The sequence below is a fragment of the Chlorobium sp. genome, assembly GCF_049593655.1.
Lineage (GTDB): Bacteria > Bacteroidota > Chlorobiia > Chlorobiales > Chlorobiaceae > Chlorobium.
Map to the genome: position 1 here is coordinate 1 of NZ_JBAWHG010000035.1, position 56,177 is coordinate 56,177.

Annotated in this window: 59 protein-coding genes and 1 tRNA gene (1 of these 60 running past the window's edge); 17 read left to right on the forward strand and 43 right to left on the reverse strand. The window is 55.6% G+C overall.

Annotated features, from left to right (window positions below; all coding sequences use genetic code 11):
- Nucleotides 1-514: 514 nt before the first annotated feature.
- From WBP50_RS05290 to WBP50_RS05325, 8 genes are all read right to left on the reverse strand, one after another.
- Complete coding sequence (locus WBP50_RS05290; protein WP_423932205.1) at nt 515-832, reverse strand: type II toxin-antitoxin system HicB family antitoxin; 318 nt, start codon at nt 830-832, stop codon at nt 515-517.
- 2 nt (nt 833-834) lie between these two features.
- Nucleotides 835-1,086 (reverse strand): type II toxin-antitoxin system HicA family toxin, encoded by a 252-nt coding sequence (locus WBP50_RS05295; RefSeq protein WP_423932207.1) that lies wholly within the window; start codon nt 1,084-1,086, stop codon nt 835-837.
- A gap of 73 nt (nt 1,087-1,159) precedes the next feature.
- On the reverse strand, nt 1,160-1,282 hold the full coding sequence (locus WBP50_RS05300) for a hypothetical protein (RefSeq protein WP_423932209.1): 123 nt from the start codon (nt 1,280-1,282) through the stop codon (nt 1,160-1,162).
- Between the two features lie 223 nt (nt 1,283-1,505).
- Complete coding sequence (locus tag WBP50_RS05305; protein WP_423932211.1) at nt 1,506-1,904, reverse strand: biotin/lipoyl-containing protein; 399 nt, start codon at nt 1,902-1,904, stop codon at nt 1,506-1,508.
- A gap of 11 nt (nt 1,905-1,915) precedes the next feature.
- A complete protein-coding gene (locus tag WBP50_RS05310) occupies nt 1,916-2,119 on the reverse strand; it encodes a hypothetical protein (RefSeq protein ID WP_423932212.1) in 204 nt (67 codons plus the stop codon).
- Nucleotides 2,120-2,139: 20 nt separating this feature from the next.
- On the reverse strand, nt 2,140-3,684 hold the full coding sequence (locus WBP50_RS05315; protein ID WP_423932295.1) for an acyl-CoA carboxylase subunit beta: 1,545 nt from the start codon (nt 3,682-3,684) through the stop codon (nt 2,140-2,142).
- A gap of 18 nt (nt 3,685-3,702) precedes the next feature.
- The gene (locus WBP50_RS05320) at nt 3,703-5,205 is read right to left on the reverse strand and encodes a methylmalonyl-CoA carboxytransferase subunit 5S (protein WP_423932296.1); all 1,503 of its coding nucleotides are present in this window, start codon (nt 5,203-5,205) and stop codon (nt 3,703-3,705) included.
- A 215-nt stretch (nt 5,206-5,420) separates the two neighbouring features.
- Nucleotides 5,421-5,816 carry an SRPBCC family protein gene (locus WBP50_RS05325; protein WP_423932298.1) on the reverse strand — a complete coding sequence of 132 codons (396 nt, stop codon included), beginning with the start codon at nt 5,814-5,816 and terminating at the stop codon, nt 5,421-5,423.
- Here WBP50_RS05325 and WBP50_RS05330 point away from each other — a divergent pair.
- Entirely contained in the window at nt 5,737-5,946 is a 210-nt protein-coding gene (locus WBP50_RS05330; RefSeq protein WP_423932305.1) for a hypothetical protein, read from the forward strand. The genes WBP50_RS05325 and WBP50_RS05330 overlap by 80 nt on opposite strands.
- A 144-nt stretch (nt 5,947-6,090) precedes the next feature.
- Nucleotides 6,091-6,161: transfer RNA gene (locus WBP50_RS05335), tRNA-Cys, on the forward strand.
- 58 nt (nt 6,162-6,219) lie between these two features.
- On the opposite strand, the gene WBP50_RS05340 is transcribed toward WBP50_RS05335, so the two are convergent.
- The 5 genes from WBP50_RS05340 to WBP50_RS05360 form a co-directional block, all read right to left on the reverse strand.
- Nucleotides 6,220-7,377 (reverse strand): DegT/DnrJ/EryC1/StrS family aminotransferase, encoded by a 1,158-nt coding sequence (locus WBP50_RS05340; protein ID WP_423932214.1) that lies wholly within the window; start codon nt 7,375-7,377, stop codon nt 6,220-6,222.
- Nucleotides 7,378-7,476: 99 nt separating this feature from the next.
- On the reverse strand, nt 7,477-8,607 hold the full coding sequence (locus WBP50_RS05345; protein WP_423932215.1) for an iron-containing alcohol dehydrogenase: 1,131 nt from the start codon (nt 8,605-8,607) through the stop codon (nt 7,477-7,479).
- Between the two features lie 11 nt (nt 8,608-8,618).
- Nucleotides 8,619-9,332 (reverse strand): cytidylyltransferase domain-containing protein, encoded by a 714-nt coding sequence (locus WBP50_RS05350; RefSeq protein WP_423932300.1) that lies wholly within the window; start codon nt 9,330-9,332, stop codon nt 8,619-8,621.
- A gap of 35 nt (nt 9,333-9,367) precedes the next feature.
- Entirely contained in the window at nt 9,368-10,321 is a 954-nt protein-coding gene (locus WBP50_RS05355; protein WP_423932216.1) for a hypothetical protein, read from the reverse strand.
- Nucleotides 10,322-10,743: 422 nt separating this feature from the next.
- Nucleotides 10,744-11,808: a lysylphosphatidylglycerol synthase transmembrane domain-containing protein gene (locus WBP50_RS05360; RefSeq protein ID WP_423932217.1), complete on the reverse strand. Its 1,065-nt coding sequence runs from the start codon at nt 11,806-11,808 to the stop codon at nt 10,744-10,746.
- A gap of 279 nt (nt 11,809-12,087) precedes the next feature.
- On the opposite strand from WBP50_RS05360, the gene WBP50_RS05365 reads away from it, so the two are divergent.
- From WBP50_RS05365 to WBP50_RS05375, 3 genes are all read left to right on the forward strand, one after another.
- Nucleotides 12,088-13,920, forward strand: coding sequence for an AMP-dependent synthetase/ligase (locus WBP50_RS05365; protein WP_423932219.1), 1,833 nt, complete (start codon nt 12,088-12,090; stop codon nt 13,918-13,920).
- Between the two features lie 221 nt (nt 13,921-14,141).
- On the forward strand, nt 14,142-14,618 hold the full coding sequence (locus tag WBP50_RS05370; RefSeq protein ID WP_423932221.1) for a GNAT family N-acetyltransferase: 477 nt from the start codon (nt 14,142-14,144) through the stop codon (nt 14,616-14,618).
- Between the two features lie 70 nt (nt 14,619-14,688).
- Nucleotides 14,689-15,165 (forward strand): hypothetical protein, encoded by a 477-nt coding sequence (locus tag WBP50_RS05375; protein ID WP_423932223.1) that lies wholly within the window; start codon nt 14,689-14,691, stop codon nt 15,163-15,165.
- On the opposite strand, the gene WBP50_RS05380 is transcribed toward WBP50_RS05375, so the two are convergent.
- From WBP50_RS05380 to ffh, 7 genes are all read right to left on the reverse strand, one after another.
- On the reverse strand, nt 15,166-16,002 hold the full coding sequence (locus tag WBP50_RS05380; protein WP_423932225.1) for a Fe-S cluster assembly protein HesB: 837 nt from the start codon (nt 16,000-16,002) through the stop codon (nt 15,166-15,168).
- A gap of 15 nt (nt 16,003-16,017) precedes the next feature.
- On the reverse strand, nt 16,018-16,860 hold the full coding sequence (locus WBP50_RS05385) for an MBL fold metallo-hydrolase (protein WP_423932226.1): 843 nt from the start codon (nt 16,858-16,860) through the stop codon (nt 16,018-16,020).
- 314 nt (nt 16,861-17,174) lie between these two features.
- A complete protein-coding gene (gene rplS / locus WBP50_RS05390; protein ID WP_423932227.1) occupies nt 17,175-17,537 on the reverse strand; it encodes a 50S ribosomal protein L19 in 363 nt (120 codons plus the stop codon).
- Nucleotides 17,538-17,568: 31 nt separating this feature from the next.
- A complete protein-coding gene (gene trmD, locus WBP50_RS05395) occupies nt 17,569-18,273 on the reverse strand; it encodes a tRNA (guanosine(37)-N1)-methyltransferase TrmD (RefSeq protein WP_423932228.1) in 705 nt (234 codons plus the stop codon).
- A gap of 37 nt (nt 18,274-18,310) precedes the next feature.
- Nucleotides 18,311-18,817, reverse strand: a complete 507-nt coding sequence (gene rimM / locus WBP50_RS05400) for a ribosome maturation factor RimM (RefSeq protein ID WP_423932229.1) — start codon at nt 18,815-18,817, stop codon at nt 18,311-18,313.
- Nucleotides 18,818-18,843: 26 nt separating this feature from the next.
- Complete coding sequence (rpsP, locus tag WBP50_RS05405; RefSeq protein ID WP_423932231.1) at nt 18,844-19,245, reverse strand: 30S ribosomal protein S16; 402 nt, start codon at nt 19,243-19,245, stop codon at nt 18,844-18,846.
- A 39-nt stretch (nt 19,246-19,284) separates the two neighbouring features.
- Nucleotides 19,285-20,634, reverse strand: coding sequence for a signal recognition particle protein (gene ffh, locus WBP50_RS05410; protein WP_423932233.1), 1,350 nt, complete (start codon nt 20,632-20,634; stop codon nt 19,285-19,287).
- Nucleotides 20,635-20,920: 286 nt separating this feature from the next.
- On the opposite strand from ffh, the gene rfaE1 reads away from it, so the two are divergent.
- A complete protein-coding gene (gene rfaE1 / locus WBP50_RS05415; protein WP_423932235.1) occupies nt 20,921-21,904 on the forward strand; it encodes a D-glycero-beta-D-manno-heptose-7-phosphate kinase in 984 nt (327 codons plus the stop codon).
- Here rfaE1 and WBP50_RS05420 read toward each other — a convergent pair.
- The 3 genes from WBP50_RS05420 to WBP50_RS05430 form a co-directional block, all read right to left on the reverse strand.
- On the reverse strand, nt 21,897-22,514 hold the full coding sequence (locus tag WBP50_RS05420; RefSeq protein WP_423932236.1) for an START domain-containing protein: 618 nt from the start codon (nt 22,512-22,514) through the stop codon (nt 21,897-21,899). The genes rfaE1 and WBP50_RS05420 overlap by 8 nt on opposite strands.
- 65 nt (nt 22,515-22,579) lie before the next feature.
- Complete coding sequence (locus tag WBP50_RS05425) at nt 22,580-23,242, reverse strand: START domain-containing protein (protein ID WP_423932238.1); 663 nt, start codon at nt 23,240-23,242, stop codon at nt 22,580-22,582.
- A gap of 18 nt (nt 23,243-23,260) precedes the next feature.
- The gene (locus WBP50_RS05430; protein WP_423932239.1) at nt 23,261-24,928 is read right to left on the reverse strand and encodes a S41 family peptidase; all 1,668 of its coding nucleotides are present in this window, start codon (nt 24,926-24,928) and stop codon (nt 23,261-23,263) included.
- A gap of 42 nt (nt 24,929-24,970) precedes the next feature.
- On the opposite strand from WBP50_RS05430, the gene WBP50_RS05435 reads away from it, so the two are divergent.
- Nucleotides 24,971-25,279: a hypothetical protein gene (locus WBP50_RS05435; RefSeq protein ID WP_423932241.1), complete on the forward strand. Its 309-nt coding sequence runs from the start codon at nt 24,971-24,973 to the stop codon at nt 25,277-25,279.
- Nucleotides 25,280-25,792: 513 nt separating this feature from the next.
- Here the strand turns inward: WBP50_RS05435 and WBP50_RS05440 are convergent.
- Nucleotides 25,793-26,278 carry a RidA family protein gene (locus WBP50_RS05440; protein WP_423932243.1) on the reverse strand — a complete coding sequence of 162 codons (486 nt, stop codon included), beginning with the start codon at nt 26,276-26,278 and terminating at the stop codon, nt 25,793-25,795.
- 176 nt (nt 26,279-26,454) lie between these two features.
- Between WBP50_RS05440 and WBP50_RS05445 the strand changes: the two genes are divergently transcribed.
- The 3 genes from WBP50_RS05445 to thiD are packed head-to-tail and all read left to right on the forward strand — an operon-like array spanning nt 26,455 to nt 28,523.
- Nucleotides 26,455-27,096 carry a thiamine phosphate synthase gene (locus WBP50_RS05445; RefSeq protein ID WP_423932245.1) on the forward strand — a complete coding sequence of 214 codons (642 nt, stop codon included), beginning with the start codon at nt 26,455-26,457 and terminating at the stop codon, nt 27,094-27,096.
- Nucleotides 27,093-27,713 (forward strand): thiamine phosphate synthase, encoded by a 621-nt coding sequence (gene thiE, locus WBP50_RS05450; protein WP_423932247.1) that lies wholly within the window; start codon nt 27,093-27,095, stop codon nt 27,711-27,713. The genes WBP50_RS05445 and thiE overlap by 4 nt, the downstream gene beginning before the upstream one ends.
- Nucleotides 27,714-27,719: 6 nt before the next feature.
- Entirely contained in the window at nt 27,720-28,523 is an 804-nt protein-coding gene (gene thiD / locus WBP50_RS05455; RefSeq protein ID WP_423932248.1) for a bifunctional hydroxymethylpyrimidine kinase/phosphomethylpyrimidine kinase, read from the forward strand.
- Between the two features lie 6 nt (nt 28,524-28,529).
- Here the strand turns inward: thiD and WBP50_RS05460 are convergent, their stop codons facing one another.
- From WBP50_RS05460 to WBP50_RS05485, 6 genes are all read right to left on the reverse strand, one after another.
- Entirely contained in the window at nt 28,530-29,867 is a 1,338-nt protein-coding gene (locus tag WBP50_RS05460; RefSeq protein WP_423932250.1) for a UDP-glucose dehydrogenase family protein, read from the reverse strand.
- A 61-nt stretch (nt 29,868-29,928) separates the two neighbouring features.
- Nucleotides 29,929-30,783, reverse strand: a complete 855-nt coding sequence (locus tag WBP50_RS05465) for a BLOC-1 subunit 2 family protein (protein ID WP_423932252.1) — start codon at nt 30,781-30,783, stop codon at nt 29,929-29,931.
- Nucleotides 30,765-31,469, reverse strand: coding sequence for an alpha/beta fold hydrolase (locus tag WBP50_RS05470; RefSeq protein ID WP_423932254.1), 705 nt, complete (start codon nt 31,467-31,469; stop codon nt 30,765-30,767). Before WBP50_RS05470 ends, WBP50_RS05465 begins: the two co-directional genes overlap by 19 nt.
- 45 nt (nt 31,470-31,514) lie before the next feature.
- Complete coding sequence (locus WBP50_RS05475; RefSeq protein WP_423932255.1) at nt 31,515-33,032, reverse strand: leucyl aminopeptidase; 1,518 nt, start codon at nt 33,030-33,032, stop codon at nt 31,515-31,517.
- 31 nt (nt 33,033-33,063) lie between these two features.
- Nucleotides 33,064-34,122: a DHH family phosphoesterase gene (locus WBP50_RS05480; RefSeq protein ID WP_423932257.1), complete on the reverse strand. Its 1,059-nt coding sequence runs from the start codon at nt 34,120-34,122 to the stop codon at nt 33,064-33,066.
- Nucleotides 34,123-34,209: 87 nt separating this feature from the next.
- A complete protein-coding gene (locus WBP50_RS05485; RefSeq protein WP_423932258.1) occupies nt 34,210-34,548 on the reverse strand; it encodes a winged helix-turn-helix domain-containing protein in 339 nt (112 codons plus the stop codon).
- A 253-nt stretch (nt 34,549-34,801) separates the two neighbouring features.
- On the opposite strand from WBP50_RS05485, the gene rlmN reads away from it, so the two are divergent.
- The 5 genes from rlmN (at nt 34,802) to WBP50_RS05510 (ending at nt 40,580) form a co-directional block, all read left to right on the forward strand.
- The gene (gene rlmN / locus WBP50_RS05490) at nt 34,802-35,893 is read left to right on the forward strand and encodes a 23S rRNA (adenine(2503)-C(2))-methyltransferase RlmN (RefSeq protein WP_423932260.1); all 1,092 of its coding nucleotides are present in this window, start codon (nt 34,802-34,804) and stop codon (nt 35,891-35,893) included.
- Nucleotides 35,894-35,915: 22 nt separating this feature from the next.
- On the forward strand, nt 35,916-36,683 hold the full coding sequence (locus WBP50_RS05495; protein WP_423932262.1) for a hypothetical protein: 768 nt from the start codon (nt 35,916-35,918) through the stop codon (nt 36,681-36,683).
- A 10-nt stretch (nt 36,684-36,693) separates the two neighbouring features.
- Nucleotides 36,694-37,353, forward strand: coding sequence for an adenylate kinase (adk, locus tag WBP50_RS05500; protein ID WP_423932264.1), 660 nt, complete (start codon nt 36,694-36,696; stop codon nt 37,351-37,353).
- 67 nt (nt 37,354-37,420) lie between these two features.
- Complete coding sequence (priA, locus tag WBP50_RS05505; RefSeq protein ID WP_423932266.1) at nt 37,421-39,853, forward strand: replication restart helicase PriA; 2,433 nt, start codon at nt 37,421-37,423, stop codon at nt 39,851-39,853.
- Between the two features lie 223 nt (nt 39,854-40,076).
- A complete protein-coding gene (locus WBP50_RS05510; protein ID WP_423932267.1) occupies nt 40,077-40,580 on the forward strand; it encodes a DoxX family membrane protein in 504 nt (167 codons plus the stop codon).
- 69 nt (nt 40,581-40,649) lie between these two features.
- Here WBP50_RS05510 and WBP50_RS05515 read toward each other — a convergent pair whose 3' ends face one another.
- The gene (locus WBP50_RS05515) at nt 40,650-41,054 is read right to left on the reverse strand and encodes a hypothetical protein (RefSeq protein WP_423932269.1); all 405 of its coding nucleotides are present in this window, start codon (nt 41,052-41,054) and stop codon (nt 40,650-40,652) included.
- Nucleotides 41,055-41,284: 230 nt separating this feature from the next.
- Here WBP50_RS05515 and WBP50_RS05520 point away from each other — a divergent pair, with 230 nt between their 5' ends.
- Nucleotides 41,285-41,740 (forward strand): SET domain-containing protein, encoded by a 456-nt coding sequence (locus WBP50_RS05520; protein WP_423932271.1) that lies wholly within the window; start codon nt 41,285-41,287, stop codon nt 41,738-41,740.
- Between the two features lie 70 nt (nt 41,741-41,810).
- Complete coding sequence (locus WBP50_RS05525) at nt 41,811-42,224, forward strand: hypothetical protein (RefSeq protein WP_423932273.1); 414 nt, start codon at nt 41,811-41,813, stop codon at nt 42,222-42,224.
- A 125-nt stretch (nt 42,225-42,349) separates the two neighbouring features.
- On the opposite strand, the gene WBP50_RS05530 is transcribed toward WBP50_RS05525, so the two are convergent.
- The 12 genes from WBP50_RS05530 to WBP50_RS05585 form a co-directional block, all read right to left on the reverse strand.
- The gene (locus tag WBP50_RS05530) at nt 42,350-42,547 is read right to left on the reverse strand and encodes a hypothetical protein (RefSeq protein WP_423932274.1); all 198 of its coding nucleotides are present in this window, start codon (nt 42,545-42,547) and stop codon (nt 42,350-42,352) included.
- Nucleotides 42,548-42,802: 255 nt separating this feature from the next.
- On the reverse strand, nt 42,803-42,994 hold the full coding sequence (locus WBP50_RS05535; RefSeq protein WP_423932275.1) for a hypothetical protein: 192 nt from the start codon (nt 42,992-42,994) through the stop codon (nt 42,803-42,805).
- Nucleotides 42,995-43,162: 168 nt separating this feature from the next.
- Nucleotides 43,163-44,281, reverse strand: a complete 1,119-nt coding sequence (locus WBP50_RS05540; RefSeq protein ID WP_423932277.1) for a glycosyl hydrolase family 8 — start codon at nt 44,279-44,281, stop codon at nt 43,163-43,165.
- On the reverse strand, nt 44,278-45,783 hold the full coding sequence (locus tag WBP50_RS05545) for a glycosyltransferase (RefSeq protein WP_423932278.1): 1,506 nt from the start codon (nt 45,781-45,783) through the stop codon (nt 44,278-44,280). The genes WBP50_RS05540 and WBP50_RS05545 overlap by 4 nt, the downstream gene beginning before the upstream one ends.
- Before the next feature lie 27 nt (nt 45,784-45,810).
- Entirely contained in the window at nt 45,811-48,657 is a 2,847-nt protein-coding gene (locus WBP50_RS05550; RefSeq protein WP_423932279.1) for a tetratricopeptide repeat protein, read from the reverse strand.
- 178 nt (nt 48,658-48,835) lie between these two features.
- Nucleotides 48,836-50,026 (reverse strand): iron-containing alcohol dehydrogenase, encoded by a 1,191-nt coding sequence (locus WBP50_RS05555; RefSeq protein ID WP_423932281.1) that lies wholly within the window; start codon nt 50,024-50,026, stop codon nt 48,836-48,838.
- The gene (locus WBP50_RS05560; RefSeq protein WP_423932283.1) at nt 50,016-50,477 is read right to left on the reverse strand and encodes a DUF134 domain-containing protein; all 462 of its coding nucleotides are present in this window, start codon (nt 50,475-50,477) and stop codon (nt 50,016-50,018) included. The genes WBP50_RS05555 and WBP50_RS05560 overlap by 11 nt, the downstream gene beginning before the upstream one ends.
- A 133-nt stretch (nt 50,478-50,610) precedes the next feature.
- Complete coding sequence (locus WBP50_RS05565) at nt 50,611-51,018, reverse strand: OsmC family protein (protein WP_423932284.1); 408 nt, start codon at nt 51,016-51,018, stop codon at nt 50,611-50,613.
- Between the two features lie 289 nt (nt 51,019-51,307).
- Nucleotides 51,308-52,294, reverse strand: coding sequence for an arsenic resistance protein (locus WBP50_RS05570; RefSeq protein WP_423932302.1), 987 nt, complete (start codon nt 52,292-52,294; stop codon nt 51,308-51,310).
- A gap of 524 nt (nt 52,295-52,818) precedes the next feature.
- Nucleotides 52,819-54,111, reverse strand: coding sequence for an NAD(P)/FAD-dependent oxidoreductase (locus tag WBP50_RS05575; RefSeq protein WP_423932286.1), 1,293 nt, complete (start codon nt 54,109-54,111; stop codon nt 52,819-52,821).
- A 20-nt stretch (nt 54,112-54,131) separates the two neighbouring features.
- The gene (locus tag WBP50_RS05580) at nt 54,132-55,571 is read right to left on the reverse strand and encodes an efflux transporter outer membrane subunit (RefSeq protein WP_423932288.1); all 1,440 of its coding nucleotides are present in this window, start codon (nt 55,569-55,571) and stop codon (nt 54,132-54,134) included.
- Between the two features lie 22 nt (nt 55,572-55,593).
- Nucleotides 55,594-56,177: the 3' end of an efflux RND transporter permease subunit gene (locus WBP50_RS05585; protein ID WP_423932289.1), read on the reverse strand. It continues 2,605 nt past the right edge of the window; 584 of the gene's 3,189 nt are visible here — the last part of the coding sequence; its start codon lies beyond the right edge, outside the window; it ends in the stop codon at nt 55,594-55,596.

A 56,177-nucleotide genomic window follows, 5' to 3' on the forward strand; every position in this document is an offset into this window, starting at 1 on the left:
CAGGCATGCCGCTCCTGCGGAGCCAGAGGTGGAGATGGGTGGGCGTCGGTTCTCTACCGATATTGCACCCCTACGGGGTTTGCGGAGTGCCAATTTCGAAGTCCCGGAGGGACGGCATCTCGGTAGAAACGGGTATCTCCCCCATTTCCTCTAAGCCCTGTAAGGGCGATATATCGGTAGCAACGGGAATTACAACGTTCGCAGGGGTTCATGAGGCGAGACAGGCATGCCGCTCCTGCGGAGCCAGAGGTGGAGACGGGCGGGCGTCGGCTTTCTACCGACATTGCACCCCTGCGGGGTTTGCGGAGTGCCAATTTCGAAGTCCCGGAGGGACGGCATGTCGGTAGAAACGGGTATCTCCCCCATTTGCTCTAAGCCCTGTAAGGGCGATATATCGGTAGAAACGGGAATTACAACGTTCGGCGGGTTTCATGCTGGAGGCTGGGTCCGTTCCTACGGAGCTCTATGTTGAGGTAAAGGGTCTGAAATTGCCCCTCTGCGGCCTTGGCAAACGTCATGCCGATTCAAGGGTATCGGAAATCCACCTGTTCAGGCTTTTTCCGGATTTTGTAGCCTTGATGAATACTTTATGGTGCAGTTCCGGGCTCATTCTCAGCACCAGTTTACCGGAAAACGGCTTGTCAGGCTCCTCTCCCCTTTCCTGACAGAACTCGAGATAGTCATCGACCGACGCCCTGAATGCATCCTCTATCTCGTCAACGGTCATACCCTGGAACGTGATGACATCCCTTGTATCCAGCACTTCACCGTGAAAAATACCGGCCTCGTCATCATATTCAACATGACCAGTATATCCTTTATAAGTCAGCATTATTATCGAACTCCCGCTTCTTGTAAAAAACGCCTCATTGATTGCAATGCCCCCTTGTCTGTTTCTTTTTGGGGATGTGGCCGGTGAAAAACAGCGCGAACTCCGTTAAGGGCAATGCGAACCCGTGAGCCCTTACCTTCAGACAATTCAGCTCCAAGAGCACTCAGCAGATTCTCGATGTCAGTCCATTGAACATCGGATCGAACCGGATTCTGAAAAATCTGGTCAAGAATCTTTTGATGCCGCTTATGCATGATACTATTTTATGGTATCATTTTTTTATTTGCAAACAAAAAAAACAAAAAGAGGATATTTCTGACCTGCCCGTCAGGCGAGCAGCGTGTCGCTGCTGCAGGTCTGGGTGGCGGCGGGATTGAACAGCCTGCCGAAAACATCGTCCACGCTTTTCTTGATGGGCCTGAGGGTGATGGCTCCCTCTTTTTCGAGCACGAACTCGATCTTGTCGCCGGTATGCAGGTCGAAAGCATTCCTCTCTTTCTGGGGATCGGTTTGCTACCGACATCGCACCCCTGCGGGGTTTGCGGAGTGCCAATTTCGAAGTCCCGGAGGGACGGAATGTCGGTAGAAACGGGCACCCTCATACACCTCTGTGCATGAAGGGTGACTGTCGGGTTCATCGGGGTGAACGCAGAGCAGGGGCTTCCGCGCTCCCTTATTCGAACTCGATGAGCGCCTGGCCGCTCTTGACGGCCTCTCCCGGCGAGGTCATGATGACCTTGACGGTTCCCGCCGTGTGGGCGGTGATGTTGGTTTCCATTTTCATGGCCTCAAGCACAACCAGCAGGTCGTTCACCTGCAGTTTCTGGCCGACCTGCACGTTGACCCGCTGCACGATTCCGGCAATGGGGCTGCGGCAGACCTTGTCGTCCGGCAGACCGTCCGGCGCGGGCTGCACGGCCTGAGGCCTGGGTGAAGGGGCCGAAACGGGCCGTTTCGACTGGATGGTGGAGGTGGATTCCGGGAACAGGGCGGGGGTGCGCACCTCTTCTCCTTCCAGCACTTCCACGTCAACTACATATTTTTTTCCATCTATGGTCAAGATCAACTGCACAATGCGACTCCTTATTTGTTGACACTGAATGTATGCGAGGACTGGATCGATACCCGGCCCTGCTGCGACCACGAGCTCTGCCCCTGATCGCTGATGAAGCGGGCCCTGCGGATCCGTACGTTCTTTCCGAGATAGGCCGCTATGGAGGCCGACATGATGATCAGGAGTTCCGGCGTTATTTCCGTTTCCTGTTCGGGCGTTTCCTGTTCGTTCATTATTGCGCTGTTCAGTATGGTTACAGGGGAATCAGGCCGTGTTTCTTCTGGGGCCTGAACTCCCGTTTCGAATGGAGGATATCGAGCGCCATGGCCAGATACCGCCGGGTGTCGGACGGTTCGATGATATCGTCCACATGCAGGCGCGAGGCCGAAACGTACGGCGTGGAAAAGGTGTCGCGATACTCCGTGATCAACTCCTGTCGGCGCACTGCAGGATCTTCAGCCTTTTTGATCTCGTTGCGGAAAATCACGTCAACAGCGCCTTCCGCGCCCATGACCGCAATCTCGGCCGTCGGCCAGGAGATGACCCTGTCGGCGTCCAGATCCTTGCAGCACATGGCCAGATAGGCTCCGCCGTAGGCCTTGCGGATGATGACGGTGATCTTGGGCACCGTGGCCGCGGAGTAGGCGAACAGCATTTTGGCCCCGTGGCGGATGATGCCGCCGTACTCCTGCTCGACGCCGGGAAGAAATCCGGGCACATCGACCAGCGTAAGGAGCGGGATGTTGAAGGCGTTGCAGAAGCGGATGAAGCGGGCCGCCTTGTCCGATGCGTTGATATCGAGCACCCCGGCCATAACGCAGGGCTGGTTTGCCACGATTCCTACCGAACGGCCCTGGAGCCGGGCGAAACCGATGACGATGTTTGGCGCGAAGGAGGCCTGCACCTCCATGAAGTCCTCGTGGTCCACGAGGCGGGCGATCACGTCGCGGATATCGTAACTCTGCTTGGGGTCAACGGGAACGATCTCGTTGAGCCGCTTGTCAGGCAGGATGATATCCTCGCCATCCCTGAGCGGCGGATCCTCAAGATTGTTGGAGGGAAGGAACGAGAGCAGGCGCTTGCAGATGGCCATGGCATCCATGTCGTCCTCCGCGATGAAATGCACCACTCCGGAGATGTCCATCTGCGCTACAGGGCCGCCGAGATCTTCGGCGCTGACCTCTTCGCCGGTGACGGCCTTGATGACCGAGGGCCCGGTGATGAACATCCGCGCCGATTTCGTCTGGATGATGAAGTCGGTCAGGGCGGGACTGTAGGCCGCCCCGCCGGCGCATGGACCGCAGATAATCGAAATCTGCGGCACCACGCCGGAAAGCATGACGTTGTTGTAGAAAACCTTGCCGTAACCCGAAAGGCTGTCGATCCCCTCCTGGATACGGGCTCCTCCGGAATCGTTGACCATGATGAAGGGCGAACCGGTCTTCAGAGAGGACTGCATCATCTGGACGATCTTCGCACAATGAATCTCGCCTGCCGAGCCGCCGCCTACCGTGAAGTCCTGGCTGGCGATGTGCACCAGACGGCCGTTTATGCTGCCGCCACCGGTAACCACTCCGTCGGCCGGCATCTCTTTGCCCTCCATGCCGAAAAGGGTTCCGCGATGACGGGCGAAAAGCCCCGTCTCCTGAAAGCTGTCCTGGTCGAGAAGGGCGTCGATCCGTTCACGGGCCGTCAGGCTGCCGGATTCGTGCTGCCTGTCGATACGGGCCTGTCCGCCGCCCAGCTGCATCGCTTCCTTCCGGCGGTTAAGCTCCTGTATTTTACTGTCGATATTCATGGTTGTTGACATGGGGAATTACTGATATGGCGTTACCGTCACCTTGTGCTGCCGGCCGCTCATGGTCACGGAGTAGGTGATGGGGCCGGTGATGGCGCCCTGGTGCCCTTCGGTCGGGTGCGTTTCGGACGCGCCGGTAAGAGGGTCCCTGCCGAGATTGCGCGGACCTTCGTGCCGTTCGGCAAAAAACTTCGGGGCTACCTGGGGAAACATGGAACAGGTAAGGACATCCTCATCGGTACCGTTGCAGCCGCCGAGAGCCAGCGCTTCGGAGCGGAGCTTCTGCCACTCCGGCTTCAGGAGGTCTGCCGGCCTGCAGGTTATGGGCTCCTTTTTGGCATGGCTGCGGGCAAGCTCCACCACTTCGGGGTTTTTCTCTCCCGGAACCTCTCCGTAGTAGCCGAGCATGAGATCGGCGAATTCGCCGGTCAGCACGGCATATCTGCCCATAAGGACGTTCAGCACCGCCTGGGTGCCGACGATCTGGCTGCTGGGAGTGACGAGCGGCACGTAGCCGGTATCCCTGCGGACCAGGGGAATCTCCTCCAGCACCTCTTTCATGCGGTCGCCTGCTCCCTGCTGGCGGAGCTGACTCTCCATGTTGGAGAGCATCCCGCCGGGAATCTGGCTTCTGAAAATTTCCGTCTCCACTCCGGTTACCTTCGACTGGTACTCGGCGTATCTGCCCAGCACCGACATGAAATGCTCCTTGACCCGCAGGATCTTTTCCTGATTGACCCGTGTGCCGTAGCCCGTTCCATCGAGCATCTCGATGAAACTCTCGGTGGGATTGTGTCCCGGTCCGAGGCTCATGGAGCTGATGGCGGTGTCCACGCAGTCAACCCCCGCCTCGACCGCCTTCATGAGACTCACCAGCGTGACGCCGGTCGTGGCGTGCGCGTGCAGGTGCACCCGCAGATCCTCTCCGCACGCATCCTTTATCCCCCTGACCAGGTCGAATGCCGCCTGGGGCTTGATGAGCGCAGCCATGTCCTTGATGCAGATGGAGTCGATGCCCATATCCTGAAGCCTCCGCGCCTGATCGACGAAGAGCGCGGTTGTGTGGATAGGACTGACGGTATAGGAGATCGTGCCCTGGGCGTGCCCGCCGGCCATCCTGACGGCCCGGACGGAGGTCTCGATGTTCCGCAGGTCGTTGAGGGCATCGAAAATCCGGAAAACACCGATGCCGTTTTCCACGGACTTCCGGCAAAAACGCTCCACGACCTCGTCATCGTAGTGACGGTATCCCAGCAGGTTCTGGCCGCGCAGAAGCATCTGCAGCGGCGTTTTCGGCATCAGGCTCTTGAAGGTGCGCAGACGCTGCCACGGGTCTTCGTTCAGATAACGAATGCAGGCGTCGTAAGTGGCTCCGCCCCAGCACTCTATCGACCAGAAACCGGCGTCGTCGAGATCGGCGCAGGCTCCGATCATGTCGTCGATGCCCAGTCGGGTGGCAATCAGGCTCTGATGGGCGTCACGCAGGGCAAGCTCGGTAATATCTATGATTCTGTTATTGATGATGACTCCACACGCTTAATGTTGGCAGAACGATAGGTTCCGGAATCGGAAGCTGGGCGTATACAAGAAAGGAAAATCTCTGTAGAGCGGCATGTTTGCAGGATATCCGGAAAACGTATCAAATTTTACTGCGCGCAATATAGCACATTTACATTCGATAAGCACATTACAGAATTGTTAAACCCAAAAACGTCCGATAACAAACGGAGGGCGGATCATCTCCCGGAGGCAACCCTCTCCGCTATCGCCCGATCCATCCCCCGATAATCATCCAGGAAAAACCGGTTCATGAGCGTTCCCGCGATACCGCCCAGCAGCCCGGTAAACCGTTCGGTGTCAAGAAAACGGGTGCTTCCGTCCGACCCTTCGGAGAGCGAAAAAGAGTGTTCGGCGCGCAATATGCCGAAGGGCAAGGTAAAGGTCCAGGAGAGGCGCTCTCCGGGCTTCAGAGCCGAGACGCGGACCGGAACCCTGAACGCGGGAAGCGCTTTGACTTTCAGGCGAATACGCACACGCCTCCCCTCTTCGGAAATGCCATCGAAGGACGTGACCAAAGGGTTCCACTCCGGCCAGGCGGCGGTGTCGGAGAGAACGCGCCAGACGTCGGACAACGTGGCTGCGATCGTGATTTCGGTACGGATATTTCCCATCGGCAGAATCGGTTTCGGAAGCATTCCTGAATGGTACGGCGTTATGAACGAATCCCTCGCAAGCCTCTTTTCAATGGCGATGAACGAATGAACGGAATCCCTGTCATCAACACAACCCGCAAGGCATCGGGAAGGGGTGCGACGGGCGGACAGACGGACCGGCGCGGTGAAAATAGTTTTGCTTCCTTTTTGAATAACCGTTTCAATTTTTTACATTTACTTCCCTGAACGATATGGCGAAGTGGCCGAGTGGTTAGGCAGAGGTCTGCAAAACCTTGTACAGCGGTTCGAATCCGCTCTTCGCCTCAAAAAAACAGCTGCACCCTGCAGCTGTTTTTTTTTGCTTCCACGGAACCGGGAACCCCTACCCGATCTTCTCCGCTCCCGTAATAATGGCCTCCACCAGCTTTTCGATGGTGGCCTCATCCATCAGCACGGGAATGTTCAGGCAGATGCTGCTGCGCAGCATGGCGCCGGTTTTCGGCCAGAGCGTTTCGAGATCGACATCGCGGTAGCGGTCGAACTCCGGAAGCAGGTGGCTCCAGACGCCGGCGAAGTGCCAGTCGAGCGCCTCGGGCAGGATTTTGGTGCCGAATCCGCGTTCCATGAGGTGCGCTTCGAACTGCAGGGCCGCATCGCGGTCGCGTACGCGGAAGATCAGCGTGTCGCCCTGCGAGCCCTCCTCGTCCGAAAAGGGGCGGAGGGTGATGTTGCCGAGATGGCTGATGGCCTCCTTGATTTTTTTCTTGTTCTCCTTGGCGCGCGAAAGGATCAGGTCGACCTTGCGGAGCTGCGCAAGGCCGATGGCCGCCGTCACCTCGCTGAGGCGCAGATTGAGCCCTTTTGCCCGGCGCGGATCCTTGCCGCGCGGCAGACCCTCAAGGTGCATGTGTCCGTGATCGGAGAACTCGGCCGCACGGTCGTACACCTCCCTGTCGTTGGTGACGATGATGCCGCCCTCTCCGGTGTGCATGGTCTTGCCCGCGTCGAAGGAGAAGGAGCCCACCCGGCCGATGGTGCCGAGCTTGCGTCCCTTGTAGGAGGCTCCCAGCGCCTGGGCCGCATCCTCGATGAGCATGATGTTGCGGCGCTCGCAGATGGTCGCCAGCTCGTCCATTTTAGGCGGGGCCCACATGGGAATGGCAACCACGGCCTTTGTGGCCGGAGTGATGGCTTTTTCCACCTCCAGCGGGTCGAGGTGATAGGTTTCGTCAAGCTCGACCGGCACCGGCACCGCGCCGAGCGCGCTGATGGCCTCCACCGGGGCGATGAAGGTCCAGGCGGTGGTGATCACCTCGTCGCCGGGGCCGATACCCGCGCCGGCAAGGGCGCAGTGAATGGCCGCCGTGCCCGAGGAGACCGCATGGGCGTACTTCACGCCCATGTACTCGGCAAACCGCTCCTCGAACTCTCTCGCCTTGTAGTTTCCTCCGCCGTAACGGTAGAGATTGACCTTTTCGCCACTGAAAAGGTCCTGAATTTCGGCCAGTTCCTCACGGCCTATAAGTTCTGCTCCTGCCATGCTGCGTTACTGATAAAATGTTGCGTAATGGCGACTCGCTGTATGTATTAAACAATCGTACAGGGAAGCGCCGGATTAATGTCACCGTCCCGATTGCCGTCAGGTCAGATTGTAGATCACATGCCGTGCCGAATCCTCGTTGAACTCCACCGGATTTCCGGCAAACGATCCTTTCAGGGCCGCCGAGACGTTTCTGGCGAACTCCGGAGCGTTGCTCTTGGCGTATCCGTAGGGAACAAGGTTCGGAATCCGGAGATCCCGGTAGAGATCGTCCATCTCTGCGAGCAGCTCCTGGGTGGCCTCCCTGGCCGACGGAGAGGAGCGCATGGGGTTGAGGAGCGCGTATTTTTCGTAGCCACGGTCGAAGTTGTAGCGCATGACCTCCTTGAGGAAAATCGCGCCTGCCAGACCGTGCGGCACCTTGTGCTTCACGCCGAGATAGTAGGCGAAGCCGTTGGTGGGGCCGTCTCCCGAGTTCATGAGCGCCGCCGTACCGCAGATGCTGCCGATGGCCAGATCGAGACGCGATTCCGCCCGGTCGAGCTGGCCCTGCCGGAGTGCGTAGAAGGTGCGCTGGAACCCCTCGACGGAAAAAATCCGGCTCAGGGGGGTGTGCTTCTGCGAACCGAAACTGTCGATGCAGTGCACCAGGCTGTCCATGGCCGTGGCGATCACGCTTTCCATCGGGGCGGTCATGGAGAGCTGGGGATCGATCACGGTTTTCCGGGGGAAATTGCGGCGGCTGTTGATGCCGAGCTTGCGCCCTTCGGCCTCGTCGATGAAAACCGCATTGAAGCTGACTTCGGCGCCGCTGCCGAGCAGCGAGGGCACCGTCACGAGCGGAACGGGATCGATGACATCCTGCGGAAACCCTTTCAGGGAGAGCGCGGGCACCTGGTTGGTGAGCAGGAGAGCAACGCCCTTGCCGAGATCGAGCGAGCTTCCCCCGCCGATGGCCACGATACCGTCCGGGGCATTGCTGCGGAAAAACCCGGCCACGTTCTCGAGATGGGCATAGGTGGGCTCACCCCTGAACTCGTTGCAGTAGAGCACATGGTCGGTGAAGCGGCCGGTCAGCCCCTTCAGCACGTCCTGAAAATAAAGGCTCGAAGCGAGATTGGCATCGTAGATGATGCCCGGTTTTTTCATGCCGGTCTGCCGGACGTACTCCTGCAGATTGAGGGCTTCATTGACGCCGATCACCAGATCGGTGGAAAGAAAAAATTGCATAGGTGTTGATGCTATGGGTTCTCCGGTCCTGATTCCTGGCCGGCCAGGTTTTTCTTGAACATATAAAACTCAATTAAATCGATTTCTTCGATACTGTCAATCTCCCACGTCTGCCAGAACTCCATTTCATAGACGGAAAGCCTGTTTCCGATACGGTTGCCGCACACCCTGAGCACCTCGGGAGTGACCAGATAGATGGAACCGTTCTCGATATACTGCTGCGGCCGCTCCTGGCGCATGCCCCTGTTGCGGAAATCGAAATTCACGCTCTGCCAGCCGTGAGCCTGACGCTCCCAAACGGTGAGATCGTCGAGCCGGGTAACGGAAATCAGTGAATCCGCCCCTTCGGCTTCGAACCGCCCGATCGCCCGGTCGATATCCCCCGGCTTGCGCAGGGGCGAGGTGGCCTGGAGAAACACCACCAGACCGACAGGAATGGCGTGCTCCCGTTCGAGCACTTCGACGGCGTGCAGCAGGGCCGATTCCGACGAGGCCCTGTCGCCTGAAAGCTCCGCAGGACGCCGGATAACCCCTGCGCCGTAACGCTCGGCTACCGCCGCGATTTCGGGATCGTCGGTCGAAACGAACACCCGGTCGACCCGCTCCGACTCGCGCGCCTGCATGATGCTCCAGGCCAGAAGGGGACGGCCGGCAACCGGATGGATGTTTTTTCCCCTGAGCCCTTTGGATCCGCCCCTTGCGGGAATGATGGCGATATTCCGGATTTCCTTCTCCTCCATGATGGCGTTCACCCTTCGGTTTATCCGTCGATGACCGACCGGCAGACATCGGCAATACGGCGCGCCGCCGACTTGTTCTGCAGCGGGGTGAGCGCCCTGAGCTCCTCGGGGGGCAGCCCGCAATGCACGGTCTTGTTCAGTGCGGAACCGACAAAAATGGTTGAAGAAAACTGCGCTATGAGCATGCGCGAATTGGCGATCATCTCCTCGGTTTTCCCTTCGGCAAACACCAGGCTTTCAGGCGCCCAGTTCCTGATCTCGCGAATTGCCCTCACGGCATTCTCGTTGGGATGGAGCTTGAAAATCAGCTGGTGCCCCCCCGCCATATCGAGGTACTTCCCGATATTTTTCTTCCGGTTCTCGTAAATGAAGGTCTCGCGGTTGTCGGAGGTGCAGACCAGCACGAAATCGCGATATTCGAAATCGTTCCGGAGGTACTGTTCGCAGTTGTCGAAATTGGGAATGCTGGTAACGACAATCTTGTCGGGATTGACCCCCTTGCGGATAAACAGATCGCGGTACCCCTCGCTTGCCACGCAGAACTTCTCGTAGAGGTCGCTCAGCCCGGTCATCGCCGTTCCGGCAACCCAGCGGGGCACCCAGCGGAAGTTGCGGGCAAGATGATAAAGCACGGTTTCCGGCTCGGTCATCCCCTCCTGAACCAGGACGATTTTCTTTCTCCGGATCTCCTTCGGCACAATCAGGTCGGTACAGGTAATCACCAGGTCGTAATCACGACCCGTTCCGCCTGTATCGAGCTGCAGATCGTTATCGAGGAGATACTGAAGCGCCCTTCCCGAGCGTTTCCTGCCGAGAATGGTGAATTCCAGAAGGCCCTTGCCGCTTGCAACGCCAAGCAGACCGTCACTGAAAAACGGAGTGAAGTAGCGGTCGTAATCCCCCAGCCACTCCGAAATCTGGTGCATCTGGGTGGTCTGGTTCATCGAGCCGCAGATAAAGAGAATCTTCTTCATGAGCATGCCCGGTTAAAGAGGCCTCTTCGTCTATTTCGTTGCATGAGGATAAAATAACTTCGATCAAAAATATAAAAAAGCCGTTAACATCGCAGGCATTCATCCCGAGCTTTGACAAGATTCCTGAAAATCCCCGGATCGGCCAGCCGGGTTACCTGATGACGGGTTCATTGAAGAAAGCCGGCGCCCCTGTCTCCGGAGCCTGACGATCCTGCTGCTGCGGCAGGATGGCAAACAAAAAACCCCCGCTCCCGCTTCACGGAAGCCTGTGGACCTGAAACACCGGATCTGCTGTCGATTATACCCCGGCAAACCGCCCGATGCGGTACGGCCGGGGAGGTCCGCGGGGTAAAAATCGATTGCAGGGGGATTGCCGGCTTCACCGGAAGGCCAACCGGCCCTGAGCTGCCGGAAAATCAGCGTCACGTCCCGATGTCGTCCTCTCGCGCTGCATCCCCGAGATGCACCCCGGAAAGAAACATGATTCCGTAACCGAAAGCATACCAGAGCAGCTCCTTGAAACGCCGCAGCAGCACGAATGCCGCACCGCAGGATGAGAAATCCTGTATGCCGAGCGCCTGAAAAAACAGCAGATAACCGAGATCCTGAACCCCGAGTCCCGAAGGAATGAAAAAAAACAGCGAGCGGAGCATGGCCAGCGATATGTCGATGGCGAAAATCTGGTAAAAGGAAATCTCAACCCCCAGAAGGGACAGGATGATATAACTCTCAGCCGTCAGCATGAACCATGCGCCAACATAGTAAAGCATCGCCAGCAGCCGTCCTCCGGAGGGGGAGCCCCTGTAGCTGTTCAGCGCCTGATCGGTATCGAGAAAACCGGACTCCTTTTCAAGCAGCCACTCCTTGACCCGCCTGAACGGCACCAGCATCAGAAACCGGTGGATATGTCCGGCCACCTGTCCGTTGAGGAGCAGCAGCAGAAAGAGCATGAACAGAAGAAAAACGGCCAGACCGCAGAGAACCATCAGCAGACCGAGACCCTCGAACCCGATTATCCGGCCCGAGACCATCTGCAGAAAGCCGTAACCCGCCAGGGCTCCAATCAGGGTATAAAGCCCCTGCGCGGCCCCGAGCATGAGCTTGCGCACCGCCACACTCGCCACCGATTCGGGAACGGGAAGACCGATAAAGCGCTTGCAGAGGTAGGGCCTGAGCGGTTCGCCTACAGCAACACCAGCCGGAAGCGTCATCGAAACGGTTTCGGCTATAAGCTGTATTTTCAGGAGTGGAAAAAAGGGAATCGACCTCATGCCGGGAGGAAAAACCTTTATCCACGCGAAGGTTTCCACCACATGCAGCACAAGAAAGGGCGCGAGAATCAGCACCGAGGAAAAACCTATCGAAAAAATCCTTTCGACAGCTCCCTGAAGATCGATCTGGCTGAAAAGGTAGACAATAAGAGAAACACCGAGCAGGAGACCGGCATATCCCGGCAGATTATTGCTTTTATTTTGCTTCAACTGCATAAAACGGGTAAAAAACAGACATAAAAGATACCGTAAAGTACCAGACACACTTTGCAAAGATAATATTGTATCGTTAATTATTTGTTCAATCGTTTCAAACCTTCCTGTATTGTTCTTTCGCTCAACTCTTCTTTCCGGCAGCCAGAGTACCTCTCCGTTTCGTGTGAAGTCCAGGTTTGCCGTGATGCGAACAGGACGAAGCTGCGGTTCCGGGAAAAAACAGAGAACGGCTCTCTGCCTTTTGCTTTTCTGCATTTTCAAGAATAACAATGGCGCTCTATGGGACTTATCAACTCCGATTTTCATACGCTACCTGAGCTTTTCTCTTCAGTGTTCAGTCACTTTCACGGTCAGAAGGAAAAATTCCCGATTGCAAGAAAAATCAACGGAGTCTATGAACCGATTCCTTACGATTCCCTGGAGCAGGACATGCGCCATCTTGCGGCATTTCTCAGGGAAAACGGTATTGCCGAACGCGACCGGGTTGCCATTCTCTCGGAGAACCGGCCCGGCTGGTATCTGGCCGACATGGCCATTCTCACTATCGGGGCTATCGACGTACCGCTCTACCCCTCTCTTCCGCCAAACCAGATCGAATATATCCTGCTCAACTGCGGAGCCAAAGGCATTGTGGTTTCAAACATGCTGCAGCTCGGCAAGATTCTCTCCATCTGGCAGAACCTGCCCGACCTGAGCCTGGTCATCGTGCTGAACCGGCTCGAGGAGCCGATCGAGGACGTCATCGACCTGAACCACGTAAAGGAGACCGGCAAAAAAATCATCGAGGAAAAACCCTGGACTCTCGACGGCATCAGGGTGGAGCCGGAGGATGTGGCCACCATCATCTACACCTCGGGTACTACCGGCCTGCCGAAAGGCGTGATGCTTACGCACCGGAACCTCTGCGAAAACGTCAAAAGCTGCTCGACCGTCATCCGCCTCGACGAAACGGACTGCAGCCTTTCGTTTCTCCCCCTCTCTCACGCCTACGAACGTACGGGAGGGTACTACCTCCTCTTTGCCTGCGGCTCGGCGATCTACCTTGCGGAAAGCATCGAAACCATATCGCTCAACATCGCCGAAGCGAAACCGACCATCATCTTTACGGTGCCGAGACTGTTCGACCGGATGAAGGTCAACATGCTCAAGCAGATTGGCAACGAGAGCCCCATGAAACAGAAAATCTTCCATTGGGCCGTCAAAACCGGAGAGGAGTATAACCGCCAGATAAACGAGAAAAACCGGGCCTCGACGGCAGTTTCGATACAGCACGGCCTGGCCGACAGGCTTGTCTATCACAAGATCCGCAAAAAATTCGGTGGCCGCCTGCGTTATTTCGTTTCGGGAGGCGCCGCCCTGCCGCAGAAAATCGGGGAGTTCTTCCAGGCGATCGGCATCAACATTCTCGAAGGGTTCGGGCTGACGGAAACATCACCGGTCACCAACGTCAACCGGCCGGAAAAAATCAAGTTCGGCACGGTAGGACCTCCAGTAAAAAATGTCGAGGTGAAAATAGCTTCCGACGGGGAGATCCTGCTCAGGGGGCCAAACATCATGAAGGGGTACTGGCAGGACGAGGCCGCTACCAGCGACGTCATCAGGGACGGATGGTTCTACAGCGGCGATATCGGCGAAATCGACCGCGACGGATACCTGAAAATAACCGACAGGAAAAAGCACATCATCGTCACATCCGGTGGAAAAAACATTGCTCCGCAGCCGATAGAAAACCTCATCACCGAAAGCCCCTTTGTCGATCAGGTCATGGTGATCGGCGAAAAACGCCCCTTCCTTATCGCCGTCATCGTGCCGGATTTCGCCAAACTCAACGAATATGCCGCGCAGAACTCGATTTCGGCGAAAACAAACCGGGAGCTGATCGAGCACAAGGGAGTGCAGCAGATTTACGAAAAGCTCATGCGAACCATCTCGCGCCAGCTCGCCACTCACGAAAAAGTACGCAAGTTCCTCCTGATCGAAGAACCCTTCAGCATTGAAAAGGGCGACATGACCCCTACCATGAAGCTGAAACGAAAAGCCATAACGGCGAAGTACGCTCAGGAGATCGACAGGGTATACAAAGCCCTCAACATGGTGTACAACACGGAGTGAGCCTCCGGGCAGCTCCCCACCCCGAACCTGCAATCTCCCGCACACCCTCCGGAAACCTTGAACCCCCTCTCTCTGCAGGCTTCCGGAGCCGCTCCATCTTTCGATAAGCCGCAGGGAAACACCCTGTCCCGAAGGAGAGTGCCCGATACCATTGCATTCCGGTCTTTATGTATTATTTTAACCAAAGACGTTCAGTTTATCGCACGAACCCCTAAGCGCCCATGCATCGGGAGATAGCAATACGCAAGGCGGAACCGGCCGATGCCCCGGCAATTGCATCGATCCTGGAGAATACCGGCTGGTTTCCTTTTTTCAACGGCGACACCCTGAAGCAGAACGCCGGGCGTATCGGCGAGTTTCTCGATAACGCCTATGCCGAGGCAAAAAGTCATTCGGCTTATGTTGCCGAAACCGGGGAAGACATTCTCGCAGGGTACGTTACTGTTCATTGGCTCCCCTATCTCTTTCTTCCGGCTCCCGAAGGATATATTTCGGAAATCTTCGTGGATGAACGCTACCGGGGCGGGGGTATCGGAAAGGCGCTGCTCGAAGCCGTTCGGGTGGAAGCTGACGCGAAGGGGTGTTCCCGCCTGATGCTCTGCAACAGCCGGACCCGCCACTCCTACAAGCGGGAGTTCTACCAGAAACTCGGATGGCAGGAACGCGAAACCGTCGCCAACTTCATTCTCAAGCTCTGAGCCGCTGCCGGCGTTGCATGACGCCCGCAATCCGGGTCACAGGCTGAATACCCGATAATCCCGATCGAAAATGGCGACTGCAGAAGAGTACGCTGAAGGCACCATACTTGAAGGAATACGAAAGACGCTCGTGTACTTCAATACCGTGGACGAACCCGTGCCCGAAGATGAAAAATCGCGCCATATCCGGCAGCGAATCGATGCGTTCGAGCCCCGTCTCCTTACGATCGAACAGGCTATGGAGTATATCCGGCAGGCAGAAGCCGTTGCTCTGGGCCAGAGGGTCTGCAGGGCGCTCCACCCCGGCTCGGTCTGCAGCGAATCGGTGTTTCTCGACGATCTTGCCATTGCAATGGTTCGAGCCGGAAAGGCAAGAAATTCTGGCGTCGAAGACGCCCGAAAAAGCCTGGAAAAATCTTCGGGCCACCCGCTCATCATATCGAAGGTTTCCGGAAAGCATCAGGAAATATGCCCCTCCGTACCGTCGGAATGCGTCTTCTGGCGAGCCGAAAAAAAAGGGATGCACTGCCTGAAACGCAAAGCCTGATCACTCCCTTATCCGCAGCACCCGCCCCTGTCCGTTGCGGCTCCCGCCCTCATCGACAAGCCCGTCGCGGACGAGACCGTCTATGATCTCCCGTATCCCCCATGGGCAGTCGCCGTAGCGCTCCTCGATCTCTTCGGGCAGAAGCTGCCCCGAATCCACGAGAGCCTTGAGCAGTCTGCCGCGATACCACCGTTTCGAGCCCTGGAATTTCGACTGTTTTGTGAGCGGTCGAATGCCGGTGATGCGGCTGGTGAGGCAGAGCGAACCGTAATCCATGAGGGCATTGTGCCAGTCGCGGCTGCGGCCCGCCGGCAGAAGCTGCTCCGCAATGGCCTGCATCCGCCGTTTGGGGGTATCTTCCGGAAGAGCGAATTCGTGGATGATGATGCGACGGATATTGGTATCGACAGCGGCAACGTCGAGATTGTCGGCAAAAACAGGAATGGAGCGGCTGGTGTAGTCGCCTATGCCGGGAAGGGTTATCAGTTCGGCGGGAGCGGCGGGCACCACGCCTCCGAAACGTTCCATAACGGTCCGGGCGCAGGTCTGCAGCCGCTGGCCGCGGGAGTTGTAGCCAAGACCGCTCCAGAAGGCAAGCACATCCCGGAGCGAGGCTGAGGCAAGCGTTGCCGTGTCGGGAAAACGCTCCATCCAGGCCGTATATTTTATGGCAACACGATCGGCCTGTGTCTGCTGGAGCATGATTTCACTTACCATGACGGCATAACGGTCGCAGGTCTGTCTCCAGGGGAAGCTGCGGCGACTGTGGCCGTAGAAATCGAAAATCTTCGTCCGGAAATCCTCTATCCGCTCCGGGCGCAGGAGAACCGTATTCAAGATGAGCCCTTTCTTTTACAGGGTGATGAAGCTGTCGGCGACAACAGCTCCTTTTTCGTCAAGTGTAAGCAGCGCCGCCTCGTGGAAGGGGTCGTGTCCGAAAAAGAGCAGCTCTCCGCCCTCGACCATCCTCCGGAGCAGGGCTGCTTTCTCGTCGATCAGCGTGAGTGGCTCGATATCGAAACCCATCACCCACGGCAGCGGCAGATGCGCCGAGGAGGGGACAAGATCGCCTCCATGCACCAGCGCCTGCTTTCCGTCGCTCACGCGCACGAGCTGCTGGCCTCTGGTGTGGCCGTTGCTCACGATCAGCTCTATGCCGGCGAACAGTTCGACAGCTCCCTCGATCAGCTCGACGCAGGAAAGGCGGGTGAACGCCTCGACGAAAGCCGCCGAGTAGCTGACCTTCTCCTTCTGGTTCGGCTTTATGGCCGACAGATAGTTCTCTTTCTGCACGTAGTGGCGGGCGGAGGGAAAAACCGGTTCGAGACCATCCCCCGCCGGCCTGAAAGCTCCTCCCGCATGATCGAAGTGCAGGTGGGTGTAGATGACGTCGGTTATATCCTCCGGGACGAAACCGTGAGCCTGCAGTTCCGTTTCAAGCCTGAAACCGGAAAGGCGGTAGATCGAACGGAGCTTCTGGCTCCAGGCCGTACCCATGCCGGTATCGACAAGGATATTCCTGCCGTTGCCGGAAATCAGGAGCACCCTGGTCTTGAGCATGACCCGGTTGAGGTCGTCGGACGGGGTGAGTTTTTCCCACATGACCTTCGGCACCACGCCAAACATGGAGCCGCCGTCAAGCGCGAAATCCTGCACGTCGAGAGCGTACAGCCGGTAGTCGCCTATCTGCATCATAGTATGCCCTGTTGATCTGTTGTTCGGTTGTGCCGACCGGAATCACTTCCCGGTCAAGTTATGGCGCCGGAGACAATATTCACAAAGACTCCGGACTTTTTCCCGGCAAGGCCGGAAGCGCGGAATTCCGCAGGTCACCGCTGTTGAGCGGATAAAAACCCCGATAACGAAGGAATGAAAACAGGAAAGGAGCGCAAAACGCAAAAAAACAGCCGTCAGGCGGTCCTGAAGGAGGATAACCCCGTTTAAAAAAGAAGCCGGGCAGGTGAAAAACCGGCAGATATGGGATATCTGCCGGTTCTCCTGTTACTGCTTCAGGCTTTTACAGCGACCTTGCGCTCTTTGACCTTGAGTGCGGCTTTGCCGGTACGTTTGCGCAGGTAGAAGAGTTTGGCCCTTCTTGCCTTGCCGTGCTTGAGTACGGTAACGCTTTCGACGTTCGGGGAGTTGACCGGAATGATCCTTTCAACACCGACGCCGTGCGAAATCTTGCGAACGGTGATGGTTTTTGAACCACCTGCACCGCGGTCGCTGATGACAACGCCTTCAAAAGCCTGCAGTCTCTCTTTTTCGCCTTCGATAACCTTCAGCTGGATCCTTACGGTATCACCGGGATTGATCTCCGGAAAATCGATTTTGCTCTGCGTGGCTTCAACTAACTGAATTAACTGATCCATTTTTCGACAACTATTTACGTTATTTTTTCACTCACTCTTCAAAAAACTTGTTTTCCAGCAGGTCCGGCCGCCTTTCAAGTGTCCGCTGGAGGGCGTTCTCGTGACGCCATTTCTCAATGTTGCGGTGATGCCCCGTCATGAGAACATCCGGAACCTTCATCCCTCTGAACTCCGCCGGCCTGGTGTAGTACACGCAATCGAGCATCCCGGTCTGAAAGGAGTCGGTCAGTGCGGATTCCCCGTCACCGATCACCCCCGGTATCAGCCTCAGAACCGCATCCATGATCAGAAGCGCGGGTATCTCGCCTCCCGAAACCACAACATCGCCTACCGAAACCTCCAGCGTGACAAGCTTCTGCCGAATCCGGTCGTCCACCGCCTTGTAATGGCCACAGAGCAGCATGAGGTTTTTCGTACGCGAAAGCCGGTTTGCCAGCGGCTGATCGAACGGTTTTCCATCCGGAGTGGGAAAGATAACCGCATCATACGCTCTCTCGGCAAGCAGTTTTTCGATACACGCGAAAACCGGTTCGGGACGAAGCACCATGCCGGCTCCACCGCCGAACGGGGTATCGTCAACCTGCCTGTAGCGCCCGAGACCGTAATCATGCAGATTGTGCACATGGATTTCCGCATACTGCTTCTTCCCTGCTATCGCGATCAGGCCGTTTGCGAGCGGCGAGTCGAAAAAGCCGGGAATAACGGAAATCACATCAATCCGGAGTGGTTCCATCATGGCCAGGGGACGTCAGCTCCCGTTTAAGAACAACCTGTTACAAAAACTCTTCAAACCTCGGGACAACCATAAGCCGTCTTTCGGTATCAATCTCTTCGATAAACTCCTCGATGGCCGGAATCAGCACGATTCTGCCATCGCTCATGGCTACTTCATAAACCTCATGGGCCGGCATGCTGAGCACATCGGCAACGACACCGGCTTCCGCTCCGCTTCCGTCAATCACCTTCAGTCCCGTCAGCTCATGCAGGTAAGCCCTTCCTTCGGGCATCTTCTGCAGCTCCTTTTCCCCGATATAGAGGTTCATGCCGCAGATGGCCTCGGCCTCTTCACGACTTCCTATACCTTCAAAAAACAGCCACGCGAAGCCCCTGCCGAGCGAGGCGCGGACAACGCTGCGGAGCACCGCGTCGCTGTCCGTTTTACCTACATAATAAGCCTTCCGCGAAAGAAACCGCTCGGGATAATCGGTGACAGGCATAACCTTCACCTCGCCTTTCAGGCCTTTGGGCTTGAGTACGATGCCTGTCTTGTAGAGATCCATCCCCTGAAAACCTCACCCCGAAGGGCTCAGGCTTCGCTGCCGCTCGCTTCGGCTGCTTTTTTGGCCTGACGGCGACGGGTTTTGACGGCAATGCGCTTCACGCGTCTGTCGGCCTGGTTCTGCTGCCACTTTTCCATCTCGGCGGTGATATCCTCTTCGCTGCGGCCAAGTTTACGGAGCCTCAGCTCATGGAGAAGACCGGTAGAACGGATAAGGCTGCGGACGGTATCGGTCGGCTGTGCACCGGTCTGCATCCAGTAGGAAACACGGTCTTTCTTGATGGTGACGGCATGCGGTTTGGCTGTAGGCTGGTAGTGCCCTACAACTTCCAGAAACTTGCCGTCTCTCGGTGCGCGCGAGTCGGCAGCGACGATCTGGTAAAACGGCATTTTCTTTCTTCCGGTTCTTTTAAGTCTGATCTTTACCAATGCTTCAATAGTTTAGTTGATGGTAAGTACAAATATACGTTATCGCTTTAAAAACTTGTCGAGGGCCAGATTCTGCGAGGTGATCTTCCTGCCGGACTGCGACAGTTTCGACACGGAGCGCATCATCTTTTTCATCTCGCCGAACTGTTTCAACAGAAGGTTCACATCCTGAACCCTGGTTCCGCTGCCTTTGGCTATGCGCTGGCGGCGGCTTCCGTTGATGATTTCGGGATTCTCCTTTTCCTGGCGCGTCATCGAGTTGATCATCGCCTCGATAGGCCTGAAATCGAGATTGTCGATCTCCTGCTTCGGCACCATTTTATTGAGACCCGGAACCATTTCGATAAGCCCCTGGATGGAACCCATTTTCTTGAGCTGCTGCAGCTGATCGAAGAAATCGTTCAGATCGAACTCATTCTTCATGAGCTTTTTCTGCATCTGCATGGTTTTCTCGAGATCCAGCGTCTCCTGGGCCTTCTCGACAAAACTGACGATATCGCCCATGCCGAGAATCCTCTGGGCCATACGTTCAGGGTAGAAGAGGTCGAGATCGTCAACCTTTTCGCCGATGCTGATGAACTTGATGGGTTTTTCCACGACCTGCCGGATCGAGAGAGCGGCGCCACCGCGGGCGTCACCGTCGAGCTTGGTGAGCACGACACCGTCGAAATCAAGCCGTTCGTTGAATTCGCGGGCCGTATTGACGGCTTCCTGACCCATCATGGAGTCGACAACGAAAAGCAGCTCATCGGGCTTGAGCGCATGTTTGAGCGCTTCGGCCTCGGCCATCATTTTCTCGTCGATCTGCAAGCGTCCGGCGGTATCGACGATGAGCACATCCTTCGCCCCGGCACGCGCGGCCTCAAGGCCCTGCATGGCGGCTTTCATGGCGTCCTGCGCCTCTATGGAGAAAACCGGAACGTCAACCTGCTCGCCCAGGGTTTTCAGCTGATCGATCGCTGCCGGACGGTAAACGTCGGCGGCTACCAGCATGGGGTTTTTTCCGTTCTTCTTGAGTCTTTTCGCCAGCTTGGCGCAGAAGGTGGTTTTTCCCGAACCCTGAAGACCGGCAACCATGATGATTGCCGGAAGTTTTTTGGGAGAGAGGTTCAGCGGCCTGTTTTCGCCGCCCATCAGCTCGGTCAGTTCGTCATTGACGATCTTGACGATCATCTGGGCCGGGGAGACGCTCCTGATAACCTCTTCGCCAAGGGATTTCTCCCTGATATCCTCAACGAGCTTTTTGGCAACCTTGTAGTTGACGTCCGCACCGAGCAGCGCCCTCTTGATATCGCGCATGGCGATACCGATGTTGATTTCGTTTATGGTTGCCTGGCCTGCAAGTTTCTTGAAGGCAAGCTCTAATTTATCACTGAGACTGTCGAACATGAGCGTATCTGCTTTTTAAGATAAAGCTTAAAAATGATTAGCTTTAATTATAACAAAAATTCGCAAAAAATAAAATCACCACCGCTTCAGTTTACGCTTATTCTGGAATTTAACGCTATTTTTATTACCTATAAACAATTAAACCCCCTGCCGGGGGGAACTGGAGCCCGGAACAAAACGGCTGCACTTCCGGCATGCAGGGCCGCCGACACAGAAACATCCGGCCCGACCTGAAAAACAGTGCGCGGCACTGCGCGAAGACAGTAATGATAACTACGCAAGTCATATGTACGCTCTCCCGATTGAAAAGATCATCGATTCGTTCAGACGCCTGAAAATAGCCGTCATCGGCGATGTCATGCTCGACAAATATATTTTCGGCCATGTTTCGCGCATTTCGCCGGAGTACCCCGTTCCGGTGGTTGACGTCACCCACGAGGACCACCGCCTCGGCGGAGCAGCAAATGTGGCGCGCAATACCCTCTCGCTCGGGGCCGAAACCTTTCTGATCGGGGTGACCGGCTCCGATGCCGGACGGGAGATGCTGGCCGACCTTTTCAGAAGCCACGGCCTTCCATCCGACTATCTGGTCAGCGACGCATCGCGCCCCACCACCTGCAAGACAAGGATTCTGTCGCAGAACCATCACATCACCAGAGTGGACATCGAAAGCCGGGCTCCAGTAGACCCGGAAATCGCGAAGCTGATTGCCGGGAAACTGCGTGAAATCGCCGGATCGATCGACGCGGTCATTCTCGAAGACTACAACAAGGGGCTCCTGACGGCGACCCTCATCCGGGAAATCATCGGCATTGCCCGTGATCACGATCTGCCGGTACTTGTAGATCCGAAACTGCAGGGCTTCTTCGCCTATCAGGGAAGCACGGTATTCAAGCCCAATCTTTCAGAACTGGCCTCCTCTCTCGGCATGGTGGTGCACAACACCGATTTCGAGGTCGAAGCGGCCTGCCTGATGCTCGAGGAAAAGCTCGAGGCGGAAAACATTGTCGTAACGAGAAGCGAAAAGGGTATGACCATTTTCAACGGAGAGTTCACCCACATACCTTCAGCCTCGGTCGAGGTTGCCGATGTTTCGGGAGCCGGAGATACCGTGATCGCCGTTCTTGCCCTGGGAACTGCCGCAGGGCTCGATATCGTCACGAGCGCCGAAATCGCGAACCTGGCTGCAGGAACCGTCTGTCAGGAGGTCGGCGCTGTACCGGTAAGGGCTGACAGACTTGTCAGGGCCTGGAAGGAGCATCTCAGATAATGCAGAGGTGCTCCTCGATCTCCTCCGGATAGGGGGGATTGTAGGAACTGCTGACCAGGAGATTCCTCATGTTCTGCAGCGAGTAAAAGGGCACTTCGAACAGGGCCGTATTGCTGACCGGGGAAGGCACGTCGCTGCCGGGATTGACATGCATGACAAAGGTTATATGCACGCCGCCGCTGTCCGTAGGGGAAAAAATCCATAATCCCCTGCAGTGACGCACCCTGTGGTATTGCGGATTCGGCGGCAGGTAATCGGGCTCTCCGGTCATCGTGACGGCTACGGCATGATCACCGGCCTGGGCAAGCCCCGTACGGACAATCATCTCCCGCTTCTGCAGCGGCCAGGGCGCATTGATGACCTGGCGAACGACATACTCGAGGCAATCGTTTTTTTCGAGAACGTCCATACCCGCAAGCTGGTGAACCCAGCGGTGGTAGTTTGCGGTATCGTAAAAAAGACTTATCAGCTTTCTGAAGGTTACCGGAAATTCCGTTTCCCCCTTGAAACCCAGAACATCGGAGTTTTTCACTTTCGAGGAAAAAATCCGGATTCCCTTGTGCTCTACGCGAAAATCCCAGTTTGCCTGCAGCGCCGACTGAACATCCATATAGCAGAAACGTTAAGTGTAAAAAAAAGCATACCTGCTTTTGAAGACAAATTTTTTCGGAAAGGCTATTCGGAAATGAAATCCTCGTAGTTCTGGACGATATCGCCGGGCGAGTTTTTGAACGGTGCGGCGACAGGCGTCCGGTATTTCTCTCGTTTGGCCATCTGACGCATGTTGTTCAGGGTATGGTAGGGGGTATCGATTACGGCGATATTGGCAAGCCATGCGGGAATTTCGCCACCCGGTTCGATATGCAGCCTGAAAACCACCCTGCACGAACTGTCGGAAAGCGGCAGGATATTCCATGCCCCTTCAAGCTGCATGACCCTTACATACCTGTCGTTCAGGGGAAGAAAATCCGGCACGGATTCAAGCTTGATGAAAACCTCGGAGGTTTCGGGATCGGTATACCCCTGCGAACGGGTAATGATTTCACGATCGGAAATCGGCCAGGGCGCGCTGACAAGCTGATAGACGATCCTGCCATCACTTTCCTCTTCGGAAAGTTCCCTGAGCAGGCGCATCTCCCTGGTTTTCCATACCCACTCCGTTGCGGCTTCGATATCGTAGAGCAGGCTGAGCACGGCATGCTGGGGAGCGTCGATTTCGGCGACGCCGACAAATGAAAGAAATTCAGATGTGGGAACCGGGCAGGTGAAAATCCTGAGCCAGTCGTTTTTCAGGCGAAGGGTGCAGGTGCTGCTGTTTATTTTTTCAAGCAGGGACATGGCGGTATTGTTTTGAAATTAATGCGCTGCGGCCGTTTCCGAGCCAAGAACCCTTGATGCAACCGTAACCAGAGGGTCGGACTGCATGATGTAAACCCTGATCTGACCTTCCGCGCCGAACATGCGATGAGCCAGCCTTGCTTTTACCGCAAGAGCGATGTTCTTTCGCTCCCTGATGAATGCCTGTTTCTGGAATGTAATCTTTTTTTCCGCACAGACTTTCATCACCAGCGCCTCGAGACGGCTCTCCTCGGTGTAGTCTCTGATAAAGCGATCGAGCGATTTCCGGTGCTTCTGCACGCTGCTTGCCGGATCGTCAAGAATCCTCTGTGCAAGATACTCGAAAGAGCCGGCGGCATAAAGCGCCTGGTAAAAATCCGCATAGGGCCTGCCGCTTACCCAGTAATCGGGAATGATGCCGCCGGCATCCCTGAGCAGCTCGTACTGCCCTTTCTGCAGAATCTTGCCGTTTTCAGGACGAGAAAGAACTCCGGGCAGGGAACCTGTGCGGTAAACGGATATATCGCTGTTTTTAAGATAGAGGTAACTGTCCGGAGCCGCAAAGAGTTTCACCGGCTGAAGATTGACCATTGCATCCTTGTAGTACAACTCCCGTCCGTCGCCGCCTTTGCGGTAGATTCTCTGAATCTGGCGTCCTGAAGGGGTGTAATACCTCGATACGGTCAGGCGCAGGGCCGAGCCGTCCTTGAACTCGAACTGCCGCTGGACAAGTCCCTTGCCGAAGGTCAGCTCTCCGATAATCACCGCGCGCCTGTTGTCCTGAAGGGCCCCGGCAAGAATTTCCGACGCGGAAGCACTGCCTTTATCGACCAGTACGGCAACCTTGCCGGTCTCGTAGCCGTCTCCTGATTTCGCCTCGTAACGGGCGTCTTCAACTGCATTTTTAGCGCTCCTGGTATACACGACAAGCTGACCCTTGTGCAGAAACTCATCGGCCACTTCGACGGCCTGCTCGAGGAATCCCCCGGGATTTCCCCGCAGATCGATCACGAGGCGCTTCATACCCTGTTTTTTCAGCGAAGCAAGCGCCTTTCGGAACTCGTCAGCCGTTGTTGCCACAAAACGGCTCAACCTGATATATCCGGTGCCGTCACCGAGCACAAAGACCGCATCGATACTCGATGTCGAAATCCGTTCCCTGGTGACGAGAAAATCCATAATCTTTCCGCTGAGTGGACGGAACACCTTCAGCTTTACCGTTGTCCCCCTTTTGCCCCTGAGCTTGCGCAATACCTCCTGATGGGTAATACCTATGGCCGAAACCGAATCGATGGCGACAATCCTGTCGCCGGCCGCGATGCCCACTGCAGCACTCGGTCCTCCGGAAAGCGGGGTAACGACAAGCAGGGTATCATTGATGACATCGAATTCAATGCCGATACCATCAAAATTACCGTCGAACTCCGCCTGTGAAAAGGAAACCTCCTCGGCTTCGAGATAAACAGAATGAGGATCGAGAGACTCCACCATACCCTTTATGCCAGCCCCTGCCAGACTGTCGGCCTGCACCTCATCGACATACAGGTCCTTTATCAGACTATATGCATCAGCCATTTTTCTCTCGGCGCCCGTGCTCTCCTGCTCGCCCCTGTTCAGTCTGGTACCGAGAAAGACACCGAAGGCAAGAACAACCACCATTATGATAACGGTTAAAATGCGGGACATGTGAGCCTGGATTGATTTAAGCGAAAAGCATCTTCATTCATCTTGAATCCTATTTTACCGATCACGGAACAAAAACGCAAAAAAACATTCCAAACCCTCAGCCCCCGCCTTCCGTCCCACGAGTCACTTCTGGTCGCCTCACCCCGAACTTTCCGGATTTATCGTAAAAAACCGAAACACAGCACCACAGGAAAACAAAAAAACGAAATAAAAAAAATCGGACAGGAATCGACATCAGCCATGCAGTTACAATACTCAAAAAATCACCGGACTGTACAGCAGAAACAGCCTTTCAGAAGAAAAGAAAAAGCGGAAAATAAATCACAAAAACATCAGCAGCAAACACATTAAAAAATAATTATATATGCTATAATCATAAAATAAAAAACAAGTGAATCCGAAAACATAAAAAAATAAATCATCATAAAAAACATATCAGACAGGCTCCTTAAAAAAAGACATAAAAACATAAATATTACATTAGCACAAATACTCTATTTTCTTTTTTTTAAATAAAATAATACTTTTTACATAAAAAAGTTTTTAGCAAATTAACCACAAAAACAATAAGATCAAAAAAAATCACAATAAAAAAACAAACAGGATAACAAGTGATAGTAATAAAAAATTATACTTACCATTACCATACCATTTATCAATCAATATATTTACCGGAATACAAAATAAAAACAAACACAAACAGATAACTATCTTATTATAAATAACATAGTTATCGTCAAGAAGGATCAGGGTATTTCACAAATTCATCTCTCTTTCGGAAATCGATAATGGACAGAATTTCCGGAAAGTATGAAGTGTTTTGATGCGATATATGGGGGATCGGAAAATATTTTCCGGGCAGATTTATTCAGACCTGTACGAGTGGTTACAAGCAACGATAAGCTCAAGCTCAACGCTTGCATCGAAGGGTAATTCGGCTACACCTACAGCACTTCTCACGTGCCTCCCCTTCTCTCCGAAAAATTCGACGAGAAGAGAAGATGCCCCGTTGGCGACAAGGTGCTGACTGGAAAAATACGATTCGCTGGCAACATAGACCGTAAGCTTGACGATCCGCTCAACGGCATCGAGCGATCCGGTGATGGTCTTTATGGCGGCCAGGGCGTTGAGAAGAGCTGTTCCGGCTGCTGCAGCCGCATCCTGCTGGTTGAGTTCATTGACTTTTCCCTTGCCTCCAGGCTCCTGGAGCCTGCCGTCCTGCAGAGGAAGCTGACCTGAAGTGTAGACCAGATCGCCCTGCCGGAGCGCCGGCAGATAGAATCCGGCAGGAGCCGCCGAAGGAGGTAACCGGAAGCCGGCACGCTGAATGTTATCTTCGATATGCGACATGCTCAGGGATCGTTATATTGCACAGTGAAGAGAGCCGATCGGTACTGCAGGGGCGTCTGAGCCTCCGGCAGTTTACGGTATGTTACATCAAATCCCTCTTTTTAGCAAGACGGGCTGCCGAAAGAGAGCCTGTCAGCGAAGAGTGCCATAAAAAAAACACTCTGAACGAGCGTAGTATGAGCATAAACACTCCGGCAATGCTGCCGCGTCTGTGCATCGTCAGCAGCGGTACGGATCCGGACGGGTCGGGCATGCAGATAAGGCGGCAGCTCCGGCTGCTCCGCCCTTCCCTGCCGTGCCTCCTGCAGATAAGGGAAAAGCATCTCGATGCAGCAGTGCTTTTCAGGCTGAGCCTTGCCGTAAAAGAGGAGGCGGCATCCCGAAATGCGCTGATTCTCCTGAATGAACGGGCCGATATAGCCATGGCGGCAGCCCTTGACGGCGTCCACCTCAGGGAATCGTCATGTCCAGCCGGAAAGGTCAGGTCCTTTATAGGCCGCATGCTCACGGGAAAAAGCGTTCACTCGCTGGAATCCGCCGTGAAAGCCGCAGAATCCGGCGTGGACTACCTGATTTTCGGACCTGTTTTCGACACCCCTTCCAAGCGGCAGTACGGCGCTCCGCAGGGCTCGGACGCTCTGGGAGCAATCTGCCGCACCGTATCGGTCCCTGTGTTTGCCATAGGGGGCATTACACCGGAAAATGCACCGCTATGCCTTGCGGAAGGCGCATACGGAGTTGCCGCGCTCTCCCTTTTTACCGATACCGTAACGTTGCCGGAATTACTGGAAACCTTTGAAAAACTGCTTGCATCATGATCCCTTCGGCTCCTTTTCTCTGTTATGTTACCGATGAATCCCCCTCTCCGGTCGATTCTGTCAGGAAAGTTCTTGAGGGCGGGGCATCGATGATCCAGCTTCGCCATAAATCCGCTTCCGGGGAGCAGCTTTACCTGTGGGCGAAGGAAATGCAGGATCTCTGCAGGATGCACAACGCCGTTTTCATCGTCAACGACAGGGTGGATATAGCGCTGGCAGCGGACGCTGACGGCGTGCATCTTGGTCAGGAGGATCTCCCTGCCAGAGAGGCGCGGAAACTCCTTGGCCCGAAAAAAATCATGGGCATTTCGGCATCCACACTGGAGGAGGCGCTGCGTGCGGAGATGGATGGAGCCGATTATGTGGGGTTAGGCCATATCTTCGAAACCTCTTCGAAAGAAAAGCACTCCCGCCCGCTCGGCCCCGAAGCCATAGCCGCCGTAAGGGCAGCGGCAGGCATTCCGATTGTCGCCATAGGGGGCATAAACAGGCTGAACGCCGCACGTACGATCGCTTCGGGAGCATCGGGAATTGCCGTTATCGCGGCAATAAGCAGGGCTCCTGAACCTGAACGTGCAGCTCGGGAACTGGTGAGCATTCTTCAACACCAACAATAAACCGAAGTGCGCTACAGAACCGTTCTCACCATAGCGGGTTCCGACGGCAGCGGCGGAGCCGGAATACAGGCGGACCTGAAAACCTTCGCCGCTCTGGATTGCTACGGAGTTTCCGTCATAACGGCCGTCACCGCACAGAACACCCTTGGCGTTGCCGACAGCTTCGAACTGCCGGTATCGAGCGTAAAAGCCCAGCTGGGGGCAATTCTCGGCGACATACCGCTCGATGCCGTGAAAATCGGCATGCTCGGAAGCGCAGCCATCGTCAGGACGGTAGCCGGAATGCTGAGGAAAATCGACGTTCCTGTCGTACTCGACACCGTTCTGCAATCGTCAGGAGGCAGGGATCTGCTTGAACGCGATGCCCTGCCGGTCATGATAGAAGAGCTCTTCCCTCTTGCCCGGCTGATTACGCCGAACATTCCCGAAAGCGCTCTGCTTCTGGGAGAAAAGCGGCTGCCGGCATCCAGGGAGGAGATAGAGCGGACCGCGCGAATGCTGCAGGAGATGGGGGCCGGAGCGGTGCTTGTAAAGGGAGGACATCAGGAAGGCGACCGCTGCAGCGACTGCCTGCTCTGCAACAACCGGATCAGCTGGTTCAGCACGGAAAAAATCGTTACCCGCAACACCCACGGCACCGGCTGCACGCTCTCTTCGGCTATCGCGGCCTTTCTCGCCTGCGGCATGTCGCTGGAATCGGCCGTAGAAAAGGCAAAAACCTACACGTTCGAGGCAATCAGGGCAGGAGCCGCCTACCGTCTTGGGAAAGGAAGCGGCCCACTGCATCACGCTTACCGGTTCTGGAGTTAACCGCTCTCAGTTCACGCCCCTCGGACGCCGGCCGATGGAGTAGTAGGTGAAACCGGACTGCTCCATAAAATCGGGGTTGTAGATGTTTCTGCCGTCGAAAATCACCGGTTCCCCGAGTTCCCGCTTGATCATGTCGAAATCAGGACTGCGGAACATCAGCCATTCGGTCAGGATGGCAAGAGCATCGGCGCCGGCGACAGCATCATCGGGGCTCGAGGCATAGAAAAGGTCTTCTCGCTGGCCGAAAATTCTTTTCGCTTCTTCAATGGCCACCGGATCGTAAACCCTTACGGTCGCGCCCAATTCCCAGAGTTCCTCCATCACGCGCCTGCTGGGCGCCTCGCGCATGTCGTCGGTGTTGGGCTTGAAGGCAAGACCCCATATCGCGATGGTGCGTCCGGAAATGTTTCCCTTGAAATGCTCCCTGATCTTGCGTACGAGACTGCTTTTCTGATCGTGGTTGACCGCCTCGACGGCCTGAAGAATCCTTGCATCGTATCCGTGCTTGCGTGCGGTACGCTCCAGCGCCTGCACATCTTTCGGAAAACAGGAGCCTCCATAGCCCACGCCGGGGTAGATAAACGAAAACCCGATCCGGGAATCAGAACCGATGCCTCTTCTGACCTCCTCCACATCGGCGCCGACGCGCTCGGCGATGTTGGCGATCTCGTTCATGAAGCTGATTTTGGTGGCGAGCATCGAATTGGCGGCATACTTGGTCAGCTCGGCCGAGCGGATGTCCATGGCGATAAAGCGCTCATGGCTCCGGTTGAATGGCGAATAGAGGAAACGCAGAAGCTCTCTTGTCCGGGGGTTGTCGACACCCACGACGATCCTTTCGGGTTTCATGAAATCGTTGACGGCATCGCCCTCCTTGAGGAACTCCGGATTGGAAACCACATCGAAATCTATGCCGGCATTGCGTTCGTTCAGGACGGAAAGCACTTTTTCGCGCACCAGATCGGCGGTACCGACCGGAACCGTGGACTTGTTGATGATGATGCGGTACTCCTGCATGTGAGTACCGATGCTTTCCGCCACGCTCAGGACATGGCGGAGGTCGGCCGATCCATCCTCATCGGGAGGAGTTCCGACGGCAATGAACTGGTAGAGACCGAACTCCACGCCTTGAAGAATATCGGATGTGAATTTAAGCCGGCCATTCCTGCTGTTTTCATGAACGATGGTATCGAGTCCGGGTTCGTAAATGGGAATTTCACCGTTTTTCAGCCGGTCGATTTTTGCCTGGTCAATATCGACGCACAGCACTTCGTTACCGACCTCGGCAAAACATGCTCCGGTGACAAGACCTACGTAACCGGAACCGAATATCGTGATTTTCATCAGCTATTTTATTTAATTCATGTAAGTTGAAAGCCCCGGAAAACGGAGGCGGAGCTCCCGGTCATTCGAAAACGACAACGAGACAGCGTGACTTTTTCCAGAACTCGTTCTCATCGCGGATCAGCAGGAGAGATGACGTACCGCCGCCGGCAAGCTCATAGGAGCCTGTTGTGTGCGGGGTGATAATTTTCAGGTTCTTGAGCGGCTTGCTGAAAAAGATGTCTCTGGTTTCGGTAATATCGAGTTTTTTGAACATCGCCACATTGAAGTCCGGAGAGATACGGTACTGATTGCCGAAAAACTTCTCGAGCGGATTGATTTTCACAAGAACACCCTTGGAAACAAGCTCGTCGAAAGTACCGGAAATATAGTACGCCGTATAGAGCTGATCACCCTGCTCCTGAATGAAATCGTCAAGCACATCGACCGTTTTCATCAGGGAGGTCACCTCGCTGCTGAGCCGCTGCACCTGTCCTTTCAGCCTCCTTACCTCGGTATCCCTGTCGTTGATGGCGGTTTTCATCTCGGAGGTCAGCTTGTCGAGCGACGCTACCCGGTACTGGGATTTCCGGTTCTCCTCTTCAAGCGTCGCAATAAGAGCCTTGCTGGCCGAGAGAGTCGAATCGATAAAACGGATGCTTGCATAGATATCCTTTCCAATCTGCTCGGCATCCCTGCTGTCCTGCTTTTCGATATCAGAAGAAAGCCGTTCGACGACAGCCTCCTTCTGCTGAATGCGCACCAGATTTTTCTGCACCTGCGTCAGAATGGCCATCATGGATTCCATATGCTGCTGCTGCGGGTCCTCTTCCGGCTTTGCCGAACGGTCGCATCCCGAAAGAAACAGCAACAGTGCCATAAACGCCAGCACTGCGGCAGGCCTGCCCCCTTTATGCCTTACAGCCATTGAATCCATTGTTCAATCCCTTCTTTTGTGCCATACCATCTGGTATGCGGTGTAGGAAGATGCTCGACATGCGGAATGGTCACATTGTGCGCACCTTCAAGAAAACAGCTCCCTGCGGGAACGATGCCGTCTCCGGAAACCTGACCGTCTTCGGCAACACTTTTATAGAACATGAAACACATCTTTTCAAGAACACTGCCGTGCAGATTACCCGGATACTGGTCGCTCACGATGGATACGACCTCTTTTCGGGAAAAAAAGTCCCTGTCGAGATGCCTGAAAATAAAATCCGTCTTGATTTTCGCATAATGCTCATGCGTATGAAAGGGAGTACCGAGCGTCACGAGCTTTCCGACAGACTCGCCAGGATGATAGACCTCTCCCTGAAAGGGTTTTTCCAGAAGATAGATCATGGCGACGGTGCCTCCGCCGCTGTGCGCGACAATCGTTACCGGTTCTCCCGGAAACCGCTTCTGCAAAACGCGTACCGAGCGGTCGATTGCCGCCATCACCCTGTTGGTGGAACGTTCGGGCGAGGGTGGAAAACCGACCCAGTCAAGAAAACTCACCGGCGCTATGGCGATTTTCTCTTTCGGCATGTATTCGGACAGCGCATCGCGCATCACCTCGTAGAGGCCGTCCCAGAAAAGCACGCCAGGGACAATAACAACCGGATTCCGTTGCGGCAGCGTCATGAGCGTTAACGTTTTATGAACAGATCATTCTCCAGGCAGTTCCCTTTACGACCAGGCTTTCAGGAGATCGACGATCAGTCTGACGCCGAAACCCGTTCCACCGGAGACTTTCGCGCCACCCTTGCCGGAAGCGAATGACGGTCCTGCAATATCGATATGCGCCCATTTCCTGTGGCCGTCGGTAAACTTCTCGAGAAATTTGGCGGCGGTTACCGAACCGGCGCCTCTGGCTCCGAGATTGCTGACATCGGCGACATCGGACTTGATCATTTCGTCATACTCTTCCCAGAGCGGCATGCGCCATACTTTCTCCCCCGTACGCTGCCCGGCTTCGCAGATATCCTCGGCAAGCCTGTCGCTGTTGCTGAAAAGACCGGCGACGGAATAGCCGAGAGCTACGATGCAGGCTCCCGTAAGCGTGGCAAGATCGATGATGATGTCGGGGTTGTACTGTTTTTTCGCATAGGTGAGGGCATCGGCAAGAATAAGCCGGCCTTCGGCATCGGTATTGCCGACCTCGACGGTAATGCCGGAATAGGTCGTGATGACGTCGCCGGGTTTCAGGGCGGAGCCGCTCGGCATGTTGTCGGTAGCGGGAACAAGACCGATAACCCGAACAGGCAGCCTGAGGAGGGCTGCAGCTTCAATGGCGCCGATAACCGAAGCTGCGCCGGCCATATCGGATTTCATTTCACCCATGCCTTCGGAGGGTTTCAGGGAAATTCCTCCGGAGTCGAAGGTAACGCCCTTGCCGACAAGCGCGACAGTTCTGGAGGCTTTTCCTGCCGGGTTGTATTCCAGTACGGTAAAAGTCGGGGGGTGCTGACTGCCCTTGTTCACCGCAAGCAGACCGCCCATGCCGAGAGCTTCGATCTCCTCCTTTCCGAATACCCTGACCTCGTAGCCTCCCCTTGCACCGGAATCCAGGGCAGCACGGGAGATATCCTCGGCCTGGAGCATGTTTCCGGGAAGATTCACCAGATCTCTGGCCATATTCTGGCAGGAACCGGTAATCAGGCCTGCAGCGAAACCCTCTTCAAGAGCGGCAAGCTGCGCCGTATCGGATCTCAGAACCAGTTCGGCAATATCCCTCTTTTTATCGTCCCTGTCCTTCTTCTTTTTAAGCTTGTCGCTTTTCAGGCGGTCGAAACGGTAGGAACCGAAAATGCACCCCTCGATGAACGCCGAAACCACAGTCTGCGCCGAGGTTTTGGCCGATGCCGCAAAGGTCTTGACGGCAGTCATATCGACCGCCAGCGATCCGACCTTCATTTCGACGGCTTTTGCTGCAAGCAGGGCCCCCGCTTTCCGGTAATCATCGAGTTTCCTGCCCTCACCTAATCCGAGCAGAACGACACGCCGGGCGGCGGTCTTTCCGGTACTTCCGTACAGAAACGCCATCTGGCCGTTTTCAGCCTTGAAATCCTCCATGACCCCGTCATCGAATCCCATGTCGGAGAGCAGCGCCGAACCGTTTTTTTTAAGCGAAGCGCCGGTAAAGGGAACGACAAGAAGAGCGGTGCCGATTTTCCGGACAGGAGTGGCTGTTGCGGATATGTTCATAAAAGGAGTGTTCGTTTGTCTTTCAGTGTAATCAGATATCCTGTTTTTTCAGAAAAGCCCTGACATCATCGGGTATGGCCTTGCGTGCCCGTTCAGCCGAATACTGCAGGAGGCACCCTGCTGCGTTCATATGGCCTCCGCCGCCGTAACGCTTGGCCAGCTGGTTTACAAAAATGCTGCCCCTCGAACGGAAACTGGCCTTGATCCTTCCGTCATGCATCTCCACCATGAGCACGGCAATGAGCACCGAGGGCACACTCAGAAGATATTTAATGATCAGATCGGTATCAAACAGTTTGCTGCCTGTCGCCTTCATCATCTCCTGCGAAATGAAAAGCGAAGCGATCTTTCCGTCGTCGTGTATCGTGATGGCGCTCAGGGATGCGCCCAGCAGTTTCAGCGCCTGCGGTGTCAGCGAGTTGTACACCCTGTCGTAGATCACCGACGGATCGGCGCCCTTGTCGACAAGATCGCCGGCAAGCCGATAAACATAGGGCGTACTCTTGGGAAACCTGAATGAACCGGTATCGGTCATGACCGCGGTATAGAGCGCCTCGGCGACCTGCGGCGAAATGAGCGACCTGCCCGTCTTTTCCTCGATAGCCCTGATGAGATCGTATACCAGTTCGCCGGTGGAAGACGCATACTGCTCGCAGACCATAACATCGGCAAAATCCTCGGGATCGAGATGATGGTCGATACAGACTACCTTAAGCGCCCCCAGCTCCCGCGCAAACTGGACATGCGGCCTCAGTGAACCCATGCGGTCTCCGAGGTTGGCATCGAGCACGACAACGACATCGCAAAGCGAAAGGCTCTGAATGGCCTCCTCGTCGCGGTCGTTGAAAAGCACGATATCTCCGGCCTCTTTCAGAAAAATGTAATTGGGGGGAACCTCCGTGGGATTGACAATCGATACTTCACGACCGAGCGCCCTGAGTACCAGCGCAAGGGCGACTTCACTGCCAAGACCGTCACCGTCGGAATTTTCATGAGTCGTCAGCACAAAATGACGACCTTCAAGCAAAACCTCTATAACAGGAGACCATTCCTTCAAATCAAGCTTGCGCCCGTAACCCGGTAGTATCATCCGTTTCCTATAACTTTAACAAAAGAACTTAATCTATTACTTTTCCCTGTAAGGAAAAAATAAAGAGCGGCTTTTGAACGGATGACTTCAGGCGGGCTGAAAAACGGTCTCTTCTCCGAAAAAAGAACCGAGGAGATTTTTGTAGTTCGAAAAAGCCTCCCTGCCAACCGATGTTATGCTGTAGATTGTCTGAGGCTTGCGTGCCTGAAACTCCTTGTCGCAGCTTATATAGCCTGCCGACTCCAGCTTCCTCATATGGACACTGAGATTACCGTCGGTCGCCCTTATCTGATCACGGATCTCGACGAACGAGGCCTGATGCGCCGCATGAAGATATGCAAGAGCGGCAAAACGTATGCGGGCATGTATTACCTTGTCGAGCAATTGATGGTCATAGTTGACATCATTCCCGTTTTTTGCACTCATGATACTCGAATGGGGGAGTTTTAAAATAATTTACTTACGATGATGAACTGGTCTCCTGCCCGACGACAACACGAAAAATGCCATCAGAAGCTCACTAAAATCACTATAATGATTTACTCTTTTTTTCCAAAATCCCTTTAAGCCTATTTCAGACAAAAAAAAACCTTTTTTACCGATTACAAGCAAATCAGTGCCGGCCGTTACCGGCAAACAAGTACTTCGAGCACCCTTTTTCCCTGTTTTAATGCAACCCATGCAGCCGATACTTCCAAACATCAAGGACCTGACCAGAACCGGACTGAGAGAGGTGGTTTCATCTCTCGGCGAACCGGCATACCGCGCCTCGCAGATCCACCAGTGGCTGTTCAGTCACCGCTCCGCAAACATGGACGACATAACGATCCTGAGTCTTGCGCTGCGCCGGCGGCTATCTTCCCTCTATGCCGTCAGGGAGGCGACCCTGGACGAACACCGGGAGGAATCCGTCGCCGGTCCGGAGATGCCGACGACGAAATTTCTGGTAAGCATGCCGGACGGCCAGTCCGTGGAATCGGTGCTCATACCCTCAGCCAACAGAATAACCGCCTGCATTTCCTCACAGGCCGGCTGTCCGCTCAACTGCACCTTCTGCGCAACAGGCAGGATGGGTTTCAGGAGGAACCTCTCCCCCGGAGAGATAACCGATCAGGTGTTCCTGCTCAACGATTTTCTTGCTGAACGGTACGGGGAGACGAAAAAAATAACCAATGTGGTCTTCATGGGCATGGGCGAACCGCTGCTCAATATGACCAATGTCCTTGACGCCGTTCAGACCCTGACCGACCAGCACTACCGCTTCAGTCTGCCGCAGCGCAAAATAACGATCTCCACCGTTGGCCTGACGCCGGAAATCCGCCTTCTCGGGGAAGCGTCGGTAAAAACCAAACTGGCCGTCTCGCTGCATGCCGCAATCCAGGAAAAACGGGAGTCACTGATACCTGTCGCACGCGACTACCCGCTCGACGAATTGAAGCGGGCACTCTCGGAATACAGCAGAAAAACCGGGCAGCAGGTCACCCTTGTCTATATGCTGCTCGACGGGATCAACGACAGCCCGGAGGACGCCAGGGCTCTCGCGAAATTCGCAAAAAGCCTTTTCTGCAAAATTAATTTGATTGATTATAATGCAATCGTTAATATTAAGTTCAAGCCTGTTTATGCCGGAACCAGAGAGCTCTTCATGCGCTCTCTTCTTGATTCAGGGCTTCAGGTAACTGTCAGAAAAAGTCAGGGAGCGACCATCGATGCCGCATGCGGTCAACTTGCCGCAGAAAGAGGGCCGCATATCCCGGAAGAACCGTATTAATTATCTAACCGGCTCAACAACCATGGATTTGACAGATTTCATTCCTTTCAAAACGGAGTTCGCCAAAGCCTATCACGGCTTGACCGGCAATGCCACGCACACTTCGGAAACGCCTGTTTTCAACGAACTGAAGGTTCGCAGGTATGAACTTCCCGCCCAGGAGGTTTCGGAGTTCATCGTCGACAAGATCGACCGGTGGGTAGGATGGAATTTCAAGCATGAAAAAACGGCGGTCGGAGGCATGCGGGTCATTCGGGCCGAGGTATTTTCCTTTGCGCTGCTCGGCATGAAAATCGATGTCACCTTCGGACTCCATGAGGAAAAGGATGTAAACGGCCGCCTGATCACCACCGTCAACGCCAAGGCGCTGACTAATATCGAATCGAAAGGCGATCTCGGCGAAAGCCGCAGAGTCATCAGGATGCTGCTTGGAGCGCTGGATTTCGAATTCAGAAAAAAAATCATCAATGAGGAGGACTACCTCTACCGTTCTGTAGATCCCAGGGGCGCGACGGCGGCCTTCCAGCAGATTTTCGACGAGGCCAGGCTGCAGAACCAGAAAAAACCCGACGGTTCGCCCAAGGCGAAATCAATCGAATTCAGGAAAAAAAGTCCTGTTCAGTCCATACCGTTGACAATGGGCTCAAAAAGCGATGCCGTCCAACCGTCATCGGAAAAGCCTGCCGAGCAGAACGGAACGACCCCTGCAGCTGCGGAAACGGAAACTGAGGCATCCGAGGCAAAGCCGTCCAAGCCGAAATTCACGATTATCACCAAAAAAACCACCTAAGCAGCTTTTGATGAGAATTATTTTACTGGGGGCTCCCGGAGCCGGAAAAGGAACGCAGGCGAACTTCATTTCAAAAGCTTTGAACATCCCCCAGATTTCTACTGGAGACATGCTCAGGGCTGCTGTTAAAGCTGAAACGCCGGTAGGTCTTCAAGCCAAGAAGGTAATGGATGCAGGACAGCTCGTTTCGGACGACATCATCCTTGCGCTCGTCAAGGAACGTCTGGAGCAGTCCGACTGCCTGAACGGATGCCTTTTTGACGGATTTCCCCGTACGCTTGCGCAGGCGGAATCCCTGAAGAAAGACGGCATAAGGATCAATCAGGTCGTTGAAATCGATGTGGACGACTCTGAAATCATTACCCGCATGAGCGGAAGGCGGATCCATCCTGCTTCAGGCCGATCCTACCATATCCAGTTCAACCCTCCGAAAGAGGCTGGCCTCGACGATGAAACCGGAGAACCGCTTGTACAGAGAGAGGACGACCGGGAAGAAACCGTAAAAAAACGCCTGGAAATTTACCACAGCCAGACCGCACCGCTTATCGAGTATTACAGCGGCTGGGCGGCGGACGGAGAAGAGAATGCGCCGAAGTACCGGAAAGTGAAAGGAACCGGCAGCGTTGAAGAGATCAGGGACCGGATTCTGGAAGCGCTTTCATCCTGCTGATCTGACCGCAAGTCAAATTCGAACATAAAAAGTCAGTGGCAGCCACTGACTTTTTTCTTTACGCGCTATGCAGGCACTCCTCGTTATCGACAGGCTTTTCAGGGGCGAATCCGTAACGCTTCCGGTTCCGGACGGGCTTGAAAAGGAGATACAGGCCGGAAGCATGGTGCTGGTGAATTTACGGAACGGAAGGGAAACGCTTTACCCCGGGTACGTTCTGGAGCTTTCCCCGGAAAAAAGCGACGGCGACGCCGGGCCGTTCATAGCTGACCTTCTCTACGGAGGAGAACCGGTGCTGCGCCGCCAGCAGCTCAGGCTCGCGCGCTGGATGGCCGATTACTATCTCACCATGCCCCTCGATACGGTCATCGCCTCCCTTCCTGCAGCAATCCGGACCACCGTTCACGACGTGGTCGAACTCAACAGCTTCGAGCTGAAGCCCTCCGAACAGAAAACCGTCAGCACACCGCTACGCCGCGCGATCCTGCAGCTGCTCTCCGAAGAAAAGAGACTCACCGTGCGCCAGCTTCAGAAAAGGCTGGGCAGAAAGCAGCTTTTCGGAACGCTCTCCGAACTGGAAAAAGGCGGCTATATCATCCTGAAAAAAAAATTCGCCACAACCCGGCCGAAACAGAAAACCGCATACAGAGCCGCCGCTGCGCCGCCAGGCAACCCGGAAGAGCTTCTGGTCAGCGCGCCAAGGCAGCTCGAAGCGTTCAGGGCTCTGGCGGCACTCGGAGATCAGGACGGTTTCGCCGAAACCCTCGGGTTTTCTCCGGCGCTCCTCAACGAACTGGTCAAAAAAGGAATTGCCGAAAAAACGGCGGTCGATATAAGAAGCAATTTCCGGAACACCTACTCGGAAACCCCCAAAAAGCCGCAACGCCTTACCGACGCCCAGAGCGGGGCTCTCGATATTCTCGGCCAGGCCGTAGAGCAGGAGAGCTTCGGGGCGTTCCTGCTCTACGGAGTGACCGGAAGCGGCAAAACACTGATCTACATCGAACTGCTGAAAAAAGTGATTGCCGGCGGCAAAACCGCCATTGTTCTTGTTCCGGAAATATCCCTCACTCCCCAGACCGCAGGTCGCTTCCGCCATCACTTCCATGACGACATAACCATTCTGCACAGTGCCATGAGCGATCAGGAGAAGTACGACGCCTGGCACAGTCTCAGAAGTGGCCGGACAAAAATCGCGCTCGGCGCGCGCTCGACCATTTTCGCCCCGCTCGACAACGTGGGAGCGATCATCGTCGACGAAGAGCACGACGGAGCGTACAAGCAGGACCGGAACCCGCGCTACCATGCCAGGGATACCGCCGTCATGAGGGCCATGCTCGAAGGCGCCGTTTGCGTGCTGGGCTCGGCGACGCCCTCATTCGAATCGTACCACAACGCCAAAAACGGCAAATACCGCATGATCCGCCTCCCGGAAAGGATCGACGGAGCCTCCATGCCGCTCGTCACCCTGATCTCGATGCGTGAAGCGCCAAAGGCTTCGGCCTCGATATCCGACCGGCTCTTCCGCGAAATCAGGAAGCGGATCGAAAAAAACGAACAGGTTATCCTGCTGCAGAACCGGCGCGGTTTTGCAGGAAGCGTCTTCTGCCTCGACTGCGGACATACGCCCGAATGCCCTCACTGCAACATCCCCCTGGTTTACCACTCCACCGGAATGCAGCTGCGGTGCCACTACTGCGGCCATACCGAGCTTTTCACGGAAAAATGCGGCAAGTGCGGCTCCGGCAGCCTTTTCTACAAAAGCAGCGGCACGGAACGGATCGAGGAGGAGCTGAAAACCCTCTTTCCCGAAGAAAACATTCTCCGAATGGACATCGACACCACTTCGGCGAAAGGATCGCACGGCCGCATCCTGAAAGCGTTTCACGAAAAAAAATCCCGCATCCTGCTCGGCACGCAGATGGTTGCAAAAGGGCTCGATTTCCCCGACGTAACCCTCGTGGGAGTCCTGATGGCCGATATCGGGCTGAACCTCCCCGATTTCAGAGCCGCCGAACGCATGTACTCCCTCCTGACCCAGGTTTCAGGCCGGGCAGGAAGAGCCGCAATTCCAGGCGAAGTCTATCTTCAGGTCTACAAAAGCGAGAGCGAGGTTTTCCGGGCTCTGCTGGAAGGGAACTACGAAAAGTTCTTCGAACGGGAAATGACCCTGAGAACCATGCTCCGCTATCCGCCCGCCGCAAGACTGGTTAAATTCGAATTCTCTTCCACCGAAGAACATCATGCCGAAGAGGCGGCCCTCTCCTTCAAAAAACAGCTTGAGGCCCACCTGCCGCCGGACAAGGCCGTACTGCTCGGCCCCGCCCCGGCAGGTATCGCCAGGCTGAACGGGCGGTACCGCTATCAGCTGCTTGCAAAAATTCTTGCCGGAAAACTCTCCCCCGCGTTCATCCATCACCAGATCGACGCGCTCCACGCGCTCTACCGCACCGCAAAGCTCTCGGTAACCATCGACGTCGATCCGCAGAATCTGATGTGAGTGAAAAACGTAGGCGGTAAGCAGTGGGCCGGCAGACTGGATTCTGGATTTCCGACAACTCCCAACCGCCACCGCCCACCGCCTACTGCCCACCGCCTACTGCCTCCCGCCTACCGCCTACCGCTCACTGCCTACTACCCACCGTCTCCTGACTCCCCAATAGCTTGACTTCCAGGAAATTCGTATATTGGACTGTTTTGATAAACGCTTTAAAAACGGTAGTATGAGTACCTTTACCCTGACGCGGGAAGACATGAAGGCACATCCGCTGCAAGCCGCAGGCATCGTGATGTTCCTTGTCGGACGCTATATTTTCGCGATCTTCTTTCTCTACGGTTTCTGGCACAAACTTACCCGGGGGTGGCTGTGGACCGACAAGATGTTCGGTTTTTTCACAGAGCGTCTCTACGCTCCTCCGCCACTGAACGACTTTCAGACCATCTATCTCGAACACTTCGCCATTCCGCTGGCCTTGCCGATAGCATGGATCGTCACCATTGGGGAACTGATCATCGGGGTATGCCTTGCCCTGGGACTTACCGTGCGGGCAAATGCGGCCTTCGCCCTGTTCATGGTGCTGAATTTCGCGGCAGGAGGATTCTACAACCTCACCCTGCCACCCTTCATGATTTTTTCGGTACTGATGATGATTCTGCCCTCCGGCCACTGGCTCGGTCTCGACAGAAACCTGCACGAGCGATACCCCGAATCGATCTGGTTCAGGTGATGATCCCTGCGGCTTGCCTTTTCTTATCCTTCAGGACAGCCTGAGGCGTTGCAGTGCGTGCTGCCATCCTCAGGTGACGTCCCGTTGACGCAGAAAAGCTTCAGCTTCGAAACGGTTGGCAAGATAGCCGTCCTTCCCTTTCAGACGGGCGGAAAGAGAACTGAACATATAGGCGGGAATAAAAAAAGGACCCCACCGCTCGTACTGCCGCACATGGATCAGCTCATGACTCCGCCACCGTTCAAGAACATCCTCGCTGCAGCCGAGCACCACATGGCCCAGCGTCAGAGCGGCAGCCGGTCCGGCGAAGGGAATGCGTTCGAGCACCCATGCCGGCGCCCTGCCGCTGATTTCCAGCACACCCCCGATCCGTTTTATCCTGCCTCCAGAAACAAGCGCAGGCGGCAGCAGCAGCAATCCGAGAGCCGTATTGGGCAACGCCCAGAGATAACGTAAAACGGTAAAAGGCTTCATCGACACTCAGCATAATGGTTTCGGTCAGAAATGTACAACCAGAAAAGAAAGCAGATGATTCCGATGCCTTTAATGCCAGGGCCGCCTCTGAAAATTGACGGGCAATGAGGTCCTTCAGATCGGAGCCGTGTGACCGGTCAAAAACTCCCGTAAATAATGAAGAGCGCGCATCACCTCCGGAAATCGCCATTTTTTCGTAACATTGCGTACTTCGGCACACCAGAAAACCTATGATGGAAAATCAGTACCTCCTTTTTTCCGCCCTGCTCGGCACAGGGCTTCTTGCCGGCATCGCGATCGGCTTTCTCCTGAAAGCCCGTACCGGAAGCGCCGGTGGCAGGCCGATCGGCATTGCTCAGTCAACGGTTGCCGGACGAGGGGCTTTTGCGCTGAAAAACATCAGGGAGGGGGCTACCGTCGAACGCTGTCCGGCGCTGGAGGTGACCGACAGGGATGTCGGGGGGGAGCTGCTCAACTACGTCTTTTACGGAAGCGATGAGAAGAAACGCCTTGTCGCCATGGGTAACGGCATGCTGTTCAACCACTCCTCCACTCCGAATGTGGCCTACTACCTCGAGGAAACCTCTCTCGGGCCGGAACTCGTCATTTATGCCCTGCGCGACATACGTAAAGGCGAGGAACTTTTCTACAACTACGGAGAAGAGTGGTGGTCTACAAGACAATAGGCACAAAAGCACCGTATATTGAAGTGTGGAGGTATCCTTTAGCAACTGCAGCAACCGAAGGAACGAAGCCATGAAAAAACATACCGGTATATGGATCGACCACAGGGAAGCCATTCTGGTTTCCGTTGAAGGCGAAAACACCTCCGTACAGCATCTGCAGTCCGGGGCTGAAAGCCATTTCAAGCCGTCCGGAGGCTGGAAATCGGGAGGCACGTCGGTCGCCCAGGCTGTTGGAATGGAAAAGAGTTCGGAAGAGAGCAGAATGCACCAGTACCATGCGTTCTACAAAAAGGTCATCGCCCTGCTCGGGGGTGCCGATACCATTTGGATTTTCGGCCCCGGCGAGGCGAAAAAGGAACTTGCCGCAGAGATCGCAAAAGTCCATCGGCCTGGCGGGAAAGTCACGGCAGTTGAAGCCTGCGACCGTATGACCGAAAAGCAGCTGGTCGCCAAAGTCAGGTCCCGTTTCGAAGCGGAAAAGTAAACGGAGCATCTGAGCAAATACCTCAGCTCATCCGGATCGGGAACGGAATTCAGCCACAGAAAATCAACGGCAGGTCGCCTGAACAGCTAAACTGTTTCAGGCTCCTGCCGCCGTCCATCTCCCTCTCAGGCCGCATACAGAAGACGGCTCAGCTCCTCTGCCATCGAAAGCTGGCGCTCTCCGAATGCCGCGATATTCCTGACAACTTCCTGCACCGCCTCGTCATCCGCCTCGCTGACGATTTCAGATGCCTGCGCAATAAGTCTTGCCCGTACATCGAGAATCTGTTCGAAGTAATCCTGATACATTTCCTTGCTTAACATTTCCGGCTCCGTTTTCTTGGGGTTGTTTCTGCTTTTATATAATCATCGTCAAATCCCGTGCCAGACAAATCATTACCCATGCAATCATGAAAATGGCTGAAACCGGAACGAAAGGAAGCGGATAAAACTGGTCTTATATAAGACAACTGACTCGATCTGATACGGCTGTATCAGCAATCGGGCATTACTATCTGATTGAAAAAAAAGCTGAAAGCAACAGAAAACCCCTCGGGAGCGAGGGGTTTTCTGTTGCTTTCAGTGCGCGAGAGCCTGTTTGAAAGCTCTCTCCTGACGGCACGACTCTTCGTACATCGATTCGAGAATGACCGCTATCTGCCTGCGGGAGTCCTCCTCAAGTCCGGAAAATTCAAGGGTGCTCTTGACATGCTTGGCATAAAGGCCCATGGCATTGAGGGAGTCCAGTATGTTTTTGTATTGCTGTGACATGGCTTCTATCCGTTTGGGGTTGGGGTTTGCTTTCGCCTTTACAGATAGAATCAGCAACTTCCATGCCAAACAATAAAAACACAACAAGCACCCTGACACCTGATTCCGGAGAGGTAAAGACATCCTCCTTTCACGGGTCCCCCCGTTTTCAGACCCCGGACATATGCTTCAGGGCTTCTTCATGTGGTGATACTCTACAAGCCATGCCAGACTGTTGACATAATAGTCGTCGCGATCCTGATACCAGCATTGCGCGCCATCCTGACGGACATATCCCCGGAGACGCCCGAGCACGGCGGAAGCCGATTGAAAACCGGACGAACGGAGAGCGGCATAGGCTGCACTGTAGAACAGTGCGTTTTCAAAGGTCCCAACGGCTCTGCCGTCACAGGCATATTCGGAAAAAATCCTGCCGTTCCGGCTGAACTCACGGTCGAAAAACGCACCGAAACGCCGAAGAACGCCCAGGGCGCGGCTGTCGCCGCTGATCTGGTAGTCTGCGGCAACCCTGAGTGGAACCCTGACCGACTCCCAGCCGTAGATCGACGATTTTCCGGGAAGCGGTGCTATGTTCCCCTGCAGATCGACGGCGCACCAGTCCGGCACGAGTCCGCACCCTTTGGCTCCGTTGAAGGATTCCTGAAGACGTCCGATCAGGTAATAGCCGGTGTCGGCAAGCTCAAGCCAGCGTTTGTCGCCGCTGACTTCGTAAAAAGTCCTGAAGTGCGACGGAGCATAGTAGGACGGGTTCTGGGGCAGCGTATCCGGAAGTGCGCCGGCAGCTCCAGGCCAGGGCAGCAGATAGAGCCGGCCTTCACGTTCTGCGGTTTCGTGCATGAGGATGCTCTGGAGCACCTCCCGGGCAAGATCGAGATAGCTTCCATCCTTCCAGGTCCGCGATGCAAGAACAAGACTGAAGGCGTAGTCGATGTCTGCGTCCGAAGCGGCGGTGGAATCGGTAACCTGGCCGTTTTCATAATGCCAGGCAAGCAACCTGTCTCCATGGGTTGTTTTGCGGGAAAGATGGGATTCGGTCCATGCAAGGCATTCGTCAAAGGTCTTCCTGTCGTCCATGAGCACGGACCGAAGCATGGCATAAGCCTCACCCTCTGAAACGGTATCGTTGCCGTTCCCTGGGCGCACCACCCGTCCCTCCCTGATAAAGGCCTGGCGGTAATGCTCCCAGGAACCCCGTACAATCTCCGAAGGGCTCGGAGGAGCCGCACAACAGTTGACCATCGAAAGCTGAAACGCCATGAAAAACAGCAAAAGAATAAACACCTTCATTCACGGTTGAAGTAAAAGATTCCGCTGAACATGAAACAATGGAAACCAATCCAGAAAACGTTCATGAGAAGGGAAACGTTCTGCTCGTAATAAAGCCTGAGGATCCCCCACGTCAGGGCGGAAACATGCACGCCCCACAAAAGAAGCTGGGGCCAGAGCACCCGGAGCGGAACGGTTTTCGCTCCGTCCTTTGGCGTCACCTGAAATCCTTTTCCGACATTCAGCAGGCCGGACACCGAAGCCCTGATGTAAACCGGTATGGTCATGAGACTCAGCATCTGTGCCCTGAAAACGTTGATCGTGGAATAGTTTCTCTTTTCCATGCTCGAATAGTAAACCAGAAGCGAAAGCATGAAATACGGCACAAAGGTCAGTACGTAGACCGACGGATCCATGAAATAGGAGGGAACATTGAAAAAGGTGTAGAGAATCGGACCGGCCAGGAGAAACAGGTAGGCCCATCCGATAAAATAGTAGGTCGAGGTTATGGCGTATTCGAACCACTGCACGGGTTTGAGCACCCTGATGTCGGTGAAAAACAGGACGACAAGCTTCCTGAAAAGCTGGACGTTGCCCATCGCCCAACGGTTCTGCTGCTTGAAGTACGAGCCGAGATCCTCAGGCGCCATGCCGAAGGTGTAAGCCTTGTTGTAGTAAAGGGACTTCCACCCTTTCCGGTGCAGTTTCAGCGTTGTGGCGACATCCTCGGTAACGGTCTGTTCGTCGAATCCCCCCACATCTTCAAGCGCGCTGCGCCGTATCACCACGTTGGTGCCGCAGCAGAACATCGACTCTTTCGACGATTTTCCCTCGCAGACGTACTCGAAAAACACCGCCTGCTGAACGTTCGAGATCAGCGCAACCCGGCTGGCGTCGGTATTGGAGTAGAACTGCGGCGTCTGGACGAAGGAGAGACGATCGTCGGCTTCCAGGAAAGGCAGCACTTTTCTCAGGAATCCCGGCATGGGATTCTGGTCGGCGTCGAATACGGCGATATACTTTTCCGTAAGGGTTTTCAGCACGTCGTTGATCAATCCGGCTTTCGCACCCCTGTTGTCGGCCCGGGTGAAAAGCGTAATGTCGTATCGTTCGGCAAGCTCCCTTGCTTCCTGCTTGTAACTTTCGATGGACGAGTCATCCAGCAGATAAACCCGCTTGTTGGGGTATGCCAGACCCATACAGGTAAGCAGGGTGTTTTCGACAACCTGTTTCGGTTCGTGCCTTGCCGGGATGAGGATGGCAACCGAAGCGTCCTGACCGGGCTCCGCCTGCGGAGAAGGTTCATGCTTGCGGCTTTCGCTGACGAGGTTCGAAAAAAAACCGAAGGCATGAAACATGATGAAGAGTTCCGAAAGCAGAAACACGATGCTGAAAACCCGTTCGAAGGTATCGAAACGGGCATGGTAGAGAAACCAGGCTCGCGCGAGCACGTAGATGGTGACGGCAACAAGCAGCACAACCACCTGGGCCGCGAGAATCCTGAAATTTTTTTTCTGCTGCATCGCAAACGTAGCGTTAAGAAGCGTTACCTAAAAATGCCACTGAGCCTGGGCTGAGAGCCTGTCGTCCTCGTAGACCGCCTCTTTGCTGTTCCATGTATGCTGGTACTGCAGGGAGGTGGATAAACGGCTGTTCCAGTCGCGGTATACGCCGGCCTCGACATGGTGGGAGAGGCTGCTGCCCGGTTCGAGACTCACCCGGTACGCCGCACTGTAGTAGGTGTCGTTTGTGCCGCGGTAGAGCTCTTCGTCATTCAGGAAATGCTGCCACTCCAGACCAAACGTATGGGTGGTGAACGATTCAGGCGAGAAGTACACCCCGCTCCTGTCGCTGAAACCGTAGTTCTGCCAGCGGTAGCTCACGCTCAGGCGTGTAGGTTCATAGAAAAGATGCGCGGTGACATCGGCTCCGATGTTTGTCCTGCTGTTGCCGTCGGAATAACGGTCGAGAGCATAATCAGCGCCGGCATTCCAGCGCCGGAAGCCGTCGTAGAGCACCCTGCCCTGCCACCGGCTTTTCTGAAGATGGCTGCTGAATGTTTCATAATTCTCGATCACCTCCTCGCGCCGGAACGCAAGATCGACATGAAGGTTGTCGAGCGGCATGCTTTCGGCTTCGATGCTGCCGGTATGACTGTCCCTGAGATCTCCGGAGTTCTGCTTGAATCCGTATGCGGCCCGCAGCATGATATCCGGCCGGTTGCGGTATTCCACCCCTGCCGTAAGGGCGTTGCTGAACGGGGTATGCCGTCCTGATTCGAAACGGTAGTCCTTCCGGTCGAACTTCACAAATACCGAAACCCGGTCCCTGATGGGCATGTACAGAGCCGTGCGCAGGCCGGTCCAGTTCACGTCGGTAAGACGACTGGCGCTCTTTGCGCTGAAATATTCGGCACCGCTTTCAAGCCTCCTGAGGGAAGAAAGAACATCGATTTTTTTTCTTACGGTTGCCGCCTGCCGGTGATCGGGCATATCGGCAAGCAGCGCGTCATAGGTTTGCGCGGCTTCCCTCCATCGCTGCTGCTGCATGTAGAGCTGCCCGAGGTCGAAAAGCGCCTCGGGATGGTGCGGTTCGGCAAGCAGCCAGCTCCTGTATGCCCTGACGGAGCTGCGGTAGGCGTTCCTGTAGTAGTGCTTCTTGGCCTCCGACTCGGCCCTGAGAGCGGAATCCTCCGGATACCGGGAAACCGCCTCCCGGTAGAGGCGAAGTGATCTCCCGTATGCCCTCATCCATCCGAGCACCCTCGCTTTTTCCCGGTAATGGCGGGAGCTGGCATGAACCGACCCGAGAAGCCTGTCGTAATACTCCAGAGAGGTGCTGTAGTCCCTCTGCCAGCTCGATATGCGGGCGATGTTCAGCAGGGCATTCTCGCTGGAAGGAAACTTCCGGAGCATGTCCCGGCTGATGCCGAGCGCTTTCGGATAATCGTGCCTTGCCATGGCGATATCGGCAAGCCTGCCGTAAAGCACGGGGTCCTGCGGCCTTGCCTGAATCAGAGTGCCGTAAAGCCGCTCCGCCCGGTCGTATTCCCGGAGCGCGAATGCCAGATCGGCCCTGGCCTCGATGACGCCCGAATTTTCCGGCTCACGCCGCTGAAGCTCTTCGAGAACGCCCGATGCCGCCGCATACTCCCTGAGGGAGATAAGCGCGCGGGAGTAGTCGAGCGCCTGCTTGCTTTTGAGCGCCCCTTTTTTCCACAGCTCCCGGTACTGATCCGCAGCATCTCCGTAAGCCCTGTCCCGGTAAAGCACCTCTGCATATTCAGCCCTTGCCGCGTCGGTCGCCTTTCCGCCTCGTATGACTGCGCCGTAAAGCTGCCGGGCGCGATCAAGCCTTCCCGCCCATGCAAAAGTCCTTGCCGCCGCCGTCGCCAATGCCGGATCGTGCGGCCTCTTTGTCAAAAGGCGTTCATACAGTGCGAGGGCCTGTTCCGGATGGCCTGCGGCCTCGTGAGCCGAAATCGCCCTCCGCAAAAGCCCTTCGTCGTCAGGATGCCGTTTGAGCAGCCTCACTGCGCTCTCTTCAGTATGCAGGTACATGCCGGAAACGGATGCCTTACCGGCAAGCCCCCTGCCGCGATCCGCATCCGGGACGGATGACATTCGGGAAGGGATGACCTCAGAGCCTTCTGCATGATGCACCGGGCTCCCGGCAGATGGGCGCTCCGCCGGGTCAGTGACGCCGCTCTTTTCCGAGAGCAGCTCCCTGCCGAAACCCTTTCCTGCTGAATCTGCTGCGGCGTATCCGAGAAGCGGCGCCATTTTTTTGAGGATCGCCTCTCTGTGATAGCCGGCAAGGCAGAGTTCCCGGTACCTGCCGAGCGCCTTCACATACTGGCCGTCCCACGAAAGCACGTCGGCTCTGAGCTCCTGGAGCCGCCAGTCGGAGGGGTTGCTCCGCAGGAGACGATCGAGTTCGGCAAGCGCCCTGCTGTAGCTCTTCTGCCAGACAAGCGTCTCCGCATACCTGCGGCGGACAGCGGGATTCTCGGCCAGAGAAAGGCTTCCGGCATAGCAGCGGGCGGCCTGGGCATATGCTTTCTTTTCATAATGGTAATTGCCGAGTTCGGCCAGAATGCCGCTGTCTCGAATGCCGTTCGGGTTCAAATCCGCAAGCAGCGCATCAGCCTCTTTCTGTCGATCGAGGCGCAGATAGGTCAGATACAGATACCAGGCCGCCCGCTCTTCTTCAGGATTTCTCGCATGTGCAGTCGAAAGGGCGGCAAGAGCCCTGGAATAGTTCCGCTCGTAAAAAAGACGCTCCCCCGCTTTCAGGGAGCTTGCGGAACTTTGCGTCCGCTGAAAAAAAACAGCAGTTGCAACAACAATCGCCACCGATGCGGCGGCAATCAGAATTACCCGAATCCTTGATTTCATAAAAGCCTTTGTCGTGTTGGGGGAAGGCTTTGTCTTCGATCATCCCGATGCGCAGCCGGAAAAACGGCTCCGTACCGGGCATCTGTTTGATAACGCCGCTCTCAATATACATCAAATGCCCTTTCGCAAAAAGGAATGAATCGGTGGCAGCGCAGGAAGTTAAAAACCCCAGAAGCAACTATATGCAGGCGAGCAGGATTTTCTCAAGACTCTCGGGCCCGAGGTCGACCGGATTGCTCTTGCTGCGCGTCACTCCGGCAAGGCGACCCGCATCACCCGCACCGATACCATAAGCGCCGAGCCGCGGAATATCGAGCAGACTTTGCCAGTTCTCAAGCTCCTGCACCAGCAGCATGCAGCCCTCTTCGGTGCCCGCTTCGGCCCTTCCCGTGAGCAGCCGGCCGACCGCGGCGTATTTCCGCAGGGCATGACTGCCGGATCCGGAAAGCTGCAGCCGCAGAATATTTTCCCGCGTGGCTTCCGAAAGCAGCATTGCGCAGAGCACTCCGTGAGGAATGTCGAACGCCCCGCCCACCGACGAAGCGAAGCCGTGAACGATGCCGAGTCCGGCATTGCCGAGCACTGCGCCCGAAAGAAACGCCGCATAGGCTATATCGCCGCGTACCGCCAGGTCTGCAGCCCCGTCCGAACAGGCCTTCAGAAACGACCGGCTGAAGTATTCCAGACCGTGAAAAGCGAGCAGATCGGTATACGGTGAAGCGAACGGGGATACCCATGCTTCCATAAGCTGCGTAAAGGCGTCCATTCCGGACGAGGCGGTCAGATGACGCGGAGCCGAACAGAGCAGTTCGGGATCGAGCACCGCGACCTCCGGCACGAAAGCCGGATGGCGCAGGGAGCGCTTGAACCCGTCGGCCCCTATCCGGCTGATCACCGCGTTGCAGGTAGCTTCGCTACCGGTGCCGGAGGTTGTCGGTACGGCAAGAAACGGAACCTTCCTTCCGTCGTGTTCGAGGAAACCGGGGCGACCCTCGATAAAACGCTCGACCGGATGGCGCTGAAGCAGCATGGCCGAAACCGCCTTGCCGGCATCGATAACACTGCCGCCGCCAATCGCGATCACCGTATCGGTTCCGCCCTTCCGGCCCGACTCGACTGCAGCGTCTATCAGTTCCGGAGTGGGCTCTGCCGGAACGGTCGTATGCAGGAAACCCGAGCATTCACGCTGCAGCTCCGCAAACAGCCGGGCGAGACGACCCGAAGCTTCGAGCGAACGACTGCCGGTCACGATCATGGGGTTCCTGCCGAATCCCGATACAAGTTTTGGAAGAGAGGAAAAGCTGCCGGCTCCGAAATGGAGCGCAGGCAACCTGAGAAGGGAAAAAACCGGCAGGGGTTCAGACGACACTGCTGCACCTCCCCTTGCGAATGAGCGGCTTGCCGCAATCCGGACACAGATCCATGCGACAGGGAATACCTTCGATATGGGGCTTTTCAAAACCGCAATACAGGCAGACGCAGATGTTCTCTCCTGCTGTTTCGGCCTCTCCGCAGACCTGTTCGATGTTTCCGCCCTCGACGCAGATCGATTTGCCGTCAACGATCGCTACGGCTACCTTTTTATGAGCCGACTCGATTATGCGGCCGAAAGTCTGCCGCGACACCTTCATTTTCGCTGCGGCCTCGGCCTGGTAAAGACCCAGCTTGTCGGCAAGCCGGAGCGCCTCGACCTCATCGACGGTGAGCACGACGCTCTCAAGCCTCGACGGAGAGATGCCTTCCGGCTTGAAGCAGGTGAATTTCGGCAGGTCCTCGATACACCGGCAGCTCATCGGCCGGCCAACCCTGTTCTGCTTCATACGCGTTTTTTCCTGATAACCCTTGATCTTCCTGGCGGTTCTCCACGTTTTCAGTCACCACCGAAGTGCGGACGGCAATGGTTTATGCTCTGTACTGCCATGACTGACGACCTGTTCATGAGCCGTCACGAAATCACTTGCCGGCACTGGCCGTCACAACCTCGAAAACCGGAGGGTCCTGTATATGCTTTTTCACGGCACAGAGGTTTGCTGCATTCACCACTGCGTCCCGGTATTTTTCCGGAAAATCCGGAGGAACCTCGATCGTCAGCACGATCCTGCCGATACCCCGTCCGCCCTCTTTAGGAAAGTGTGACTGCACGAGCCGGATTCCCTCGGTAGGAATACCGCGGCTCTGACAAAAGGAGAAAACGTAGATACCCGCACAGGTCCCTATGGACGCGAGAAAAAGCGTGAACGGTTCAGGCGCCGAACCCTCTCCGCCCGCGTATTCCGACTGATCGGTCTGTATGGTGAACCCTTTGAATTCGGCATTCACTTTTTTTCCTCCTTCGAAGGTGATGATCATATCACTGCTCATGGTGCTACTGATTAAATCGTTTTTTTCTGACCGTTTCGAGTTCGGCAGCAAAAAAGCCGCACGCCTTCCCGCCACAATCAATCATAAGCATATGCCCATATTTAAACAAAAACAAAAAAATAAATGGGGAAATGGCGCTCGGATCGAGCCCGGAGAGCCGGAATCCGGTCAGGCGAAATCAAAAAGCCTGCAGGAAAATATCCTGCAGGCTTTCAGGGGAAACGGCAGCGGGTGATCCGAACTGCCGGAATCTACCGCGCAGATTGAAATTCATGCCTGCTTGAGCGCATCAGGCAACAGACACCGAACCAGAACCCGAATCACCGAACAGACGATCCGTGAACTTGATATACCATGCCCCCGCCTGCACCTGCACGATGTAGGCCAAAGCGATCAGCAGCGCGGCATCAGTACCTTTTTCGCCGAACACGCCCAATGCGATCGCAAGCGCAATCGAAAGATTCCGCATGACCGTTCCGTAAACCAGGGCAATGGCATCGTTTCTGGTGAACAGCATCTTGCCGATGATGGTACTTACGAAGAAATTGATCGCGTATATCAGCACCAGCGGCAGAAGAAGATTGGGTAGCATGTCAGGATGCGCGATGATGCTTTTGGCTTTCAACGCCATGGATACGAACACGATGCCCAGTACACCCAGGGTCGACAGAGGCGGAAACTTCGGCTTTATCTGCTGATTGTACTCCTGCTCGCCAAAACGGCTGATCAGCCAGCTGCGTGTGAGAGCGCCGAGCACCAGCGGAAGAAACACGATCAGGGCTATCTGAAGGAATACCTGCATCAGCGGAATTTCGACTACCGCACCCAAAAGAATCTTGAGATAGACCGGTGCAAGAAAAGAGCCTGCGATCAAACCGATAACCGTCATTTTCACCGCTGCAGGCACATTGCCTTTCGCGAAACCGGTCCAGGAAATCGTCATTCCCGAGGTAGGCAGCAGCGAGGTCAGCAGCAACGCCAGCCGGATCATGGGCTGATGTGGAAACAACAGCAGGCCGATGCCGTAACCGAAAGCGGGCATCAGCAGAAAGTTGATGGCAAGCGTGACGCCCTGAAGCTTGTTACCCCCGGGATGTAACAGGTCACGTACGTTCATCGTAACCATCATGGGATAGACCATCAGAAACGTAAGCGGCAGAATGGCCGATCGAAGAAATGCCGGATCGGACACGTTTCCGAACACCAGGCCGGCCAACATGGACAGAGGAATGCTCCAGACCAGATTTTTCTGCAGCCATGAGAGATATTTCCACATTTTCATCTTCCCTTTATGTTGAATTTGTTGTTGGACAGCGCAGGAAGCCACAACTGAACGGAATCGCATTCATGCTTCTTCAGCAAGTCCATAAAACCGATCGAGAAACGGCATCAGCAGCGCACCAATGCATCATTTATAAGCATATGCTCATAATTTATAAAAATAATGATGGAAATCAAGCTTCGTTTCTCATGTTCCTTCCCCGAACGCTCCTGCTTGCGGCTCACCGGACTTGCAATCCCCTGTGACATTCCGGAAAATTTTCCGTATCTCATTATAAAACAAACAGATAAAAAAATTGACCCTATCCCGCAACTACGCGTCACGGGCCGGTTACGGCCCATGAAAATCAAATGCATCACGACGGCCCTCCGGATTGGAGGAAGATCGTGCGGCATGCAATGAAGCATCGGAAAGGAAGGATGAGCTGAATGCAGGGAAGGAAGGAATCCGGATCGGGAAGAAAACGTTCGGCGCATGCACTCGCCCGGCAATCCCTACTCAGGGCTGCCGGCCAATGACTACCTGCTCCTGAGTCCGGCAGCGCTTCTCCCTGCCAGGTAACCGACCGAGAATGCAGCCTGGAGGTTGAAGCCGCCAATCTCTCCGGCATAATCGAGAAGTTCGCCGGCAAAAAAAAGAGCAGGCACGAGGCGGGATTGCATGGTTTTGGGATTCACCTCCGTCAGTGATACCCCGCCGGCCGATACCTCCCCCTCTTCGAGCGGTACGGCTTTGACGCTGCCAAGGGGAAACCGCTTCAGTGTCTGCAGCAGCGAGAGTCTGCTGGCGCGGGCAAGCCCGCTCAACTGCACATCGGCAGGAACCCCCGCCTGGTGCATGATGACCGCTATAAGGGCGGAAGGCGGGGCCCCCTGGCTGTGCTGCAGGAATTTCCGTACCAGCTTTGCACCGTTGCGCTTCGTCTCCAGAAGCAGCGTTTCCTGAAGCGCATCCGGAGTGAGATCGGGAAACATATCCGCAAAAAGCCGGCAGCTGCCCTCCGTTCTGAACAGTTCCGCAACCGCCCTTGAAAGCGAAAGCACGGCAGGCCCCGAAAAGCCCCGGTGCGTGAAAAGCACGTCCCCCCTTCGGCCGACCTGTTTTCCGCCGGCGGAAGCGATCAGGGCCACAGAACGGAGCGACACGCCGGCAAGCATCGGGGAGGGTTTCTCCATGGTCAGTACCGGAGCAAGTGCGGGTGAGGGTTTTACGATAGTGTGACCGAGCCGGCGCGCAAAAAGAAGACCGTCTCCCCTGCTGCCGGTCGAGGGGTATGAGACACCCCCTGTCGCGAGAATGAGTACATCCGCCGTGAAGGTTCGCTCTCCTGCCGTAACGGCAAAAGCATCCTCCAACCGCTCGATGGCGGCGACCGTGCAGGAGGTTTCCATCGTAACGGCGCGCTCCTCCGTCATGCGCTCAAGCGCATGCACGACATCGGAAGCGGAAAACCCGGCAACCGGAAAAACCTTCCCGTCCGGCCTCGCTTCGCACCTGACACCCTGCCGATCGAGAAGCGCAAGCAGGTCGTCGCTCCTGAACGTATGGAGCGCATGGCGGAGGAAACGCTGTTCGCTCCTGTTCAGAAACCCTCTGGCAAGCAGTTCGTCCGGTTCCGCAGCGTGCGTGACATTGCATCTCCCGCCTCCGGATATCCTGATTTTGGCGCCCGGCAGAGCGTTACGCTCCAGAATGACAATGGAAAAATCCTTATCCGGAATCTGCCGTTTGCGCGCAGCTTCACGCGCCGCGACAGCAGCAAGCATTCCGGCAGCCCCGCCGCCTACGACCAGCATATCGATCCGCTTCATAGCCGCTGCACAAGGCTCACTCAGCGCCAGCCTCCGCCAAGGGAACGGTAGAGTTCCGCCATGGCCGTCAGATGCTGGCGGCGTATATCGGCAAGGGCAAGTTCAGCCTCGAGATAACCGCCCTGAACGGAAATGACTTCAAGATAGTTCGCCATGCCGCTTTTGAAGAGCATGTTCGAATTGCGCACCGCCCCCTCGAGCGTTCTGACCCGAGCCGCTGCGGCCCGCTCCTGCTCGCGGAGCTTGTCGAGGCGGACCAGCGCGTCCGAAACCTCTCCGACGGCATTCAGGAGCGACTGCTTGAATGCGATTTCGGCCTGATCCCGACGGATGCGGGACTTCTCGTACCCGGCCTTCAGCTCTCCACGCTGGAAAATCGGCTGGAGAATGGCGCCCTGAACCAGACCGAAAAGCGATCCGGGTGTGGTGAACCAGTTGCTGCTGCGGAAAGAGTTCAGCCCTCCCTGGGCGGTAATGGTGAGCGAAGGGTACATGGCCGCTTTTGCCGCGGCCATATCGGCATGCGACTCCATGACGGCCATTTCGGCCTCGCGCACATCGGGACGGTTCTGCAGCAGCGCCGCAGGAATGCCCGCAGGAAGATTGTCCGCAACCGGAATGGCGGCGAGGCTTCTGCCGCGCGCAACCGCTCCGGGATAACTGCCCGCAAGAATACTCAGCGCATGCTCCTGCACGGCGATCCCCTGCTCGATCTGCGGCACGGTCTGCAGCACAGCCTGCCTTGCGGCCTCCTGCTGCCCGACGGCAAGCATGGTGACCTGGCCTGCGTCGTACTGCAGTCTGATCATATGGAGGGTGGTGTCGGCCAGCGCAAGGTTTCTTTTAGCTATATCGAGCTGGGCGTCGAGCATCCGGAGATTGTAGTAACCGGACGCCACGTCGGCGGCAAGTTTCGTGCGCACGGTCTTTGCCGCTTCCACGGTTTTCAGGTAACCGGCCAGCGCGCCCTTCTTTTTGCTGCGGATTCTGCTCCAGATGTCGATCTCCCAGGAGGTGCCCAGAGAGAGCGAATAGTCCTCGGAATAACTCTGGCCGAGTGCCTGCTGCAGGCTTGAGGAGTTGAGGCTGTTGTCGGAAGGCCTGCTGACCGCTCCCGATGCGTTGAGCGAGAGCGAGGGCAGAAAGCCGAGTTTCGCCTGTTTCAGGCTCTCCTGGGCGTAATCGATGTTTTTAAGCGCTATCTGCAGATCGTAGTTCCGGACCATTGCCGAATCGATAAGGGAAACGAGCGCCGGATCGCTGAAAAAGCTGCGGTAGGGAATTTCCCCTATCGCCTGCTGCCCGGAAGCCGACCCCGCACCCCGGTAGGATCCGGGCAGGTTCACCTCAGCACGCCTGTAGGGCGCCGTGGCGCTGCAGGCGGCCAGCCCCAAAATGAGAAACACCGGAAAACCGGACGCCCGAAGGGTCCTGAAAACACTCTTTATCGTTGGTTGCATATCGTTCTGTTATTGGACACCGTTAAAAATCAGGAGTATCGTCCGCATCGTCGAGCACGGGAGCATGGACCACCTCGATCCGGTGAGCCGGACCGGAAATCCTCTCCTGGAGAGCCTGAAAGATCACGAACAGCACCGGGATGATGAAAATGCCGAGCAGTACGCCGCTGAGCATGCCGCCAACAGCGGCCCAGCCGATCGAGTGGTTGCCGAGAGCCGACGGCCCGGAAGCCCAGAGGAGCGGCAGCAGTCCCACCACGAAGGCGAACGAGGTCATGAGGATGGGACGAAGCCTTGCCCTCGATCCCTCGAGCGCAGAGAGCACGAGGTCCTTTCCCGCTCTCCGGCGCTGGATGGAGTATTCGACGATCAGAATGGCGTTCTTGGCCAGCAGTCCGATAAGCATGACGATCGCCACCTGGACGTAGATGTTGTTGTCGATTCCCGCCAGCTTGATGCCGAGAAACACGCCGAGCAGTCCGGTCGGAATGGAGAGCATCACCGCAAAAGGCAGAATATAGCTTTCGTACTGCGCGGCGAGCAGGAAGTAGACAAAGGCGAGACAGAGCACGAAAATGGCCGCCGCCTTGCCTCCCGACTCAGTCT

What these genes read in the sequence shown, in the direction of transcription:
- WBP50_RS05290 (WP_423932205.1), bottom strand. Translation starts at nt 832, where the DNA reads ATGCTGACTTATAAAGGATATACTGGTCATGTTGAATATGATGACGAG.
- WBP50_RS05295 (WP_423932207.1), bottom strand. Translation starts at nt 1,086, where the DNA reads ATGCATAAGCGGCATCAAAAGATTCTTGACCAGATTTTTCAGAATCCG.
- WBP50_RS05310 (WP_423932212.1), bottom strand. Translation starts at nt 2,119, where the DNA reads ATGAACGAACAGGAAACGCCCGAACAGGAAACGGAAATAACGCCGGAA.
- WBP50_RS05315 (WP_423932295.1), bottom strand. Translation starts at nt 3,684, where the DNA reads ATGAATATCGACAGTAAAATACAGGAGCTTAACCGCCGGAAGGAAGCG.
- WBP50_RS05330 (WP_423932305.1), top strand. Translation starts at nt 5,737, where the DNA reads ATGCCATCGAAGGACGTGACCAAAGGGTTCCACTCCGGCCAGGCGGCG.
- WBP50_RS05340 (WP_423932214.1), bottom strand. Translation starts at nt 7,377, where the DNA reads ATGGCAGGAGCAGAACTTATAGGCCGTGAGGAACTGGCCGAAATTCAG.
- WBP50_RS05345 (WP_423932215.1), bottom strand. Translation starts at nt 8,607, where the DNA reads ATGCAATTTTTTCTTTCCACCGATCTGGTGATCGGCGTCAATGAAGCC.
- WBP50_RS05355 (WP_423932216.1), bottom strand. Translation starts at nt 10,321, where the DNA reads ATGAAGAAGATTCTCTTTATCTGCGGCTCGATGAACCAGACCACCCAG.
- WBP50_RS05360 (WP_423932217.1), bottom strand. Translation starts at nt 11,808, where the DNA reads ATGCAGTTGAAGCAAAATAAAAGCAATAATCTGCCGGGATATGCCGGT.
- WBP50_RS05365 (WP_423932219.1), top strand. Translation starts at nt 12,088, where the DNA reads ATGGGACTTATCAACTCCGATTTTCATACGCTACCTGAGCTTTTCTCT.
- WBP50_RS05370 (WP_423932221.1), top strand. Translation starts at nt 14,142, where the DNA reads ATGCATCGGGAGATAGCAATACGCAAGGCGGAACCGGCCGATGCCCCG.
- WBP50_RS05375 (WP_423932223.1), top strand. Translation starts at nt 14,689, where the DNA reads ATGGCGACTGCAGAAGAGTACGCTGAAGGCACCATACTTGAAGGAATA.
- WBP50_RS05385 (WP_423932226.1), bottom strand. Translation starts at nt 16,860, where the DNA reads ATGATGCAGATAGGCGACTACCGGCTGTACGCTCTCGACGTGCAGGAT.
- rplS (WP_423932227.1), bottom strand. Translation starts at nt 17,537, where the DNA reads ATGGATCAGTTAATTCAGTTAGTTGAAGCCACGCAGAGCAAAATCGAT.
- trmD (WP_423932228.1), bottom strand. Translation starts at nt 18,273, where the DNA reads ATGATGGAACCACTCCGGATTGATGTGATTTCCGTTATTCCCGGCTTT.
- rimM (WP_423932229.1), bottom strand. Translation starts at nt 18,817, where the DNA reads ATGGATCTCTACAAGACAGGCATCGTACTCAAGCCCAAAGGCCTGAAA.
- ffh (WP_423932233.1), bottom strand. Translation starts at nt 20,634, where the DNA reads ATGTTCGACAGTCTCAGTGATAAATTAGAGCTTGCCTTCAAGAAACTT.
- rfaE1 (WP_423932235.1), top strand. Translation starts at nt 20,921, where the DNA reads ATGTACGCTCTCCCGATTGAAAAGATCATCGATTCGTTCAGACGCCTG.
- WBP50_RS05420 (WP_423932236.1), bottom strand. Translation starts at nt 22,514, where the DNA reads ATGGATGTTCAGTCGGCGCTGCAGGCAAACTGGGATTTTCGCGTAGAG.
- WBP50_RS05425 (WP_423932238.1), bottom strand. Translation starts at nt 23,242, where the DNA reads ATGTCCCTGCTTGAAAAAATAAACAGCAGCACCTGCACCCTTCGCCTG.
- WBP50_RS05430 (WP_423932239.1), bottom strand. Translation starts at nt 24,928, where the DNA reads ATGTCCCGCATTTTAACCGTTATCATAATGGTGGTTGTTCTTGCCTTC.
- WBP50_RS05440 (WP_423932243.1), bottom strand. Translation starts at nt 26,278, where the DNA reads ATGTCGCATATCGAAGATAACATTCAGCGTGCCGGCTTCCGGTTACCT.
- WBP50_RS05445 (WP_423932245.1), top strand. Translation starts at nt 26,455, where the DNA reads ATGAGCATAAACACTCCGGCAATGCTGCCGCGTCTGTGCATCGTCAGC.
- thiE (WP_423932247.1), top strand. Translation starts at nt 27,093, where the DNA reads ATGATCCCTTCGGCTCCTTTTCTCTGTTATGTTACCGATGAATCCCCC.
- WBP50_RS05460 (WP_423932250.1), bottom strand. Translation starts at nt 29,867, where the DNA reads ATGAAAATCACGATATTCGGTTCCGGTTACGTAGGTCTTGTCACCGGA.
- WBP50_RS05465 (WP_423932252.1), bottom strand. Translation starts at nt 30,783, where the DNA reads ATGGATTCAATGGCTGTAAGGCATAAAGGGGGCAGGCCTGCCGCAGTG.
- WBP50_RS05470 (WP_423932254.1), bottom strand. Translation starts at nt 31,469, where the DNA reads ATGACGCTGCCGCAACGGAATCCGGTTGTTATTGTCCCTGGCGTGCTT.
- WBP50_RS05475 (WP_423932255.1), bottom strand. Translation starts at nt 33,032, where the DNA reads ATGAACATATCCGCAACAGCCACTCCTGTCCGGAAAATCGGCACCGCT.
- WBP50_RS05480 (WP_423932257.1), bottom strand. Translation starts at nt 34,122, where the DNA reads ATGATACTACCGGGTTACGGGCGCAAGCTTGATTTGAAGGAATGGTCT.
- WBP50_RS05485 (WP_423932258.1), bottom strand. Translation starts at nt 34,548, where the DNA reads ATGAGTGCAAAAAACGGGAATGATGTCAACTATGACCATCAATTGCTC.
- rlmN (WP_423932260.1), top strand. Translation starts at nt 34,802, where the DNA reads ATGCAGCCGATACTTCCAAACATCAAGGACCTGACCAGAACCGGACTG.
- WBP50_RS05495 (WP_423932262.1), top strand. Translation starts at nt 35,916, where the DNA reads ATGGATTTGACAGATTTCATTCCTTTCAAAACGGAGTTCGCCAAAGCC.
- adk (WP_423932264.1), top strand. Translation starts at nt 36,694, where the DNA reads ATGAGAATTATTTTACTGGGGGCTCCCGGAGCCGGAAAAGGAACGCAG.
- priA (WP_423932266.1), top strand. Translation starts at nt 37,421, where the DNA reads ATGCAGGCACTCCTCGTTATCGACAGGCTTTTCAGGGGCGAATCCGTA.
- WBP50_RS05510 (WP_423932267.1), top strand. Translation starts at nt 40,077, where the DNA reads ATGAGTACCTTTACCCTGACGCGGGAAGACATGAAGGCACATCCGCTG.
- WBP50_RS05515 (WP_423932269.1), bottom strand. Translation starts at nt 41,054, where the DNA reads ATGAAGCCTTTTACCGTTTTACGTTATCTCTGGGCGTTGCCCAATACG.
- WBP50_RS05520 (WP_423932271.1), top strand. Translation starts at nt 41,285, where the DNA reads ATGATGGAAAATCAGTACCTCCTTTTTTCCGCCCTGCTCGGCACAGGG.
- WBP50_RS05525 (WP_423932273.1), top strand. Translation starts at nt 41,811, where the DNA reads ATGAAAAAACATACCGGTATATGGATCGACCACAGGGAAGCCATTCTG.
- WBP50_RS05530 (WP_423932274.1), bottom strand. Translation starts at nt 42,547, where the DNA reads ATGTTAAGCAAGGAAATGTATCAGGATTACTTCGAACAGATTCTCGAT.
- WBP50_RS05535 (WP_423932275.1), bottom strand. Translation starts at nt 42,994, where the DNA reads ATGTCACAGCAATACAAAAACATACTGGACTCCCTCAATGCCATGGGC.
- WBP50_RS05540 (WP_423932277.1), bottom strand. Translation starts at nt 44,281, where the DNA reads ATGAAGGTGTTTATTCTTTTGCTGTTTTTCATGGCGTTTCAGCTTTCG.
- WBP50_RS05545 (WP_423932278.1), bottom strand. Translation starts at nt 45,783, where the DNA reads ATGCAGCAGAAAAAAAATTTCAGGATTCTCGCGGCCCAGGTGGTTGTG.
- WBP50_RS05550 (WP_423932279.1), bottom strand. Translation starts at nt 48,657, where the DNA reads ATGAAATCAAGGATTCGGGTAATTCTGATTGCCGCCGCATCGGTGGCG.
- WBP50_RS05560 (WP_423932283.1), bottom strand. Translation starts at nt 50,477, where the DNA reads ATGAAGCAGAACAGGGTTGGCCGGCCGATGAGCTGCCGGTGTATCGAG.
- WBP50_RS05565 (WP_423932284.1), bottom strand. Translation starts at nt 51,018, where the DNA reads ATGAGCAGTGATATGATCATCACCTTCGAAGGAGGAAAAAAAGTGAAT.
- WBP50_RS05570 (WP_423932302.1), bottom strand. Translation starts at nt 52,294, where the DNA reads ATGTGGAAATATCTCTCATGGCTGCAGAAAAATCTGGTCTGGAGCATT.
- WBP50_RS05575 (WP_423932286.1), bottom strand. Translation starts at nt 54,111, where the DNA reads ATGAAGCGGATCGATATGCTGGTCGTAGGCGGCGGGGCTGCCGGAATG.
- WBP50_RS05580 (WP_423932288.1), bottom strand. Translation starts at nt 55,571, where the DNA reads ATGCAACCAACGATAAAGAGTGTTTTCAGGACCCTTCGGGCGTCCGGT.